Consider the following 57,671-nt stretch of genomic DNA (forward strand, 5'->3'; position numbering starts at 1 on the left):
GCGAGCGCCATGCAGTTAGAGCTGCCTGGCGCCGGGTAGCTTACAACGTTGAGATTTTAGCTCGTTGCTCTTCCAGCAGCTTTTTGGCGGCCTGGAAGTCAGCGAGTTTGCCGCGTTCTTTTTCTACCACGGCTTCTGGGGCTTTGGCGATAAAACCTTCGTTGCCGAGCTTCTTCTCGATGCCGCTGATCAGCTTGTTCTGCTTTTCGATCTCTTTATTCAGGCGTGCAAGCTCGGTGTCCTTGTCGATTAAATCCGCCATGGGGACCAGCACTTCCATATCGCCGACCAACTGCGTGGCAGAGAGCGGGGCGTCGTCTGGGTTTTCAAGCCAGGTTATGCTTTCAAGCTTCGCTAACTTGGCGAGGAACAAGCGGTTTTTCTCCAGCCGCTCGGCGTCCTCTGGTTGGCCTTTGGTCAGCAGCACGTCAAGCGGCTTGCCGGGGGCGATATTCATCTCGGCGCGGATGTTACGCACCGCAATAATCACGCCTTTGAGCCATTCGATATCGCGCGTGGCCTGCTCGTCGAGCTTGTGATCAACGGCCTCGGGCCACGGCTGCACCATGATCGAGTCGTTGTCACCGCCGTGGGTGCCAGCAAGCGGCGCGATACGCTGCCAAATCTCTTCAGAGATAAACGGCATCATCGGGTGGGCGAGGCGCAGAATCGCTTCCAACACGCGCACCAGCGTACGGCGCGTTCCCCGTTTGCGTTTCGCAAGCTCCGCCGCTCCCGACGTCCTGTCTCCCGCGGCATTAGTACTTTCCTGTACGTCATCCTCCCACAGTACTGGCTTGGAAAGCTCCAGGTACCAGTCGCAGTATTCGTTCCATATAAACTCATACAGCGCCTGGGAGGCGTGGTCGAAGCGGTACTCTTCCATCGCCTTGGTGACCTGGGCTTCGGTTTTCTGCAGCTGGGAGATAATCCAGCGGTCGGCCAATGAAAGTTCGACCTCGCTGCCCTGACCTTGGGAAGAGATGCCGCAATCTTCGCCTTCAGCATTCATCAGCACGTAGCGTGAGGCGTTCCACAGCTTGTTGCAGAAGTTGCGGTAGCCATCCAGGCGGCTCATGTCGAATTTGATATCGCGCCCGGTGGTCGCTTGGGAGAGAAACGTGAAGCGCAGCGCGTCGGTGCCGTGGGGCTCGATGCCGTCTTTAAATTCGTCCTTGGTCGCCTTGGCAATCGCTTTGGCTTGTTTCGGCTGCATCATGTTGCCGGTGCGCTTTTCGACTAGGGTATCGAGTTCGATGCCGTCTATCAGATCGATGGGGTCGAGCACGTTGCCTTTGGACTTGGACATTTTCTGCCCCTGGCCGTCGCGCACTAGGCCGTGAACGTAAACCTGCTTGAACGGTACCTCGCCGGTAAACTTGAGCGTCATCATGATCATCCGGGCGACCCAGAAGAAGATGATGTCAAAGCCGGTGACCAATACGCTTGACGGATGGAAGGTCTCAAGCTCAGGGGTCTGTTCCGGCCAGCCCAGCGTGCCGAAGGTCCACAGCCCCGAGCTAAACCAGGTGTCGAGCACGTCTTCGTCTTGGGTTAGCGCAACGTCAGCTGCCAAGCCGTTTTTCTCGCGGGCTTCTTCGGCAGTGCGGGCAACGTAGATATTGCCTTCGGCGTCGTACCAGGCGGGAATACGGTGGCCCCACCACAGCTGGCGGGAAATACACCAGTCCTGGAGGTCGCGCATCCAGGCGAAGTACATGTTTTCGTAGTTCTTGGGCACGAACTGAATGTCGCCGTTTTCCACCGCCTCAATGGCGGGCTTGGCGAGCGTCTCCACGGCCACAAACCATTGGTCGGTGAGGTAAGGCTCAATGACGACCCCGGAGCGATCCCCGAAAGGTTGCATCAGTTTTTTGTTCTCGACCAGCGGCTGCTCATTGCCCTCGGCGTCAGTCGCCGTGACCGCTAAGTCCTCAGCTGTGACCACTTCCACGATCTGGCGACGGGCGTCAAGGCGGTCCAGCCCCCGTAGTTCGGTAGGCACAAGGTTAACCTCGTCCACGCTACCGATATCCTCTCCCCTCGCCGCTTTTGCCGCTAAGGTGGCACTCTCCTCGTAGGAGAAACCATCGCTGCGCATGTGCGCTTTACGATCCATTAGAGTGTAAAGCGGAATGCCATTGCGCTTGGCCACTTCATAATCGTTGAAATCGTGGGCACCGGTAATTTTGACCGCACCTGAGCCGAAATCGGGGTCGGGGTATTCGTCGGCGATGATGGGAATCAGGCGCCTATGTTCCTTCGGCCCCACCGGGATCTCGCATAGCTTGCCGATCAACGCGGCATAGCGCTCGTCGGCAGGATTCACCGCCACGGCACCGTCGCCTAACATGGTTTCCGGGCGAGTGGTGGCGATGGAGATGTAGTCTCGATTCTCACGGAAGGTGATATTGCCGTCGGCATCTTTTTCGATGTATTCGTAGCTTTCCCCACCCGCCAATGGGTACTTGAAGTGCCACATATGGCCATCGACTTCTTTGTTTTCTACTTCAAGGTCGGAGATGGCCGTTTCAAACTTCGGGTCCCAGTTGACCAGGCGTTTACCACGGTAGATAAGCCCTTCGTCATACAAGCGGACAAAAACTTCCTGTACCGCTTTATAGAAGCCATCGTCCATGGTGAAGCGCTCGCGGCTCCAATCCACACTGGCGCCCATGCGGCGTAGCTGGCGAGTGATGTGGCCGCCGGATTCCTCTTTCCACTCCCACACCTTATCGATGAACGCTTCGCGGCCCAGGTCATGGCGGCTTTTGCCTTCTTCGGCGGCGATCTTGCGCTCGACCAGCATTTGCGTGGCGATACCGGCGTGGTCGGTGCCCACCTGCCAGAGCGTATTGTTGCCCTGCATCCGCTTGTAGCGCGTCAGCGTGTCCATGATGGTGTCTTGGAACGCGTGGCCCATGTGCAGGCTACCGGTGACGTTGGGCGGTGGAATCATCATCGAGAACGGCTGCCCGTGGCCGGAAGGCGTAAAGCGGTTATCGGCTTCCCAGCGTTCGTACCAGCGGGTTTCGATCTGTTCGGGTTGGTAGGTCTTTTCCATGGAGTGGCTCACAGCAGAGATGCTCCGTCAGCGCGAGGCATCGAATATATTGATCAGGATTGCAAAATTGGCGCCAAGTATAGCGCGCCAAGGGGGAGGGCGTCAGGTCCTTCCCGCAGGTCGCAGCAAGCCTCGCATTGCCACCAGGCCTAACACCGGCCCTGGGAGTAACCACCAGATCACACCGAGCCCTTGGTTGGCCCAGAGCGAGGTCACCAGCGCAATGGCGGGGATGGTAAGTGCAAAGCCGATGGCGTTCATCATGGCGAGCGCTGAACCTAAGCGGTCGCGAGGCGCAGCCGCCGAGGCTAGGGCGGAGAATTGCGCGGAGTCGGCGATCACGCTAAAGCCCCATAGTAATAGTAATGCCAGCAAGAAAAGCGGTGGCGCGCTGCCGATCAGTGGGTAGAACACACACAGCACACCGGAGATGGCTAGCGCCACAAAGGCAACGTGGGCGCTGCCGTAGCGGCGGCTGGCGCGCCCGGCGAGAACGCAGCCGGGCATGCCGACGGCAATCACCGCAAAGCTTAGCCATGAGACGCTACCGGCGGAGGCACCCAGCCGAGTAAGCTCGCGGGCGACCAGAAACGGCGTCAGTGTCCAAAAAGCGTAAAGCTCCCAGCAGTGGCCAAAATAGCCCAGTGCCGCCGCCCGAAAGCGGCGTTGTTGGAAGGCTAAAAGCCCTGCCCAAGGGCGGCCACCTTTGGCCGTAGGTGGAAGGTGCGGCCCCACCCCTAGGCGAAAAATCATCGCCGCGGCGACCAGCGCCAAACCCGATGCCAACAGCAGCGGCCATTGCCACGGTAAGGTAAGCGTAACGCCGCGCAGCAGATGAGGAGAAGCGGTCCCAAGTGTCAGCATGCCCACCAACCAGCCCAGTGCGGCGCCAGCGTGGGACGGCGTCCAGCTCACCACCAACTTCATGCCCAGCGGGTAGATGCCAGCCAGACACAGGCCAGTCAAAAAGCGTAGCAACACCCCCGCGCTAATATCCTCCACCGTCAAAATAAAGGCCGCGTTGATGACAGCCCCCGTCACGGCGGCGGCGGCAAAAACATGGCTAGCCCGCACGCGATCAGCAAGCCCGGTAGTGGCGATCACTAGGGTGCCGGTAATAAACCCGGCCTGAACGGCGATGGTGAGTAGACCTAAATCGCCCTCACTCAGCCCTACAGCCTCTTGCAGGGCGAGCCCCACGCCGTTAACGCTAAACCACAGCGAGGTGCCAAATAGCTGGGCGATGACAATGGTGACAAGCGGGTGGCGTGTGAACAATTTCAAGCCTCTTTGAGTGCACGTTGATAAGATAAAAATGCAAATCCAATAGAGCGACAAAGCGCTCATTGTGCGTTGGCTCAATCAAGTGCGCCATTTCGTGAACGATGGTGTATTCCAGCAGGTCTCTGGGCGGCTCACCCGCTCGGTTTTAAACCGCAGTTACTCAATAGTAATCAACAATTTGCCGTTATGACGAATTTTTTGAAAACAGCATTGTCACGGGCAAGGGTATCGTAAAACCCTTCAGGATTGTGTCGGGTAAAAATGCACTTTGTACGCAATTGGAGTTTTTATGCAGCTAGCCAAACTTTTCGCTCCGGCAGTCGCCGCACTGGTATTCAGCGTTCCCGCCATGGCCCAGCAAATGGGTGGCGGCATGGGTGGTGGTGCCCCCAGCGTCGACGACCAGATTAACCAACTCGACGAAATGTTGGATTTGGATGACGGGCAGAAGGAAGAGCTCAGCAACCTTTTGACCCAGATGCAAGATGAAAACGCTGCCAAGCAGAAGGAAGCTCGAGAGCTGCAACAGCAACTCAGCGAGCAGGTTCAGCCCGATTACGATGAAGCTGCCATTCGCGCGGACGCGGAGCGTCTTGGTGACCTAACGGCTGAGATGACCGCAGATAGCGTCATCATGCAGTCTCAGATCGAAGACGTGTTCACTCAGGAACAGCGCGATCAACTGGATGAAGCGATGGCTCAGCAGCGAGAACAAATGGAACAGATGCAGGAGCAGATGCAACAGCAGGGAGGCTAAAACGAAGACGCACTGAAAGTGTTTGTCTATCTCTGTTGACGACCCCGCCCAGTGCGGGGTCACTTGTTTGTGGCGGATGGTTTCTTCGGGCTTCTTCGAGATGTCGGTTATCCCGAACAGTATTGGCTGAACGCAGGCGTAGCTGCTCAGCGATTACCCCAATTTATGCGGTACCACTTCATGACCGAGTTCTTTATAGCGTTGCCAGCAGGCGCGTTTGGCCACTAGAACTTCTTGGTGTTGGTTGATGATTTCCGCCACGCGGGCGTAGGCGTCGATGCCGTCGGGGATGTCCGGGTGTAGGTTAAGAAGCGCTGTCTCTGTCGCCGGTTTGGGCAGTGCGTTCCAGCCGAGAACAACCGGGACTTGCGCGGCCATGTCGCTATTTTTTAGCGCGTGGGGCACATAGGCGTCGGGGCGAAACGTCCAGAGCGCTTCATCGGCTTGCTCGGCAAGCGCTTGGTCTTCGCAGTGCAGATGAAGGCGGTAGCCTTTGCGCCAGATCGTTTCGGCCAATTTGCAGGCAAAAGCGAGGCGGGCGTCGAGCGTGGTGTCGGGGAGAATATAGAAATCGATGCGCGCCATAAATGGCTCCAGCGCCCGCCGCTAACCCAGATGAAAAAGGCTAGCGGCGGGCAGGCCTGTGGGTTAAACCAGCTGTGTTAGCCAGCCATATTGATCGTCACTGCGGCCATACTGTAAATCCAGCAGCTTGGTACGCAGGCGCTTGGCAACTTCGTTGTTGCCGCCTGCTGTGAGGCGAATGCGTTCGTCTTCACTGACAAGCTCGCCTACCGGTGTAATGACTGCTGCGGTGCCGCAGGCGAACACTTCGGTGATCTCGCCGGAGGCGGCGCCGTCGCGCCATTCATCGATGCTGATGGCGCGCTCTTCAGGCGTCAGGCCTTCGTCTTTCGCTAGTGTGAGTACGGAATTGCGGGTTACGCCCTCTAAAATGGTGTCGGTCAGGCGCGGCGTCACTAGGCGACCGTCCTTGAACACAAAGAACAGGTTCATGCCGCCCAGTTCTTCAATCCATTTATCTTCCGCCGCATCCAGAAACGCCACCTGGCTGCAGCCGTTGGCAGCGGCTTCCTTTTGCGCGGCAAGCGAAGCGGCGTAGTTGCCGCCGCACTTGGCAAAGCCAGTGCCGCCGGGCGCGGCGCGTTTGTAGTGGCTGGAAAGCCAGATCGATACCGGATCAATACCGCCTTTGAAGTAGGCGGCCGCCGGGGAGGCGATAACGTAGTAATCGACTTCGTGCGCAGGGCGTACGCCGAGAAAGGCTTCGGAGGCGATCATGAACGGGCGCAAATACAGGCTGCACTCGTCGGAGGCATCCTTCGGGGTCGGCACCCAGGTGTGATCTTGTGCCAGCAGCGCTTTTAGTGAGCCGATAAAGTCTTCGTCGGAAAGCTCCGGCAAGGCCAAGCGGCGGGCGCTACGGCGAAAGCGCTCGGCGTTTTTCTCCGGGCGGAAGGTCCAGATTGTGCCGTCGGCGTGGCGGTAGGCTTTGATACCCTCGAAGATTTCCTGTCCGTAGTGCAGTACCGAGGCGGCGGGGTCCAGTGTCAGCGGGCCGTAGGGGCGCACTTCGTGACCGTGCCAGCCGTCGTCAAGGGTCCAGCGTACATGCGCCATATGGTCGGTAAAGTGCATGCCAAAACCGGGGCTTTGGAGGATGTTGCCGCGGGCTTCGTCGGACGTCGGCTGGTTTGACGGCAGAGTAGTAAAATAGTCGGTGGACACAGTTTTCTCCATAGCGATCGCCACCGGCTGTCATCAAAGACTGCCGCTGAAACGATCCCAATCAAGTGAATAGGACAGTGCCCCTGGCTAATGCCGGGGGCACGAATAACGCAAAAAATTGCTAGGGTTCAAGGTGTAACGTTTGCCGCGCCGAAAGGCAACCGTTAACCGGTTAGCTATCGCTATTTTCTACTTGAGCGTCGCTTTCCCGGTCGAGCAGGTACTGGGTGAGAAGCCCGACGGGGCGGCCGGTTGAGCCCTTCTGCTTACCTGAGTGCCATGCGGTGCCGGCAATATCCAAATGTGCCCAAGGAAAGTGGTCGGCAAAACGCGACAAAAAGCATGCCGCTGTAATCGTACCCGCCGGGCGGCCGCCGATGTTGGCTAAATCAGCAAAGTTAGAGTCGAGCTGTTCTTGGTATTCATCCCAAAGCGGTAAGTGCCAAGCGCGATCCCAAGCCGTGTCGCCGGCCTCAAGAAGGTCCAATGCCAAATCGTCATCATTGGATAACAGCCCGGTGGCGTGGTGGCCAAGGCCAATGATGCAGGCGCCCGTGAGCGTGGCAATATCCACCACGCTCGCTGGCTCGAAACGCTCGGCATAGGTCAGCGCATCGCACAGTACCAAGCGGCCTTCGGCATCGGTGTTGAGCACTTCAACCGTCAGGCCTTTGAGGGTTTTGATGATATCCCCTGGCTTGGTGGCGGCGCCATCGGGCATGTTTTCTGCCGCGGCAACGATAAACACCAGGTTAAGCTTTGGCTTGATTCCCAACACGGCTTTGACGGTGCCAAACACGCTGGCCGCGCCGCCCATGTCGAACTTCATCTCGTCCATGCCGTCGCCCGGTTTGAGTGAAATGCCGCCGGTATCAAACGTAATACCCTTGCCTATCAGTACGTGGGGCGCCTCTTGGGCGTCTTCCGCACCCTGGTACTTCATGACGATTAACCGCGAAGGTTCGCGGCTTCCTCGCCCCACGGAAAGCAGCGAGCCAGCACCCAGTTTTTCCAGCGCCTCTTCATCGAGAATATCGGCGGTAAGTGCGCCCTTTGAACTTGAGGCGAGCGTTTCGGCTTGTTCGGCCAAGTAGCGCGGCGTGCAGACGTTGCCGGGCAGGTTACCTAGGGTGCGGGTGAAATTGATACCGCCACCGATAGCGACACCCACGCGCGCGCCCTCTTTAATGGCATTGGCTTCGTCGGCGTCGCTAACCAGCAGCGTTAATGTTTGAAGGGCGGGTTTGGGGGCGGGCGTTGATTTAAACTGATTGAACCGATAAAGCGCACGCTCGGCAGCTTCGAGGGTTTTTCGCGCTTTCCAAGCGCCGTCGCGGCCCTCAAGCGGTATATCGGTAAAGGTAATGCTGGCGTCGTCTAGGGGGCGTTTTACCAACGCCGAGAAAGCGGCATCAAGCGCTTTCAAAAAGGCTGATTCTTGGCACTTTTCGCGCTCGCCTAAGCCGACTAGAAGCAGTCGCTCGGTACCTAGCCCCGGCGCAAAAGGGACCAATTGCACGTTACCCAGTGCGGCATCAAAGTCGCCGCGCTCAAGCAGCTGGTCGATTAACCGCTCGCTGGCGTCATCCAGTTTCGCCACGGCGGGCAGGAGTTCGCTATCTTTAAATACGGGTACGATAAGACACGCAGTTTCAGCTTTGGCCGGATTAGCGGTCTGAACGGAAAATTCCATGACGTCTCCAACAAGACAAGCATCGAGGGATTCGGGATAATGCCCCGTTGCGTAGATGTATATTGTGCTATCTGCGATGAGTGTACCCAAGCCCTTAGTACATTGCATGAGGTCCATAGCATGACATCCTGCACGATTGGCCGGAGAGTGCGTTGATTTTATTTCGCTATTTGACCCGCGAAGTGTTGCTGACCATGTCGGCGGTGGCTGGCATTTTGCTATTGATCATCATGGGGAGCCGCTTTATTCGCTACTTCTCCGACGCGGCGGAGGGTGACTTTCCTGTCACCATCCTGGGTAATTTGATGCTGTTTCATCTGCCTGGGTTTATGGAGCTAATTCTGCCACTGGCGTTTTTTCTGGGCATTCTGCTCGCCTATGGCCAGCTCTACATGAACAGCGAAATTACCGTCATGGTCGCGTGCGGCGTTAGTCCGACACGGCTGTTAAAAGTGACGCTGTTGCCGGCCATGCTGGTGGCGATGCTGGTGGGCCTTTGCAGCCTCTGGTTGACGCCACTGGGCACGCTTAATACCGAAACGATGCTGGAGGAACAGCGCAGCCGATTAGATGTTTCCGTACTGGCGCCGGGGCGCTTTCAGGAATTTGGTCAGGGCCGTACGGCATATATCAGCGGATTCTCAAATGATGGAATGGAGATGGAAAACGTCTTTGTCCATGAGCTGGGCGACCGCGGCGAGAATGTGCACAACTATGTCACCCGCGCGGCTTCGGGGCATCAGGAAATCCGCTCGGATACCGGCAGTCGCTTTTTGGTGCTGCAAGATGGCGAACGTTACGGTGTAACGCCAGGGCGTTTGGAGGCCGAGCGATTAACGTTTGAGCGCTACACCTTGCGCCTTGGGGCAACGAGGGAACGTCAAGCATTTGATTCGTTTGATGTCGCCTCCACGGCCGCGCTCTTTGCCAACCCTGACACGCGCGCCCAAGCGCAGTGGCAGTGGCGGGTGGGGCTACCGTTGATGGTGTTTATTTTGGCCTTGATGGCGCAGCCGCTTTCCAAGGTAAATCCGCGCCAGGGGCGCTTCGCGAAGCTTCTGCCGGCGGTGTTTCTTTATGTGGCGTATTTAAGCCTGCTGCTAGCCGCTGTGGATACCATCGGCAGCGGCGCCTGGCCCGTGGCGGTTGGCGTGTGGCCCGTGCACGGGCTGTTTTTAGTGCTTGGCTTACTGCTGTTGTGGCACTCGCAACGCAAGGGGATGCGCTAATGCTGAAGATGCTAACCATAGCGGATCGTTTAGACCGTTATATCGCACGCAGCGTGCTCGCGGCTATTGTGGTGGTGCAAGTTGTACTGCTAGGGCTGGATATCACGATTGCCTATCTGGGTGACTTAGGCGATGTGCAAGAGGGCTACGGGGCGCTGGATGTGCTGTTTTATCTGATCATGCGCATGCCGTGGCGCTTTTATCAGTACGCGCCGGTGGCGGTATTAATTGGCGCGCTGATTGGTTTGGGCAGTATGGCGTCAAGCAATGAACTCACCGTGATGCGTGCCTCGGGACGCTCGCTAACACGTATTGTCTGGGGCGTGATGAAGCCCGTACTGCTGGTCGTGGTCATGGTGTTATTGGTGGCCGAGTACGTTAGCCCGCATACCGAACAGTTCGCCGAAGCGTGGAAGTTGGAGCAGCGCCAGGGCGAAGGGGCAGTGCTCACCAGCCGCAGCGGGTGGCAAATTGAGGGCGATACTATCTATCGATTTGGGGCGATTCGCGCCGATAACGTGGTCCTCGACCTTACCCGATACCGTTTTGATGAGCGCCAACTCGTTGAAGCGGCGCATGCTCGCCGCGCTTATTGGGACAATGGCAAGTGGCGGCTGAAGAACGTGACGGTAACCGAGCTGTTTGATGATCACACCGAAACGCAAAGCTACCAGCAGCTAGCATGGGAAACACAGCTAACGCCTGCACAGTTGGAACGATTGCTGCGCGATATTGAAAGTCAGTCACCCAGCGAGCTGATAGCCTATGCAGAATTTTTGCAGTCTCAAGGGCAGCAAGCTGATGAGCCGCTTCTCTACTTCTGGCAAAAAATGTTGATGCCGCTCACCATGGCCTCGTTGGTGTTGATTGCGACATCGTTTGTTTTCGGCCCGCTTCGTACCGTCGCCGCTGGCACTCGAGTGTTTTACGGTGTGGTGACGGGGCTTTTGTTCAAGTACACCCAAGACTTGCTCGCACCGGCATCGACGATTTTTGGTTTTTCGCCGGTGTGGGCGGTGTTGGTGCCAACACTTACTTGCGCGGCGGCCGGTATCTACTTTTTGCGCCGTAATGGCTGAATCCACTGAATGATGATGAACAAACACCATGTCACAACGACGTTTTACCCAGCTTGATAGCGTATGGCCGGCACCGTTGCCACGCCGCCTCGGGGCACTGATCTATGACGGTTTTTTGGTGGCGGCTATTTGGATCGCGGTGGCGGTGGCACATGTTGCTTTTTTTCGCTTTGTGGTGGGGCAAGGTGCTGAGGAAATAGGCACCAGCGGTGTCGAGGTCTGGACGCTGCGGTTGCTCTTAGTGTGCTCGGCGATAGGTTTTTTTGCCTTTTCATGGACGCGTGGCGGCATGACATTGGGCATGCAATCGTGGCGTTTGCGTGTGGAAACCGTCGACGGCTATAGCATTACGGTATGGCAGAGCGTTGTCCGCTGCCTGGTGGCGTGGGTTTCGTTTACCGCACTGGGTCTAGGCTACTGGTGGGTGCTCTTTGATCGCGAGCGCCGTAGCTGGCCGGACCTGGTTTCTGGTACGCGCACGGTTGTAGTGCCCAAAGAAAGCTCATAGAAAAAGCTCATAGAAAAAGCTCATAGAAAAAGCTCATAGAAAAAGCTCATAGAAAAAGCTCATAGAAAAAGCTCATAGAAAAAGTTCGTAGGAAAAGAGAGAGAAATTAGACTAAAGGTTTATAAAAGAAGGCCAAAAAAGTGTGATTCTGACTTGCAGAAATGTATGCGAATCATTTACATTCATTTCATGCTTTCATGAGGTGCCGCTATGTATGTTTGCGTGTGTAAAGGAGTCACTGACCACCAGATCCGCCAGCAAGTGAGCGATGGCGCGCGCAGCTGGCGCGATGTGCGCGAGGCCACTGGTTGTGGCACACAATGCGGAAAATGCGCGTGCTTTGCCAAGTCAGTCACCCGGGAAGCCGTGCAAGAGGCGCGTGCAGAAGCGGATATGGGCCTTGCTTACGCCATTTGACGCGAATCGATATTGTTATGGTTGCTTTTAGCAACGTTATGATTTTCTTGAATTTTTAGTCTTCGTCTCTATACTCCCAGTAAGGCTGGGAGTACGCCTTTCATGGTTAGTACTCCTTCATTAACGTAATGGCTTGATAGCGCTTGCTAAGCTATCGGCATTTCAGCAAAAAGGTGACGTCATGAAAGGTGATCCGAAAGTAATTGAGCATCTCAATATTACACTTGGCAACGAGCTGGTCGCCATCAACCAGTACTTCTTGCATGCGAAAATGTACAAAGACTGGGGCCTCAAAGCGTTGGCGAAGTGGGAGTACGACGAATCCATTGAAGAGATGCAGCACGCCGACAAGCTGATTGAACGTATTCTTTTCCTTGAAGGCGTCCCCAATCTGCAGGATCTCGGCAAGTTGTATATCGGCGAAAACGTCAAAGAAATGCTCGAAAGCGATCTGAAAATTGAGCATGACGGGCGCAACGACTACATCGAAGCGATCACCTACTGCGAAAGCGTTAAAGACTACGTAACGCGCGACTTGCTACGTGATCTGCTTGCCGATGAAGAAGGTCACATTGATCATATCGAAACCGAGCTGCATCTCATTGATCAAGTGGGCATTCAGAACTACCTGCAGCGCCAAATGCAGATGGCAGGCGAAGAGTAATAAACGCGGCGAATCAGTGAGAGAAAACGGGTAGCCATTAGGCTGCCCGTTTTCTTTTATGCTATGCGTTAAAGTTACGATTCAACTACGCCGCAGGCCACGCGCGCGCCGCCGCCGCCAAGATGAGGCTCATCCGCGTAGGTGTCGCTGCCTGCGTGAACCATCAGGCTGCGGCCCGACATATGTTCCATGCTTAAGCGCGGTGCGAGCACCGGCACGTTGGCGTCACCATTTTCATTGACGGTTAGCACCGGTAGATCGCCTAAATGCCCATCAACATAAGGCCCTTGGTGAGTGCCGGTGTTTTCAGGGTCGTAGTGTCCACCAGCAGACAGCGCGGCTGTCATCTTGCCACTGTCATTCTCTGCCGGTTCGCAGCTGGCATTCTGGTGGACGTGAAACCCATGAGCCCCGGGCTCAAGGCCACCTAGTGATGGGGTGAACAGTAAGCCGTATTTGGATTGCTCCAGGGTGACGCTACCGATCGACTCGCTAACCCCTTCGGCACTGACTTTGTGCATCTCAACGTCACGCGTTTCATTCGCTTGTGCCGCCGAAGTGGCGAGCAGTAGCGAGGCCGCCATAGCGGTGAGTGATGTTGAATAGCGTATAGTTGAATAGCGCATAAAAATTTCCTCCCTAATCCATGGAAACGCAGTACTAGCGTTACCCATTTAAAGTAGCTGTCACTAAGCAGCTCTGCCATCTAATCCGGTTGATGACATCTCGCTTTCAAGCCGCGACAATAGCGCTCTGTTTTCATCAAGCGCTTCGCGGGGAACGCTATGTCGCCACTCAACATCCTCTATCAGGATGATTATCTCGTCGCGGTGCATAAGCCTGCGGGGCTTTTAGTTCATCGCTCGGCGTTGGCGCGTGGGGAAACTGAGTTTTTGCTTCAGCGCCTGCGTAACCAGCTGGGTCAGCGCGTCTATCCGGTTCATCGCTTAGACCGGCCCACCTCGGGCGTGATGGTATTTGCACTGTCTTCAGACGTCGCCGCGCGCTTAAGTGAATCCTTTGGCGAGCGCCAAGTGGATAAACGCTATCTGGCTGTGGTGCGCGGTGTTGCCCCTGCTGAGGTGCGGTTGGATTATCCGCTGCGCGAGGAAGACGGCACACGGCGCAAGGCGGACATGCCCGCCATGCCAGCGATGACCGATATTCGTTGCGTAGACAGCGTCGAGCTGCCGGTACAAGTGGATCGCTACCCAAAAGCGCGCTATTCGCTGGTGGAAGCCAAGCCATTGACCGGGCGGCGCCACCAAATTCGCCGCCATCTTTCACGGCGCGGTTATCCGGTTATTGGCGATGCCAAGCACGGTAAAAGTGTCCATAACCACTTTTTTGCTGAAAAGTTGGGGGCACCACGTTTGTTGCTGGCTGCCACCTACTTAGCTTTCGATCATCCAATGGGGGAAAAGCGTATACAGCTGAGTTGTGCACTTGATGACACGATGACAGCGTTATTTCATCATCTCGGCTGGGTAGGGCACTTGCCCTTGGATAGCGTTCGTACGCCGCCCTACATCACGCCTTCAGCCCTTAAAGCGCTATAAAGTGAGCCTGCTATGTCCACCGCCACGCCACCAACTTCTCCAACGTCCACAGCTAACGTGGGACTCATCTCGGAAGATTACGATTTTCGCTTTGGCGGGATTCGTCGCCTCTATGATCAGCGTGCCGCTGAGGCATTTCGCTATGCCCATGTAGTGGTGGTGGGCGTCGGTGGGGTCGGTAGCTGGACAGTTGAAGCGCTGGCGCGCTCGGGCATTGGTAAGCTGACGCTGATTGATCTGGATGACGTCTGTGTATCCAACGTCAACCGCCAACTCCACGCGTTGGATGGCACCATTGGCAAGCCCAAGGTCGATGTGTTGGCCGAGCGCTGCCGCTTGATTGCCCCTGAGATTCAGATCGTCGCCGATACGGCCTTCGTCACACCCACTAACCTGGCCGAGCGCATCCCGGATGACGCCGATCACGTGGTGGATGCTATCGACAGTGTGATTGCCAAGGCCGCGTTGATCGCCTGGTGTAAGCGGCGCAAAATTCCCATTACCGTGACCGGCGCGGCCGGCGGGCAAACTGACCCGACGCGTATTCAGGTGGCGGATCTCACTCGCACCGAGCAAGATCCGCTGCTATCCAAAGTTCGCTCGCGGCTGCGTCGGGATTACGGCTTCTCCCGTAACCCTAAGCGGCGTTTCTCGGTGGAGTGCGTTTATTCTGACGAGCAGCTGGTGTATCCAAGCAGCGACGGCGAAGTCTGCCTGCAAAAGCCCAGCAGTGGTGAGGTCACGCGGTTGGACTGTGCCTCGGGCTTTGGTGCTGCGACTTTTTTGACCGGCACCTTTGGCTTCGTCGCCGCCTCAAAAGTGCTGGAGCGCCTTGCCAAAAAAGCCAACCAGCCTGCCGCCGCCAACGCAACCCAAAAGGAAACCGAATGACCACGCCCGTTCCCGGCATTTACCGCCATTACAAAGGCAGCCTCTACGAAGTGCTTGGCACTGCTCAGCACAGCGAAAATGAAGAGCCGCTGGTTGTGTATCGCGCCCTGTATGGCGACTACGGTCTCTGGGTGCGCCCGCTGGAGATGTTTATCGAAACGGTGACCAAAGAGGGTCGCACCCAGCCGCGTTTTGCGTTGGAGAAGGCGTTTTAAGCCTTGCGTAGCAACGCCTTCATTTAGAAAGCATAACGTGCTGAAAACCAAAAGCGCGGGTCTTTTTGCTCATCCTGAGAGGCGGCGTCGTCGGTGGTTTGAGTCGCTACCGCCGTATCCAGGGACCAGTTATCTTGCGTGTAACGAACACCCATACCGCAACCCGCCAGTGTTTTACTGGTTTCGTCGGCAAAGCCTTGGCGAGCGCCATGGTCATAAAAGACGTAGGGGCTCAATTCAGGTGTGGCCTGATAGCGCACTTCTAACTGGGTAAGCCATACGCGGCTACCGTTGACTTCGCCCTGCGGGTAAGCTCTCACGCCACGGGCGCCGCCCAGGCTCATGCCCTGTGAGGAGTCTAAAAGTTTATCGGCCCATTGGATATCGCCACGGGCCAGCAGTGAGAATCCATTGCCAAGGCTTTGCAGGCGTGAAAGGCGCACATTTGTCTTGGTATAGCCCCCGTCCACTTGTCCGTTGGCTTGATTATTGATGTGTCCGCTTTGCAATCGGGCCTCGCCAAACGTCACACCGCCCTGACCAAGAGAATCTCGATGGTCAAATTGCAGTGCCAACGGCCAGCTATGCCCGTAACGCTTCTGATAGCTGACCCCTTCAAAACGATCATTTAATTCAGTGTACTCTCCGCCAAAAGACGCTGTCAGGTTGGTTTGCTGCTGGCGAATAAGCGGGTAGCTCAAGGTGAGGTTGCTGGTATCCGCCGTGCCGGTAAAACCGTTAAACGGTGAGCGAAGATCATACTCGTTGCGTGCATAAGCGACTTCTGCCCGCCAGCCCTGGTAGCCGACAGGTAAAGAATAGGCCAAGCGGCCGAGCCACAAATCTTCTTCTGAGTAGAGGGCTGTCACGCTCAGTTCGTCGCCAACGTTCAACAGGCGGTTGGCTTGAACACCCACTGTCGCACGCCCTTCACCAGAAGAGCGACTGCCATGGTTATCCGCGCCCACATAGCCTTGTAGGCGATCGCCTGCCGCTACCTCGGTAACCAAATCACCGGTACCCGAGGCTTCACCCGGGCGCATCACCGGGGTGACGTTGATGCCCGGTAAATCGCCTAGCAGTAGGGCGGTGCGTTCGAGCGTGTCGCCCTGAATGACGTCGCCTGCGCGAAGACCTGCAAGGTAAGGCGAGAGGCTGTCGACCAGCGCGTCGTCATCGCCCGTAACGGACACCTCACCGTAGTTGCCTTCTACCAGCTGAATGTCGAGCGTTCCCTGACTAACGTCCTGCCTGGGGAGCATCGCCTGGGCAAACGGATAGCCGTTTTCACGATAAAAACGGCTAACTTCATTGCTGATGCGTTGCAGGCCCGCCATGTCGTGCGGTTGTCCGATCATGTCTTGCACCTGCGCTAACAGCGTTGCATCGTCATAGACGGTATTGCCGCTAAACTCGATGTCGTTAATGCGAACTTCACGACTCTCAGCATCGCTTTCCGAAAGCGGTGCGCCCTCTAGGTTAATATCGACTGAGGACTCGCGCGGCTGATAGTCCCTTTCCGGCAGTGAGTCGCGCAGAAGTTGGCCAGCATCCGGGGGCGTTTGCGCATGGCTGGGTAGCGGTAACGAGCCCATTAAGCATACTGCCGTCATGGCGACAGAACGCTTAGTCAGTGGGTAATGGCGCATTATTCCTCCCCCTCATCGTCGTCATTCAGGACGGTATTGATGCCGTTGCCGATAATCGCGATACCGCCGGGCAGCAGGTTGTTGCCGTTGGGTAGTTCGTTGACTTGACGCATTCGTTCCTCTTGTTCGCGTGACGATGCCGCTTGAAGTGTCTGGTTTACGGCAGCATCAATACTGGCACTAGGCTCAGGCTGTGGTTCCGGCTCGGGCTGTGGTTCCGGCTCGGGCTGTGGTTCGGGCTCAGGCTGTGGTTCGGGCTCAGGCTGTGGTTCGGGCTCAGGCTGTGGTTCCGGCTCGGGCTGTGGTTCCGGCTCGGGCTGTGGTTCGGGCTCAGGCTGTGGTTCGGGCTCGGGCTCGGGCTCCGGCTGTGGTTCGGGCTCGGGTTCAGGCTCAGGCTCTGGTTCGGGTTCCGGTGCTGGAGGTGGTGGCGCTGGGCGGGCGTTAATCGATAGTTCGCCTTCAACAAAGTCGATGGCGTAATTGGGGTTTTGCGTGTTGTTTAGATCCCCCTGCAGAATGGCGTAATCGCCTAAACCTTCCCCCTGTTCGCGGTTCAGGTCGCCAGCGAGGGTGTCATTGCCTACCAAGTTGCCGTCGGTGATCTGCCAAGTGAACGTTGGGTCGGCATTGCCTTGGGTTTTGCGCTGGTTGTCGGCGGCGACGGTAATGGGGCGTGGGTTGACGGTAATCTCCCCGTTGCCATACTCAAAATAGTAATCCCCTGCAGTGCCGCTGTTGAACTGTGAATCAAGCACATCGGACTCATCATAGGTGTAGGTGCCGACATTGGTAGTGTTGTTGAATCTCAGATCGACACCAGACGAGCCGGGCCCATCGAGACTGATGCTATTCAGAGCATTGTCGTTGGCGCCATAAGTTTTGCTGGTATCCGTGTCGTCTAAGCGAACGTAATAATCGTAGGCGCTGTCATCCAGGGTCTTGAGAACCATATAGCCGTCATTATTACCGGCGCGGGATTTGCCCCAGACATCGGCAAAGTCCCAACCGGCGTCGATGAAGGTAAAGGGATCCTGCATCTCGGCGGTGGTCAGGCCATGGACGTTATCGGATTGATTGTTAGCATCGTCACCAATGCCATCCGACTGTTCGGTGGTATCAATGTCCCAGAAAGAAGCATTGATATTTCCGGTGCTGCTGTTGAAGCCCACTAGCCCACCCACGGTAGGACCAGAGTCACCATCGTTGACAAGGCCGGTGGCGTAGCTGTTGCTAACCTCGGCGATAAGGTTGCGTCCCACCAGCCCGCCGACGTTGCCACTGCCCGTCACGCTGCCGGTGGCGTAGCTGTTGATGATCGTGGAGCTGGAGATGCTGTCCCCCACCAGCCCGCCGACTTCGTCTTGGCCAGTCACGCTCCCGCCTTCCAGCCCGATGTTGCGGATGGTTGCACCGTCTGTGCGGCCGAATAACCCCTGATAGTCTTCATTAGGCCGATTGATGATCAGGCCGCTAATGGTATGGCCCAGGCCGTCGAAATCTCCGTTGAAGAGGGTGCTAACATCCCCGATCGGCACCCAGCCTTCTCCACTGTTGGCCAGGGTGCTGCCATTATCGACCTGCTCAGCGTAGCCGGTTGAGTTGCTGTCAAGGTCGTTGGCGAGTGCAAACTCGTAGTTGTCGTCGACAACTTCATTGATGTTCTGGAGCTGGTTCCAGTCGGTGATGGAGTAGGGTGAGCCATCGGCGCCGCTTTGCTTTCCATCGGTCAAACCACCCCAGCCGCCCTCGAAGAGGGTCTCGGTCTTGGCATCAATATCTTCTTCGCGGGTGACGCCCGTCAGATAAGGCAGGCCTTCACCCACTTCATAGCCTTCAACAGTGTCGCCGCCACTCCCGGGGAATGACCAGATAATTTCACTCCACCCCGCCGCCGTGAAGGTGGTGGCATCCTGCATCTCGGCGGTGGTTTTGCCTTTGCCACCATCGCTACCGTTCTGCTCGGTGGTATCGGTGTCCCAGAAGGAGGCGCTGACCTCCCCGTTGCTGAAGCCAATGAGCCCGCCCACATCAGTGCCAGATTCACCATTGTTGACAAGGCCGGTGGCGTAGCTGTTGCTGACTTTTGCTGAGGACGTGTTGCTCCCCACTAGACCGCCGACGTTGCCGTCGCCGTTGTGGGTAACGTTGCTGGTGGCGAAGCTGTTGCTGACCTTGGCTAAGATCAAGTTACTTCCCACCAACCCGCCGACGCTGCCGCCGCCCTCCACACTGCTGATGGCGTAACTGTTGCTGACTGTGGAGCGACTGCGGTTAAACCCCACCAGCCCGCCGACTGCATTCCTGCCTGTCACATTGCCGGTGGCGTAGCTATCGCTAACCGTGGAGGAGTCGTCGTTATGCCCCACCAGCCCGCCGTAGTTGTTGCCGTTGCCCTTCACATTGCCGGTGGCGTAGCTGTTGCTGACCGTGGAAGAGTCGTCGTTACGCCCCACGAGCCCGCCGACGTTTTTACTACCTTCTAAGCTGCCGTCCGGCCCACCCGGCCCACCCGGCCCACCCGGCCCACCTGGCGCGCCGACCGGGCCCCTGCCCGTAACGCTGCCCGTGGCGTAGCTGTTGCTTACCGTGGAGGAGTCGTTATGCCCCACCAGCCCGCCGACTGAACTTTTGGCCGTCACGCTGACGTTTTCCAGCCCGATGTTGCGGATGGTTGCGCCATCTGTGCGGCCGAACAGCCCCTGATTGTCGGCAATATGCCGATTGATGGTCAGGTCGCTGATGGTATGGCCCAGGCCGTCGAAGGTACCTGTAAAGCTGTTAGAGGAATCTCCAATGGGCTCGAAGCCTTCATTACCGTTCCAACCCGACGTGTCGCTGGCATCATCGATATTGGCGCCGAGAACGTAGTTCCCAGAGCGGCCACCATTGATGCCCTGGAGGTCATTACTGGTTGTACTGCCTTCGTTGCCGAGTTCGGTGATGATGGTGTAGTCGACGGTGGTGCCGCTACTGCCGAGTGTCGTTGAGAAGTTGCCGTCGTCAGGCAGGTTGACGGGAGCGTTGACGGCGTAGGTGGCCTCGGTGCCATTAATCTCGCCGTTGTTGGAACCCTGGCCGTATTCCAATGCCAGCCCGCCGCCCTTGGTAGCGGTCAGTTCTTGGTTGATCTCGATGTTGCGGTAGGCCGAGAGGGTGAGGGTGCTGCCTTCCCACTCGATGCTGTCGTTGACGAAGATATCGCCTTCACCGCTGGAGTCGCCGTCGCCGCAGTCGTTTGTTACCGTGCAGTCCACCTCGCCATTGGTGGTCTTAATTTTGACGCCATTGTTCTCCAGCGCCGTCCCAAGCTGGTCGCCAGTGATATCGCCGTTGCTATCGGCAATCGTAAAGTCATACGGGTCGATCAACCACTCGCCGGTTTGGCCGTCATCGGCGCGAGTGGTAACGGTCGCTTCGTCCATAATGCTGACTTTGGCCGCACTGGTTTCCACAAACCCGCCGTCGCCGCCATCCGGTGCCGAGGCATCCAGCGTACCGGCTACTCGTGTCTCACCACTTTGCATATCTCCCATTAGCCAGATTTCACCCTGCTCATTTTCGGCAAGGGTGCGGGCCTGGGTGGTGCCGGTGTGGTTGATCACGCTAGCGGCAAGGTCGCCTGCGGCTTTGACGGTCAGATAAACCCGGCCGCCGTCGGCCTGGATGGCACCGCCTTGCTCGATGTAGGTGTCGAGCTGGGCTTCTTCGACTTCGATTTTGATGGGGCCACCCATATCCAGGGTGACACGGCTGCCCGCGCCCATCATCACATCACCGCGGGGTGCACTGATGCTGCTTTCATTGATAATTTCGGTGGCGATTAGCGCGATGTAGCCTTCGTCGGCGGCGCGGATATTGCCCTGGTTAATAATCGCGCTGCTGCTATTGCCCTCAAAAGTAAAATCGCCCGCCATAAAATCATCGGGGCTGATGTCCAGGGTAGAGGCGACGAGCCCACCTACATCTACCTGGGCGGTGTCGCCAAACACAATGCCGTTGGGGTTAACCAGAAACACCTGACCGTTGGCCTCAATCGCCCCGCGAATTTGCGAGAGCTGATCGCCGGTGACGCGGTTGAGCGCCGCGGCATCGCGGCCGGGCTGGTTGAAGGTGACACGGCTGCTTTCATCCACCGAGAAATCGTCCCAGTCAATCGCCATGCGCTCACTGTTTTGGTTGATGCGCATCGCGTTGCCGGACTGCTCAATGCTGCCGCTACCGGCACGGATCTCACCACCCGAGGGCAGGCCGCTGGCAAAAGCGCTAAGGGGCAGCAGCACGATGCTCCCGGCGGTCAACGACGCCAGTGTGCCAACGACGCCTGAACGGCGTGATGATTTACTGTGGCGTTTAACGTTTTCAGGCGCGACGTGCCACTGCCCTCGGGCCGCGTTCCAAACGGTGCGGTAGATGCGGTTCATAATCCCCTGGCCTTTATCGGTAATAGTTTTTTACTAGCCTACGCGTTGGTAAAGGGGGCTTCTTCCACTCAGCGCTACACTTGTTGTGATCACAGTCTTTTATTCATCTTCTTCGTTTTGCTCATTAAGAGCAGACGTATTGATGCCGCCCGCTTCAATATCGACGCCGCCGGGCAATGTAGTCGACAACATCTCTTGAGAAGAACGATTAAAAGACCTCAGTGATGCTGCCTCGGCATCGGTCGACATGGTCTGGCGTGTTTTATTTACCACAGCATCAATGCTGACCGTCGTGCTTGGCTTAGGCTGGGGTTCAGGCTCGGGCTGGGGTTCAGGCTCGGGCTGGGGTTCAGGCTCGGGCTGGGGTTCAGGCTCGGGCTGCGGTTGAGGCTGCGGCTCGGGTTCAGGCTCGGGCTGCGGTTCAGGCTGCGGCTCGGGTTCCGGCTGTGGCTGCGGTTCAGGTTCAGGTTCCGGTTCCGGTTCCGGGGAAGGCGGTGGCGGTGCTGGGCGGGTATCAATCTCTAGCTCGCCTTCCACAAAGTTGATGGCATAATTGGGGTTTTGGGTGTTATCCAAATCCCCTTGAAGAATAGCGTAAAGCCCCAGATCTTCGCCCGCCTCGCGGGTAAGGTTACCGGCCAGCGTATCGCCGTCTACTAAGCCGCGTTCAGGCTGCTGGTTTTCGGCTTGATAGGTGAGCGCCGGGTCGGCACTGCCTTCGGTTTTGCGTTGGTCATCGGCGGTCACGGTGAGCGGGCGAGGGGCCACTGAATAGCTATCCGGCTGGGTAAAGGTAGCCAAGGTGTAGTTGTCCGCATCGGTGCCGTTGAGATTGTCTGTGTCCGCCTGCTGATCCCAGGTGCCTGCGTTGACATTACCGGAAGCGCTGACAGTCGCTCCGGCCAGCTCGGCCGTGGCAATAACCTGATCGCCACTGAGTGCGCCGTTCAGGGTGGCATCTCCTGGGGTGAGGGCTTCTCCGTAGATAGTGTCACCATTGGCGATATCGGTGGCCGTTAAGGCCAGCGGGTTAACGGTGAGTTGGCCGGTATTGGCGGTATCGGTGGTAATGGCATAGCCCAGGGTATTAGTGAAGCCATCGTTATAGTCAATCCGGTGGTCACCCGCGACTGGATAGCCAGCCCTGGAAAGGTCATCAGCGACTGACCAAGTGGGGGTGCCCGCCAGGATGCTATGGTCGTCCTCGTTAACAAACCCCGTCGTGTTCTTCAGGTCATAATCCGTTGGAAGGTTATCGCCGTAAGTGATGGTTGTACCGTCGGCACTGACCAGGAGTTCAGGCTGTTCACGGTAGATCAGATGGCGCGGTGCATCTGCATCCAGCGCGGCAGTAAAGTTACTGGTCGTTTCATTGCTGTTGTAACGGAAGTTACCAGGCTCAATCAGTTCCGCCATCGCCTCACTTCCGGCCAGACTACCGGTGTACAGCAAGGCGCGTCCATTCGCGCCGGTGGTAAGATCGCCACTGGTATAAACAATATCACCGCCCGAAGCCGTGCCAGCGTTTTCGCTTTTGCCAGCGCTCAGTATCAGCGCCTTATCGCTGGTGTTATCAGTGAAGATATCGCCGGAAAGGATAAGATCGCCGGATTCTGTGGCGATATTAATGGTTTCAAAGGCAGACACATCACCCAGTCGTAATGCGTGCTCGCTGGTCAGCCCAATGCCTTTGAGGGCATTGACGTCTAACACGGCATTGTGTTGACTGGCGTCCCCTAAATCCACGGCACCCACCGAGGCAATATCGGTGTCAGGGGCTCCTGACATGCCCGTTGTGGAGAGGCCGACGTTAATACCGTTTTCAAGGCGCGCTTTGATGGCTGCACTGTCCACCCGAGTGGGATCACTTGGCTGGTCGGCAATCAAGAGGTTGTTACCACGCTGCACCCAATAAGCGGTATTACTATCAACCACATAACCATTGGCGAGCAGGCGCAGATTATCACCCACCAGGCCTTCGGCGGCCGGATTACCTGTGTTGGAGCCGGTAATCAAACTTGAACTGATCTGAACATTGCGAACCGTACCGGCGTTTATCCCGGTCAGCCCACCCACTTCGTTTTGGCCAGTCACCTCGGCTTCTATCAAACTGAGATTGCGAACCTCACCGGCGCTATCGACCGCACCGAACAAACCGATGGCACCTTGGTTTGGCCGGTCAATAACTAAATTTTGAACACTGTGATTCAGGCCATCGAAGGTGCCGGCGAAACGGTCGTTATTGTCGCCAATCGGCTTCCAGCCTTTGTTGTCATTAGCCGAAAATCTGGCCAGATCGCTATAGCCGTCGGTATCCTCACCCAAGTCATTTGCCAGTTCGTAGTAGTAACCGCCACTCAATACGTCATCGTTGTAATTGATGTCTTGCAACTGCTGCCAGTCAGTGAGGGTGTACGGCTGGTCTTCGGTGCCAAAGCCGTCGTCAAACAGCGGAGTTTGATCCGGGATATCTTCATCGCGGGTGACGTGGGTGAGATACGGACGGGAAATGCCGTAGCCAGGGGATTCTGCGCCAGCGCCAAATGACCAGACGTCTTCGTCCCAACCTGCATCGGTGAAGGTAGATTGTTGCTGCATTTCAGCGGAGGTGAGGCCGATAGCGCCGTTGGTTACGTCGCCTGACGAGCCAATACCGGAGGTCTCAACATTCCAGAAGTTATGTTCGATACTGTCATTTTTACTTACGGAACCCATTAATCCACCGATGGATGAGTTACCTGTTACCTTGCCCGTGGCATAGCTATTACGGATGGTGAAGCCACCTGTTTCTCCGGGATCCCCTGCTCTGCCAACTAAACCGCCGACTTTAGAATCTCCTGTGACGTGTCCGGTAGCATAGCTTTCTTCGACAGAAATATTTCCATAGGTAATGGCACCTGCCAAGCCGCCTACTTCTCCATTTCCTTCCACTTTGCCAATGGCGTAACTATTCAGAACATCAGAGTTAGAAGCAACACCTCCAACTAAACCACCTACAATATTATTTCCCGTGACATGTACATCTGCTGCGCTGTTTCGAACTCTGGCATTACCTACTGATCCCACAAGCCCGCCAACCAATTGGTTTGTTGCTTCAATGCTACTTTGTACGCGCCCCGTGGCTTTGCTGTTATAAATAGTATTGCCGAACTTTCTTCCAACTAAGCTACCAACGCGAGAGCCACCAGATATATCAACGTTAGTTAAATGTATGTTTTGCAGAAGGGAGGTTGAATTCCCAAAAAAACCAACATGATTCTCTTCAATGCGATTAATTGTTAGACCTGAAATAGTATGATCAAGACCGTCAAATGAGCCGCTAAAATCAAAAGAAGATCCTTTTGAACCAACCGGCTCCCAACCTTTACCCCCATCCCAGCTTTTTGTAACGCTGGCGTCAATATCGGCTCCCAAAGCATAGTGCCCTTCTAAATCATCACGCATGGCTTGCAGGGTGCCGTCGGCGTAGTCGGTTTCCTCCCCCAGCTCGGTGATCACGGTGAAGTCCAGTACGTCGCCGTCGCTACCGAATTGGGTGGAGAAGTTCTGGCCTGCTTGCAGATTGACCGGCGCGTTGGCTGTAAAAAGGGCAGACCCGCCATCGGTTGAGGCTTGGCCATACTTCAGGGCCAGTTTTCCGCCATCGCCTTGGCTGGCACCCATCTCGGCGTTGATGTCGATATTACGCCAAGCGCTAAGCGTGAGTTGGTTGCCGCTGCTCCAGGTGACTTCGTCGTTAACGAAGATATCGCCGTTGCCGCTGTCATCACCGCTGCCACAATTTGTCACGCCGCTACAGCTAGCGTCTGAATCAGTGGTTTCGATGGTGACATCGTTATTAACTAGCGCGTTGGAAAGCGCAGTCCCGGTGAGGTCGCCGCCGCTATCGGCAATCGTAAAGTCATACGGGTCGATCAACCACTCGCCGGTTTGGCTGTCATCGGCGCGAGTGGTAACGGTCGCTTCGTCCATAATGCTGACTTTGGCCGCACTGGTTTCCACAAACCCGCCGTCGCCGCCATCCGGTGCCGAGGCATCCAGCGTACCGGCTACTCGTGTCTCACCACTTTGCATATCGCCCATTAGCCAGATTTCACCTTGCTCATTTTCAGCCAGGGTGCGGGCCTGGGTGGTGCCGGTGTGGTTGATGACGCTGGCGGCCAGATCGCCTGCCGCTTTGGCAGTGAGGTAGACGCGACCGCCATCGGCCTGGATCGCACCGCCTTGCTCGATGTAGGTGTCGAGCTGGGCTTCTTCGACTTCGATTTTGATGGGGCCACCCATATCCAAGGTGACACGGCTGCCTGCGCCCATCATCACATCGCCACGCGGTGCGCTGATGCTGCCTTCATTGATAATCTCAGCGGCAATCAAGGCCACATAACCTTCGTCAGCGGCGCGGATATTGCCCTGGTTGATGATGGCGCTGCTGCTGTCGCCCTCGAAGGTAAAATCGCCCGCCATAAAATCATCGGGGCTGATGTCCAGGGTAGAGGCGACGAGCCCACCTACATCTACCTGGGCGGTGTCGCCAAACACAATGCCATTGGGGTTAACCAGAAACACCTGACCGTTGGCCTCAATCGCCCCGCGAATTTGCGAGAGCTGATCGCCGGTGACGCGGTTGAGCGCGGCGGCGTCTCGGCTGGGTTGGTTGAATTCAACGCGGTGGCCTTCCGCCACCGAAAAGTCGTCCCAGTTGATCGCCATGCGCTCACTGTTTTGGTTGATGCGCATCGCGTGGCCGGACGGCTCGATACTGCCGCTACCGGCACGGATCTCACCGCCCGAGGGTAAGCCGCTGGCAAAGGCGCTTAGGGGCAGCAGCACGATGCTTCCAGCCGCCAGCGAGGCCAGTGTGCCCACAATGCCGGAACGGCGTGATGTTTTGCCCTGGCGTTTAACGGTTTCGGGTGCGACCTGCCACTGCCCTCGGGCAGCATTCCAAACGGTGCGGTAGATGCGGTTCATAATCCCCTGGCCTTTATAGGTAGTGGTTTTTTACTAGCCTACGCGTCGGCAAGGGGGGCTTCTTCCACTCAGCGCTACACTTGCGAGGATTTAATCAGGAAGCGTTTGGAGGAAAACGAATGTGAGAAATGCTGCGGGCCTCGCCTGGTGTGATGCCAAAGCGCTGCTTGAACGCGCGATAAAACCAGGAAAGGTGATTGAAACCCGAGTGCAGTGCGATGTCGCTGACTGAACGTTGCACGGCCTGAGAAGATGTAAGCGCACTAAACGCGCGCTGAAGACGCTGCTCAACCAAGTAGTCGGTAAAAGACGTGTCCGCATGATTAAACAGTGCCCGGATATAGCTTGGCGATACAGCGTGGCGTCGTGCCAGGTCGTTCAAGCTGATAGGGGTACGCGCATGAACGTTAATATCCGCTTTAATGGCTTTTAAACGCGCTTCACGCAGGCCGCCACGCTGGGCATGTTCGCTTGCCTCAGGCGTGGCACCGAGTGCCAGGCACGCCAGATCCAGCAGTTGGTTTGTCAATTGAGAGGTGGGTTGGCTCTCAAGCGCATCGGGACGTTTTGTCAGTGCTAGGCAGAGTTGGCTTAAGTGCTGTAATGATTCGCCGGGCAAAAGCAGGTGTTTGGGTAAGCGGTCCATGTCGCCAAGCAGCGGCGCCAGTTGCGCGCGTGAAAACGCGATGCTCAGGAAATTGACCCGTTCGCCGTAAAAGTCGACGCTACCTGACTGATGGTTATAGACGACGCGTGCTCTGCCCGGTGTGCAAGCAAGAGAGTCGTGAGCTTGGAGGTGAGAGAGCCAGCCGCCGGGGCCACCGGGATGGATTAACAGCGTAATATCATCGTTGCCATCAGCGACTTGCGGTGTTTCACGCGCCGCATGCAGCGATGATGCGGTCACCCGCGCAATGGAAATTCCCGGCAGTAGCCTGATGCGTGTTTCAACATGCGGAACCTGCTTCCTTTGTGCATCAAGCTGAACTTGCGCCATGGCGCTGTAAATATCCTGCGCTGCCTCTAGGCGTTCGCTGGGTGCAAAGTCGTCTGTTGAAAATGAAAAAAAAGCCATGGCGTTACAAGAAATAGTCATTGAGCGTATTGCTATCAATAAACATTAAGGGCGTTGAAAGCAAGAAGACACACATTGTCTTTGCGTATCAACCTAAGTGCAGTACAGGTCGGATATAAAGATAGTCGATGACACAACGCATTGGCGGTGGCTGCAGTAAGGTGAAGGCATCGCCATTTTGGTGGCACTGTGGCTGGATTTGGTGGGCTGGGTCTCTCTGCCGTTTTTAGAGCGTTTGGAGGGGTTGACCAAAGCCTATGGGGTGACCAGCTGCTGGTGAGTGAGGCAACCGCGCAGCAAGTCCAGCTTGTGTTTCCGCAAGCGGGACAAGGGGTGCGTCAAGGGTCGTAGCGCACGGGCTATTTCATTGGGACGCGTGTGGGCTTATGTGGAAAAATAAGGACCCATTGTCAGTGGCTAAGAGGTCAAGGAGTGATCTCTTCGCGTTCGAATAGTCCGGTACCGCTGTAGTTTCCCAGATCGCCTGAGGCTTCAATCAGGCTCATGATGGCGTCAGCCTCTTCACCAATATATTGGCCTTGAAGGGTGTTGAAACCCTCAAAGCAGTCTGGTTCGCAGTTTTCATGGGTAAGGTCGATGATAGCGATCGGGAAGGTTTCGAAAGTATCGCTGTCTTCTTCAGCGCTTAGCCCACCAACCAACTGACCAAAGTTTTCCAGCCCTATATCAACTTCCACGCTGCTTTCACCGGCACTGCTGGCGAGTGTGATGGTGCTGTCGTCAAGGATGTTAATTACATCGTCGCTTGCCTGATTGATCAACCTTGTGCCGCCTGCCCAGTTGAACGTTACTCCCTCTGCTAATTGATCTCTTATGGCTTCCAGCGCTTGGTTGCTTAGCTCATTAGCTAATTCACCCGAAGCGGAAATAAAGGGAATGCTTTCGCCTAAGGGCGTTTCCTCTGGGTCATTGGGATACGGGGTGTCAGCGTCCCAGTAGCCCCAAACCACTTCGCCACCGGCGATGCTTTGGCTATCTTGCTCAGTGGGGGGCGTATTTTCTTCATAAAAACTCGGTAATAGGTCGCCGCCGGTAATTGTGGTCAAACTGTTTTCGGTGTTAGGCGGGAAGTCGATCCAGACATCGGGCGCGGGGTCGCGGCCAAAGCCGAGGCTGCCGTAACCGGTGAGAAGATCACCTTCTGTTTCAATCTCGACATACAGGTTGCCGATAACGCCGTCCAGCGTGCTTTCGCCTTCGTTGCCAATAAAGCGCGATTCGAAGTAACCCGCGCTGACGGGGGCGGCGTCGATGTCCTCGCCGTCGCCTTCCCCAAGAACGGGGCCGTCAGTCAGCCCGCCACCACCGCCTTCGCCAAAGGTGAGGCGCTGGCTGCCGCTGCCATCATCGAAGAAGAAGTTTTGCAGACGCTCTCGTGATTCTGCTAGGTAACGCTCGCCATCGCCGTCCTCCAGGACAATGCTTGTCTGAGCATGTGGATAAAGCATGCTGTCAACGTTGAAATAGGCGAGCGAGAAGCGCGAGTCTTCTTGCACGCTTAGTTTACCGTTTGAGGTGGCAAGCTCGCCGGGCGTTACCAGGGAGAAGTCCACTCGGTTGTAAGGATTGTCTGGAGTTTCAGGGTCAAGCCCGGCCAGGTTTTCGATTAACTCGGTAGCTTCTAAGGGTGTTTTATCGGCGATGTCGATTGCTCGATTCGTGCCGACATAGTGCAACTTACCTACGTCGCCCAGTGGGGTAAGCAGTTCTTCTCCGTTTTGACTAAGTTCCGCGACGCTGTCTGACGACCAACGGCCCCAGTAAATCACCGTGGTGCTGTCTTGGGTGCCTTCCAGATCATTCAGTGAGATCACCTTAGAGTTGGTGGGTTCGCTGCCCTCTTGGGTTTGCAAGCGCTCACCATTGCGCTCGGCAGCGGTAAGTTGGCCATCCGCAAAGCGCACAGCACTGGCGGGTAGCCGGTTACTTTTCTCGGCACCGGTTGTTAGCGCGACCTGACCTTGGGGGGTTAAGTGCTCGGTGTCGTTCCCTGAATTGCCTTGGTTGAGCATGGCCTCGGTATCAGTAAAGCCCAGAGTTTCAGCAGGTACAGGCTCTGGTTCAGGCTCAGGTTCAGGCTCCGGCTCAGGTTCAGGCTCTGGTTCAGGCTCTGGTTCAGGCTCTGGTTCAGGCTCAGGTTCAGGCTCCGGCTCAGGTTCAGGCTCTGGTTCAGGCTCTGGTTCAGGTTCTGGTTCAGGCTCAGGTTCAGGCTCGGGTTCAGGTTCTGGCTCAGGTTCAGGCTCGGGTTCAGGTTCTGGCTCAGGTTCTGGCTCGGGTTCAGGTTCTGGCTCGGGTTCAGGCTCTGGCTCAGGTTCTGGCTCTTGATTGACTTCTTCCTCTACGTCATCGGCAAAGGCGCGGGCGCTGACAGATTGTTCTTGGCTGAGGTTGTTGGTTTGCTCGCTTTGAAGCTGCTCGTTGGTGGCCGGTGCCAGCGCGATGCGGTCGAAAAACGTGCCGTCAGTGGCATCGCTCTCGGTATCGGTATCTAGCGTGGTACTGGTAACGGTAGTGTTGCTGCCACCACCTTGCTGAGCGGTGCCGTCGCTTGTGTCGTTATCGTCTTGGCGGGGTTGCTCGCGACGCTGTTCTTCCAACTGTTCAAAAATCGCTATGCCGTCGGCGAGGAACTCTGGAGTGGCGTCTGAAGCGGCGGAAAACATCACTTGTCCTGGGCGCACAATACGCTCGCCAGCGTCGGTGCTCATGGAAAGCCTACCACTCTCGACATATAAGTAGCTGCCGGTCGCCATGCCGGGCAAGGGGGGCGTTTCGCCTTCGGGCACGTGAACAAGTTGAAAGCTGGTACCGCGAATGCCCATGGTGGCCACCGGTGTTTTATGGCTGACGTTTTCGGGGGCATTACGCCCAATCAACCCGGTTACGGCGCGTAAACCGCCACGCAACAGCTCGCCACTTTGTTCGGATTCGTCAGGGTTTTCTGTATTGTTTTGGTAGCTCTCCAGGGTGTAGGTGCTTTCTGGCTGGATGGCTTTGGTGCCGCCATCGCTGTAGCGGATCTGCAGCGTACTGGCGCTTTGCGTTCGGAAGGTGTCGCCCGCAAAAATATCATCGCCACGTTCGGCGGCGGTACGTTCACCGTCGCGCTCAATCGAGGCATTGCCGTGAATGAACATCACCTGCCCTGCCGGGGTGTTGGCCCATACGGCCATGGGCATCATCAGGCTGCCGACAGTGGCGTGGAGCGATACCCAACGGGCAATGGGGTGCTGTGTAAAACGAGCCATAAGCCCTCCTTAGAACAGATAGCGCACGCCGATCTGGGTTTGCAGGCGAGTCGAGTCGTAAAATTCGATGGTGGCGTCACGCTGCTCATAATTGGCAGACGTTTCGACCAGCCAGTGGCGGTTGAGTGGGTAGAGCCAGCTTAGTCGCGCTTCCCATATCTGTTCTTCGCGGGCAGTGGGCTGGTAGCGGCTGGTGATGTTGTTTACGTCGTCCTGGTAGTTGCGTTCGTGGTAACCCATATTGCCGCGTATGAGCTGGCGTTCGCCAATGGGTACGTCGACGCCCATGCCCACTTGCCAGTGGTTGAGGTCACCGCCCGCGCGCTGTTGGTTGCCAGTGCCGTGGGCCCATTCCTTGCTTAGCTGCGCCTGCCAGCGCAGGTTGATGTGAGTGAGCGGGGTCGTCAGCTTAACGCCCAGGCGGCCAGCGTCGTAATCACTTAGCGCGTTGTCAAAGTTGTTACGCTGGACGCTAAGTTCCCAGGTTAGCTGGCTTTTGGTGCCCACTGTGTAGGCGTAGCGGCCGTTAAGGCCCCATCGGGTTAATAGAGGGTCTTGCTTAGCGCCACCCCAGCCTTGTAACCCGCTGGGTTGCAGTGTCCAGGTGTGGCCATTGCTTAGCTCGCGCTGGTAGGCAGGCGCGAGCTGTAACAGCGTTAGGTCAATTTCTTCGGCGGCGTCGCTCATATAGCGCTGGGTTTGAGCGGTGGCGTCAAGCAGCCAACGTGAGTGTTCGTCAATCGGAAAGCGCCCACGGTAACTGGCTTGCAATTGATGGTAGAGGCTTGAACGGCTGGCAAAGGTGGCGTCGTCAAGCTGATTGGGGTCGTCGAGATCCAGCACATCACTTTCAATGAGTTGGTCAACCACATTACGCAATGGCGCAGGTAAAGGGTCAAGTGCGATATCACTGTGGTAGCGCTGTGGGTTGCTGTCGTAGCCAAAAGCGACACCTAAGCTCAGATTATGCTGAGGGTCGTTATCTCCCCGGCGGCGTTGTTCGATGACTGCTTTGAAACGCCGAATGGCTGCTTGTGCTTCGGGTGGAGGGGAGAGGGCTTCCAGGCGCTCAATTTCCTCTTCAGCGGCGCGGCGCTGGTCCAATTGCAGTAGCGCGGCGACGCGTTCCATTCGCGCACCTGCGTGCTCTGGTTCCGTCAACAGTACCCGGTCCAGGGCAATCAGCGCGTGGGAGACATTTCCTGCTCGCAGCGCAAACACCCCTAGCCAGTAATCAAATTCAGGGTCTCCGCTGTGCCCCATTTCTTCGGCTTTCATTAGCTGGTAGGCGGCGACGGCGTTGCCTTGCTCAAGCGTTTGGCGGGCACTTTGTCGTGTTTCTTCATATGCTAGGGCGCGGGTCGTGCATAGCAGCCACAGTGTTATGCCCAGAAGGCAGTAAAGACGAGTAGGCTGCACTGTTACTGGTTTCATCGGCTAACCTGGTTCCTTGCTGATAATTCTGATGCCAGGATACTGGTTGGCAAAGGAAATGGCTTCCACTCAGCGTTACACTTGTAAGGTATTTTCCTATTGCGGTTTTAGCTGGGTTATCAATAGCTTTTAGGGGTATCCCCAAGCGGAAAACTGGGCTGTTCGCCTCTGATAATGGAACTTCCCTTGTCGTTTGTATCAAAATAGCCGTATTGGATACCGCCCATCGTCGTTAGGAGTACTTATGCCCCCTGTTTCGCCCCAGCAAACGCTCAAAGACGTCTTCGGCTTTGGCGACTTTCGCGGCGGCCAGCAGGCGGTGGTCTCAAGAGTGTTGGACGGGCACTCCACGGCGGCGATTTTTGCCACCGGCGCGGGAAAATCGCTCTGCTACCAGCTCCCGGCGCTGCATTTACCGCACTTGACCCTGGTGGTGTCGCCGCTGCTGGCGCTAATGCAGGATCAGCTTTCCTTTCTGGCCCGCCACGGTGTGGCCGCGGCGAGTATTGATTCCACTCAAGACCGTGAAACCACCCGTAATGTCATGGAACGCGCCAAAAGCGGCGAACTGAAAATCCTCATGATCTCGGTGGAGCGGCTCAAGAACGAGCGCTTTCGCCACTTTCTGCGCCAGGTGCGTATCTCGCTAATGGTTATCGATGAAGCCCACTGCCTATCGGAGTGGGGGCATAATTTCCGCCCAGATTATTTGAAGTTGCCGGACTACCAGCGTGAGTTTGCCATTCCTCAAGTGCTGCTACTTACCGCCACGGCAACGCCCGCCGTTATCGCCGATATGGGCGAGAAGTTTGCTATCGCGACGGATAACGTCATCACCACCGGCTTTTACCGATCAAATCTTGAGCTGCTGGTAGCGCCTGCCATGGCAGATCGCCAGCAGCAATTGATTGACTGGCTGAAGCCACAGATGCCGCCGGGCAGCGAAGCGCCGACGATTATTTACGTTACCCTTCAACAAACCGCCGAGCGGGTGGCGAAAGCGCTGACGGCTCAGGGCATTGCCGCCCAGGCGTATCACGCCGGGTTGGATTCGCAGCGGCGAGATGAGATTCAGGGCCAGTTCATGCGCGGTGAATCGCCCTGCATCGTGGCGACTATTGCGTTCGGTATGGGCATCGATAAGGGCGATATTCGCAACGTGGTGCACTATGACCTGCCCAAATCCATCGAGAACTACAGCCAGGAAATCGGCCGGGCGGGGCGTGACGGACTGCCTTCCACCTGCCTGACCATGGCCGGGCGCGATGGCCTGCGGGTGCTGGAAAACTTCGTTTACGGCGATACCCCCGAATACGCGGGTATCTACCGCCTGTTGGAAGAGATTGCTGCAGCAGGTGGCCAGCCCGATCGCCAATGGGAAGTGCTGCTTTTTACGCTCTCTCGCGATACCAATATCCGCCTGCTGCCGCTGAAAACACTGCTGGTGCGGTTGGAAATGCACGGCATCATTGCGCCGCGCTTTGCGTTTCTGGCCGATTATCGGCTCCGCTACCACATTGAACCCGCTGAACTGGTGGGCCGCTTTGAAGGCGAGCGGGCGGCCTTTGTGCGCCTTATTGTCGATAACATTCCCATCGCCCGCACCTGGGGTACGGTGGATTTTGACCGGCTGCATCATGCCGGGCAGGCGCAACACATCGATGCCTCCCGTGCCCGTGTGATGACCGCCCTTGAGTACTTTCAGGATAAAGGCTGGCTGACCCTGGAAGGCAAGCGGATGACCGACGTGTACGAGGTGCTTCAGCCGAATTTTTCCATTGAAGCGCTGGCGAGCCAGTTATGTGACGAATGCCGACATCGGGAACGGATTGAGATTGAGCGGTTACAGGCCATGCTGGCACTGTTTGAATCGGAAAGTTGCCTGACGCGGCGGCTGGCCGAGCACTTTGGCGATAACACGTTTGAAGCACCGCCTGAGACCGAGCAGGGCCGTTGCGGGCACTGTTCGGTCTGCCATGGCCATCCCGTACGACTGCCGGATGCGCCGCCGATGCCCGCGCTAAGCAATGCTGATTTTACGCGCTATGCCACGCCGCTGATCGAACGCCACACGCAGCAATTTGGCCAGCCGCCCAATGCGCAGCGGCTGGCGCATTTTTTGTGTGGCCTCACCATGCCGGTTTTCACCCCACTCAAAGCGCGTGGCCTTGACGGCTTCGCGGTCTTTGAGCAGCGTGTCTACCTGGACGTGCGGCAATGGGCTGAAAGGCACCTGGGCAATATCGGCTCTTAAGCGTCATTCCCAGGCCGGAAATGGGTCGGGCAATTGCTTCCACGCCTCCATGCCTTCCAACAGTTCACCCTCGCTCAGCAGACAGTCATCCAGTGCTTCGCGCATTTTGGCTTCATCCAGGTTCTGGCCGATAAACACCAGTTCCTGGCGCATGTCGCCAAACGGTTCTTGCCACTTGTCCATAATAAACTGTCGTGTTTCTGGGTCTTCCGGCCATTGGTCTTCAGGAATGGCTTTCCAGAACACGCCGGCCATGCCGTGGTGGGCGATACCGCCTGCCTGGCTCCACTGGCCCGCATAGCGTGGACGCGTCGCCAGCCAGAAGAAGCCCTTCGAGCGTAGCAGGCCGTCACCAAACCATTCCTGATTCAGCAGGTCATGAAACTTCTGCGGGTGGAAAGGCCGGCGGGCGTGATAAGCAAAACTGCCAATGCCGTATTCTTCGGTCTCGGGCACGTGTTCGCCGCGCATCTCTTTCAGCCAGCCAGGGGCCAGCTGGGCACGCTCAAAGTTGAACTTGCCGGTGTCCAGCACTTTATCCAGGGGCACGCCGCCCTGGGTAATCGGCACCAGTTCAGCATCGGGGTTCAGCGAGCGTAGAATGGCCTTTAGAGCGTCTAGCTCTTTGTCGCTGATCAGGTCGGTCTTGCTGATCAGTAGCACGTCGCAAAACTCAACTTGATCGACCAGCAGGTCGGCGACGTTGCGTTCATCGTCTTCCCCTAAACTTTCGCCTGCTTCAGCCAGGCTTTGGGCTTCGCGGTACTGCTCAAGAAAGTTGGCGCCGTCGACCACGGTGACCAGCGTATCCAGTCGTGCTACGTGGGAAAGACTCTGGCCGCTTTCATCTTCAAAGGTGAAGGTTTCCGCGACGGGCAGCGGCTCGGAAATGCCGGTGGACTCGATCACCAGGTAATCAAACTTGCCCTCCCGAGCCAACTGGCTGACCTCTTCCAGCAAGTCTTCGCGCAAGGTGCAGCAGATGCAGCCGTTGCTCATTTCTACCAGCCGTTCTTCACTGCGATTGAGCGCCACGTCGCCATCCAGCGTCGACTCGCCAGGGCCGCCGCGCACTAATGCGCCGTCAATGTTCACCTCGCTCATATCGTTGACGATCACCGCCACCCGGCGTCCCTCTCGGTTGGCAAGAATATGATTGAGCACGGTGGTTTTACCGGCACCCAGAAAACCCGAGAGCACTGTCACGGGTAGGGAAGAAAACGCAGTCATTGCTAGGTCACCTCTAAGCGGGTTTATGTTATGTGATAATATAACAATAAAGAGGCGAGGAATGAAGGATCTGTTTTTCTAGCGTCTTTATCAAGTTCTTCAGGGGCGATAATCAGCGCTTATACTGCGTCGGGCAGTAGCCGCGGAGGACATCCGGCGAGCGCAGAGCGGTATGCTTTGTCGCCCGGCCGGTGACGCGTTTGCGCCATAGGCGAAATGAAGCCGGTTTGAGCTGGTGGCGCATGACGTCAATCACATCCGGCTCGCCCAAGCCAAACAGGGTTTCGATGGCTTCAAACGGCGTACGGTCTTCCCAGGCCATCTCAATGATGCGCGACTGTTCGTCATCGGGTAAGCAGCGAAAGCGTTTTACGGCAGCTTTAGGCATAACGGTACCTCAGGCGTTAACGAAATAAACAAGCATAATGCATTACAAATATTGTACCAGTGTTAGATGTATAATGCGTTTTTGTACGAGAAATTTGCAGAGATTAAAGCTGTTTTGCTGCCAATAGCGCGCGGAAAAGTCCATTCATCAGCACCGGTTCATCGTGGCGAATGACAAACCCCGCCTGTTGTAGCAGGGGCGTGGCTTGCCGGGTAATATCGGTGGCGATAAATGAGGTCAGTACGTTTAAGGCTCGCCGAGTCACATCCGTTGGTTGCGTGTCGGGTTGGAATTTATCCATCACACAAAGTTGGCCGTCGTCTTTCAGTACGCGATACGCTTCGGCTAATCCCTGTTCTGGGGTTGGCATTACCGCAAGAATAAGGTGCATCACCACCACGTCAAAATGCGCATCTGGGTAGTCCAGCGCGGCGGCGTCCATCACGCGGCATTCCACGTCGCGCTGTGAATGCTCGGCGCGTTCACGGGCTCGCTTTACCATCGCGGGGGTTAGGTCGGTCAAATGAATTTCTAGCTCGTGGGGTAAGTAGGGCAGGTCCAGTCCTGTACCGGCGCCCACTAATAGAACGCGCATACTAGGTTCCCAGTCGACTTGGCCTAGTGCGTACTGGCGTGGTTTGCGAAAGGTTTTGTTTGCCACAAGGTCATATATCGGTGAGTAGGCGGTATAGCGTAGGCGGTTCCAAGTGGTTGTATTTATCATGAATCACCTTGAGTGGGCACGTTTAATAAACCTTGTTTAGCGTCTGTGAAGGGCTCTCGCCAAATTGCCGCTTATAATCATGCGCAAACTGCCCTAAGTGCCCAAAGCCCCAGTAAGTGGCAATGTCTGTCACTGTTTGGGTTGACTCGGCGGCGCGAAGAGCACGTCGGACGTGGTTAAGCCGTCTAAGGCGCAAAAACTGCAGTGGGCTAATCCCTAGGATAGTCGTAAAACTGTACTGTAGTTTTCGTCTGCTGACATGGGTGAGCTCGCACAGCATTTCCATCGTCACAGGGTCTTCCAAATGTTCATCAACGTAGCGTTTCACTCGGTCAACGACTTGCTTACGTTGGGCATAGCTGGGTGGTAGCTCAGCATCAGGTTGTTCGATCTGCAGCAGTTCAAACAACGCTATTAGCAGAATGTCTTTATGTATCTTTTCGGCAATGGCGCCCTGCCGATGGGACAATAAATGATCAAGTAAAAATGACACCGCATTTAGCGTCTCAGGTGTAACGCGGCGGCGCGGTGAGTACTGCCACTCTGTATCCAACGTCACCCCCTGCTGTTTGGCGGCGGCTTGCAATATCGGCAGGTGGACCACCATCCCATAAATATCGAAGGTTTCTGGCGTTACTAGCTCAAAGTCATACCCACCCGGCCGGCACATCACTTCATGCTCAATGAGCGGTTGTCCGTTGATACGTGAACCTAATGGTCGCATAGGAATACCCAGCCACAACGAGTCAGCCCAAACCCGGCAGTCTTGACGAAGCGCTTGCCCCGTATGCTCTTTAAAAACCTGAATGCCGGGTAGTTCGATTTCATCGAGGCGACCATAGAAGCGGCCAGGACTTATTTGATCGTATTGTTGCTGCCAGCGCGTCAGGTTTTGCGCATGTTCGTCGGCATCAAACGCCTCTTGCATGCACTTTTTTTGTGCGAAGTCTTGGCTTGTTAACGTCATGAGAAACTCCTGTGAACGTGATTAAGGCGCTACCACGTTGGTTTCTTATTTCTAATTTATTGTATTTGTTTTGATTTTTATCGGTATGACAGGTTTGCCAAAACTCGATACTCCCCATTAAGGGATAGCGCTATTGTGGAAACAAGCAAATTTTGTTCCTCAACGCGCATGCTGTGCCGTTGTATTTTAAATATAAAAAAGGAAGGTCCTATGGCGCAGACCTATCACACGACAGTGGGGAGCCGCCGCTACCGCTTTAATGGCTTAGCAGAGTTAATGGCTAAGGCGACGCCGCCGCGTTCCGGTGACCGTTTGGCTGGGGTGATGGCTGAATCTGCTGAGGAGCGAGTGGTGGCACAAATGGTGCTAGCCGAACTGCCGCTCACCACGTTTTTGAACGAAGCCTTGATCCCCTATGAAGAGGATGAAATCACCCGGCTGATTATCGATGAACACGATACTCACGCCTTCGCCCCCATTCGCCACCTGACCGTGGGCGATTTTCGTAACTGGCTGCTTTCAGATCAGGCTACCAGCGAGGCACTTACCGCCGTGCGTGCGGGGGTTACGCCTGAAATGGCGGCTGCGGTGAGCAAGCTAATGCGCAACCAGGATTTAATCCTGGTGGCTAAAAAGTGCCAGGTCACCACGGCGTTTCGCAATACCATTGGCCTACCGGGGCGGCTTTCCACGCGGCTGCAGCCTAATCACCCCACCGACGACGTTACCGGCATTGCCGCCAGCATTTTAGATGGCCTGTTGTACGGCAGCGGCGACGCGGTCATTGGCATCAATCCCGCCACGGATAATGTCGCCCAAAGCGTTAAATTGATGCGCTTAATGGATGAAGTGATCAATAAATATGAGATTCCCACCCAGTCCTGCGTGCTTACCCACGTTACCAATACGCTGGAGGCGATCGAGCAGGGTGCGCCGGTGGATCTGGTGTTCCAATCCATTGGCGGCACCGAAGCGACTAACCGCAGCTTTGGTTTTGATTTAAGCACCCTGGCTGAAGCTGAAACGGCAGCGCAGACGCTTAACCGTGGCACGGTAGGCCGCAACGTGATGTATTTCGAAACCGGCCAAGGTAGCTCGCTTTCCGCCGGCGCTCACCACGGGCTTGATCAGCAAACCTGCGAAGCCCGCGCCTACGCCGTGGCGCGCAAGTTTAATCCGTTGCTGGTGAATACCGTCGTCGGTTTTATCGGCCCTGAATATTTGTTCGACGGTAAAGAGATTACCCGGGCGGGGCTTGAGGACCACTTCTGCGGCAAGCTGCTGGGTGTGCCCATGGGTTGCGATGTTTGCTACACCAACCACGCCGAAGCTGACCAGAACGATATGGACAACCTGCTGACGCTATTGGGTGTGGCTGGCTGCAATTTCGTCATGGGCATTCCGGGCTCCGACGATATCATGCTCAACTACCAAACCACCTCGTTTCACGATGCGCTCTATGCACGGCGAGTGCTTGGCTTAAAGGCAGCGCCTGAATTCGAGCAGTGGCTTGAAAAGATGCAGATATTTGAGGATGTCAGCACCCACCGGCTCAACGACCGGCTTCCCGCCGCGTTCGCCAATAGCTTACGCCACCTGCCCCAGGAGCCACGCTATGGCGCATAACGAATCACCCCCCATTGTGGTGGAGAACCCCTGGGAGCGGCTGAATGCGTTTACCGATGCGCGAATTGGGCTCGGTCGCGCGGGCGTTAGTCTGCCTACTACCAAGCATCTCGATTTTCAGCTGGCTCATGCCCAGGCTCAAGATGCCGTTCATTGCGCGCTTGATGGCAACAGCCTGGAGGCAGCGCTAACCAACACGCTTGGGCTCACCATGCCACTCATTCGCTTACACAGTCATGCGCAAGACCGCGCTACGTACTTACAGCGCCCGGATTATGGCCGCCGGTTGAGCGATGAGTCGCGTGAACATTTACTCAATGCAGCGGTAACCGGCCAGCGCTTTGATCTAGCCGTGGTGATTGTCGATGGCCTTTCTGCTCTGGCGGTGCAGCAAAACAGCGCGCCGTTTCTCGCCGCATTGACGGAATGCCTGACCCGCGATGCCAACGACTGGCAGCTGGCGCCGTTCACCATGGTTGAGCAGGGCCGCGTGGCCATTGGCGATGAGGTGGGGTCGCTGCTTAACGCCGATGCAGTGCTGGTGATGATTGGCGAACGGCCAGGGCTAAGCTCGCCGGATAGTCTAGGGCTTTATATGACCTGGGCACCCGAAGTAGGCCTAAAAGACGACCGGCGTAACTGTATCTCCAACGTGCGCCCCGCCGGGCTTAAAGCAGAAGAAGCCGCCCGGCGGCTAGTGCTGTTATTAAAAGAGGCTCGTCAGCTCAAGGTGTCTGGCGTGAAATTAAAAGACCGCAGCGAGGAGGACGTATTGGAAGGCAACTCAGCAAAAGGCTCGACGCGTAATTTTTTAGTGGCCGATTAACGGGCGCAAAAAGTGAAGCGTCATAACAATGGCTTTATAACAAAAAGCACATAACAACACGGAACATCGTACGTATAAACAGCACGCCGCTAACGACCGTTATGTTCCACACTGAAAAAGGTAAAACGATGAAACAACCTTCTGTAGATCAAGCGTATTTGGCCAAGCGACAGTTGCGCAAGGGTACCGCAGGCTGGATGCTGCTGGCTGGACTTGGGGTATCTTACGTCATTTCCGGTGACTTCGCCGGCTGGAACTTTGGCATTGCCGAAGCAGGCTGGGGCGGTTTTGCCATTGCCGCTTGCTTAATGGCGCTCATGTATTTGGCGCTGGTGCTTTCGCTGGCGGAAATGTCGGCGGCAATTCCTGCTGCTGGCGGCGGGTACAGCTTTGCCCGCCAGGCCATGGGGCCTGCAGGCGGCTATTTAACCGGGTTTGCGGTGTTGATTGAGTACGCCTTGGCCCCCGCCGCGATCGTTATTTTTATCGGCGCGGCGGTGGAGTCCCTATTGGGGATTAACGGCCCGCTGGTTTACCTGTTGTTTTACGCCGTTTTTATCGGTATTCACCTTGCAGGTGTTGGTGAAGCGCTAAAAGCGATGATGGTGATCAGCGGCTTGGCGGTATTCGCTATTTTAGCAACGGCGGTGGCGCTGATCGGCGATTTCGATTCAGCCAACTTATTCGACATCGCGCCAACGGACGCCGCCGGTGCCAGCACCTTTATGCCGTTTGGCTGGTACGGTATCTGGGCGGCGCTGCCGTTTGGCATGTGGCTGTTCTTAGCGGTGGAAGGCGTGCCGCTAGCGGCGGAAGAAGCCAAAGACCCCGCACGGGATATGCCAAAAGGCATTATCGGCGCCATGCTGTTTCTACTGTTTACCGCGCTACTGGTCGTGGTGCTACTGGCGGGTGCTGCCGGTGCTGACGTCATTGGCCAAAGCGGCGTGCCACTGGTCGACGCACTTAATGTGGCGGGCAACCCGACGCTTGCTACGCTGGTGAACGTATTGGGCTTGGCCGGTTTGATTGCCTCATTTTTCTCGATTATCTACGGTTACAGCCGTTTGGTGTTTGCCCTTTCACGGGCAGGGTATTTACCCAAGCCGCTGTCGCTGACCAGCGAGCGTAAGGTGCCGTATTTAGCGCTGATTGTGCCCGGTGTGTTTGGCTTCTTAGTATCATTAAGTGGTGAAGGCGACTTGATTTTGGGCATGGCCGTAGTGGGGGCGACGATCTCCTACGCACTGATGGCGTTTAGCCATATTCTGCTGCGCGTAAAGCAGCCTGATTTGCCGCGCCCTTATAAAACGCCGGGTGGTGTTGTGACCTCTGCTATTGCACTTGTGCTGGCGCTCGTTGCGCTAACCGGGGTGTACGCTTTCGATCCTCGTGCCTTCAACTACACTATCTTGCTGTTTATTGCTGGCGCAGCCTACTTCTTCCTCTACAGCAAAAATAATCTGGTGGCAAAAACCGCAGAGGAGGAATTTGCACTGGTGGTGACGTCACCCGAAGACCTAGACGACAGCAATCCGAGCGAAGCAGTATCTGTCGCTAAGCTGTAACCACCTCGCTATTTCACCTAAGCTAACCAAGCCTCTGCGTTAAGACCGCAGAGGCTTGGTTGTTTCAATCGGTTAACACGTTTTCGATCACTGACGAGAGAGCACGAATGGCGTTGATATTTGATAACTACGCTGAGCAACATCGCTGGCACGCTATCAATGACGGTGTAATGGGCGGCGTCTCCCAAAGCGCGTTCACGGTTCAGGGCGGTGAAGGGCGATTTCACGGCGAGGTGTCGCTTGAAAACGGCGGCGGTTTTGCCTCGGTTCGCCGTGAGCCTGACGCGTTTGAGCCAATGTTACACTACGCCCATGGCGTCATACTTAGCGTGCGGGGCGATGGGCGAACGTATCAACTGCGTTTAAAAAGCACGCGACTTGAGGATGCTAGCGCCTACCGGGTGACGTTCACACCACCCCAGCGCCGGTGGGAGACGCTGCACGTTGCGTGGAGCGATTTTGAAGCCGTTCGGCGGGGCACGTTACTTACCGATGCGCCACCGCTTGAGCCGCAAACCATTCATCAATTAGGGTTTTTGATTGCCGATCGCACCGCAGGACCGTTCTGCTTGCGCGTTGCCTCACTAAAGCCACTAACGTGAATACCCACCAAGGTCGCCTCGTATGTTGTGGCACAATCGTGGAAGCTAGGGAAAACTTTTAGGAGTCCACTGTGAAACTGTCACCCGCTTACCGTTTGGCCACTACCATTTTGCACGGCTTTGATGAATATCGCGCCCGCTTTAAAGACATTACGCAGGACGCAAGCCGACGCTTTCGTGACGCGGCGTGGCGTGAAGCGCAGCAAGCCTCGGCTGAACGCATCAACCTTTATGAGGAGAAGGTGGGGGTGACGCTTGCGCGTATGCAGCGCACCTTCGATCATGATGTGCTCTCCCACTGTGAGTGCTGGCGCGAGGCCCGCACACACTATGCGGAGCTTATTAGTCAGCGGCTTGACTATGAACTGGCAGAGACGTTTTTCAACTCGCTGTTCTGTTCCATTTTTCATCACCGTCACATTCGCAATGACTGGATGTTCGTGTACAGCTCGCGGGAAGACGCCGCGCACCACTCAGGCATTGAACTGTGTCGACGTCAACCGGTGAATGGTGATTGGCAGGACGCCCTGCGCTGGGCGTTAGAAGAGGCGCCATTTGAAAACCCCTTCACCGATATTGACCGTGACACCCAGCTAGGGGCGGAGTTTCTGGAAGCACACTTACCCGACGCGATTAAGCATGCTGCTGATGTCGAGATTGAGCTGCTTAAAAACGTTTTTTACCGCAACAAAGGCGCGTACCTCGTCGGACGAATATATGGTGGTGGCGAACAAGTGCCGTTAGTGTTGCCGGTACTGCACGGTGAGGGGTTTGGTGAGGAAAAGGGCGCCGACTCACGCCTGCACCTCGATACGGTCCTTATTGAGTCCGACGAAGTCTCGATCATTTTCTCGTTTACCCGCGCGTATTTTCAGGTCGAGGTCCCGGTGCCCGGGGAATTCGTCACCTACTTGCAGGAGCTAATGCCGCAAAAGCCAGCGGGGGAACTCTACGCTTCAATTGGCTTTTTTAAACACGGGAAAACCGAGTTTTTCCGTGGGCTCAACCGCCAAGTCGCCAAGCGTGAAGATCAGTTTATTATCGCCCCAGGGGTGCGTGGCATGGTGATGGCGGTGTTTGTGCTGCCCTCGTTTCGCACGGTGTTCAAAATTATCAAAGATAAATTTGATCCCACCAAAGAGATGAGCCGCGAGAACGTGCGCGAAAAGTACCGGCTGGTAAAACGCCACGACCGCGTCGGGCGCATGGCCGATACCCAGGAGTTCTCCAACTTCATTGCCCGGCAAGATCACTTCTCACCGGAGTGTCTGGAGCACCTTTTGGAAGTATGCCCATCCACGGTGTATCTCAAAGACGACAAAGTGATCATTAAGCATTGTTATACCGAACGGATGATGACACCGCTGAATATCTACTTGGAAGAGTGCAGCGAAGAAGAGAAACCCACCATCCTCAAAGATTACGGCAATGCGATTAAACAGCTGGCGGCGGCGAACATCTTCCCTGGCGATATGTTGCTGAAAAACTTTGGCGTCACGCGCCACGGTCGCGTGATTTTCTACGACTACGACGAAATCTGCTATTTGACCGAATGCAATTTCCGTCACATCCCAGAGGCTCTGTACCCCGAGCAGGAAATGTCCAGCGAGCCGTGGTACTCCGTCGGGCCGAACGATATTTTCCCGGAAGAGTTTGGACCGTTTCTTTTCGCCAATATGGAACTGCGAAAGCTATTTTATAAGCTGCATCCAGAACTTTTCGACGCGGGCTACTGGCAGGGCTTGCAGCAAGCGATTATTGATGGCCGGGTGATCGATGTGTATCCCTACCGCAATAAGCAGCGCTTTGCAGGCAGCGCTGGGCAGTTAGTATATTAAGGGTTCAAAGCACAAGTGATGGGGGATTCATGGCAAACACGCCGCATCTTGTGGTGTTTAGTGGCTCGGGCATTAGTGCCGAAAGCGGGATTAAAACCTTTCGCGCCAGCGACGGGTTATGGGAAAACCATCCGGTAGAAGACGTGGCCACGCCGAGTGCCTGGCGGCGAGACCCTGAGCGGGTGCTGGATTTCTATAACCTGCGCCGCGAGCAGGTCCGTAAGGCAAAGCCTAATGCTGCTCACAAGGCGCTGGCCGGTCTGGAAAAAAACGGTTTCAAGGTAAGTATCATCACGCAAAATATCGATGATCTACACGAACGCGCCGGTTCCCATCACGTGTTGCATCTGCACGGCGAGATCTTAAAAGCGCGTTCTAGCGTTGATGTGCGGATGCAGTATCGCTTGCCGAAAGGCGGTATCGAAATGGGCGATTTTTGCGATAAAGGCAGCCAGCTCCGCCCTGACGTAGTTTGGTTTGGCGAATCGGTACCGCTGTTCCCTGATGCCTGCGATATCGTCGCCGAGGCAGACTTCCTACTGGTGGTGGGCACATCGCTTGCCGTGATGCCCGCTGCCTCACTCTTGAGGCATGTGGATGACGATACGCCCTGTGCGGTGGTTGACCCTAACGCCGATGAGCTAAGCCCAGCCGGCGTGCTGGCGATCAATACCACCGCGGGAGAGGGTGTGTCCGCCTTGGCGAATCAGTGGAAGAAACAGGGCAATTTGCTGCTGCCCTAGGTTTTAGCGTGCTAAAAACCATGCCTTCATCACGTCGGTAATCTTCACCATGTCCTTTTCCGAAGTAATGTAAGCGGGCATGGTATAAAGCCAGCGACCGATGGGGCGGAGCCAGACGCCGCGTTCGCGGGCGAAGCTTGCCACCCCCTTCAGTTCTTCTGCGAAGTGCGCTTCAATCACCGCCGTGGCACCCAGAACGCGCACATCGGCCACGGCGGAGTGGGCATTCAGCGCCTCATCGTCGAGCAGCTCGCGGCGCAGTATTTGGTTGAGTGCTGCGATCTTGCCAAGATAATCCTCTTCCTCGAACACCCGTAGGCTTTCCAGCGCCACGCGACAGGCCAGCGGATTGCCCATAAATGTCGGCCCGTGCATAAAGGCGTGGTGCTCGCTGTCGCCGATAAAGGCGTTATGAACGCGATCCGTGGCAAGCGTCGCGGCGTGGCCCAGGTAACCGCCGGTCAAGCCTTTGGAAAGCACCATGATATCCGGCGTGACGCCCGCGTGGTCGGCGGCAAACAGCTTGCCGGTGCGACCAAAGCCGGTGGCCACCTCGTCGAAAATCAGCAGTACGCCAAATTCATCGCACAGTGCTTGCGCCCCGCGCAGATAGTCTGGCGAGGTCATATTGAGCCCGCCAGCGGCTTGCAGCAGTGGCTCCATCAGCAGCGCGGCGATCTCATCATGGTGGCGCTCAAGCACTTCACGCAAGGCGCTAAGGTCGTGTTCCACCTGTTCCGGCGTGGCGTCATAAGGGGCGGTGGGTGCCGGGGCAAAATGGTGCTGGGGCAGGAGGCCCGTAAACAGGCCGTGCATGCCTTCTTCCGGGTCGCACACCGCCATGCAGCCGGTGGTGTCGCCGTGATAGGCCTTCATCAGCGAGAGCATCTTGCGCTTGCCGGGGTTGCCGGTGAGCACCTGGTACTGCAAGGCCATTTTCATCGCCACTTCCATGCCCACCGAACCGCTGTCGGAATAGAACACGTGGTTAAGCCCGGCGGGGGTGATGCGTACCAGCTCCCTGGCCAGGCGGTCGGCGGGCTCGTGGGTGAGGCCGCCGAGCATCACGTGGCACAGCTCTCCGGCCTGCTCGCGAATGGCCGCCACCAGTCGCGGGTGGCCGTAGCCGTGAATCATGCACCACCAGGAGCAGGTGGCATCCAGCAGGCGTTCACCGCTCTCAAGTACAAAGTGAGCGCCGTCACCGCCCACCACCTTGGGCACCGGCGTTTGATGTTTGAGATCGGCATAGGGATGCCAGACAGGCGAGGTCATGGGGTCTCCAGTGTGCGTAACGGCGGCAGGGAAAGGTAAGGCTGTGCCGTTTCCGGCGAAGGCTGTTCGAGATGCGGGATAATCCCCAGGCAGGAGGCCGGTAAGGTTTGCTTGAGCACGTCAAGGTTGGCAGCAAAGCGGGTCGACTCAGAAGTAAACGCCGGGTCGACCACGCTGCCTACCCAGCCCGCAATCGTCAGCCCGTCGGCGGCAATGGCCTCGGCGGTGAGTCGCGCATGGTTGAGGCAGCCCAGCTTCAGGCCGACCACCAGAATCACCGGCAGCTGCATGAGGCGGGGAATATCGCAAAAATCGTCGCGGTCGTTGAGCGGTACCCGCCAGCCGCCCGCGCCTTCGATCAGGGTGAGGTCTCGTTGCGTTTGCGCAAGGGTAGCGCCAAGTGTTGCCACGATATCGCTGACATTAAGCGCTTGGCTCGCCTCGCTTGCGGCCAAGTGCGGTGCAATGGCGGGCTCAAATACCCAGGGGTTGACCGTTGCGTAACTGACCGGTGGCATGCTTTGTACCTGCAGCGCCAGGGCATCACTGTTGCGTAGGCCTACGGGCGTGACGCGACTGCCTGAGGCGACCGGCTTCAAGCCCAGCGTGGTGAGCCCTTGCGCGCTGGCAGTCGCGAGCAGCGTGCTGGTAACGAGCGTTTTGCCCGCATCGGTGTCAGTGCCGGTAACGAAGAATGTGCTCATAACGGTTTTTCCAGGTGCAGGGTAAAACACTGGTAGCTGACGGGCAGGCCTTGGGGTTCACGCAGCGTTTCAAAACGCTCGCGGGCAGTCTGCAGCTCGCGACGGGTCAGCCGCTGGGCGTGGGGCCTGGCAACCTGCGCGCCGACGCCTTTGATGGAGGCCATCACAGCGTTCAGATCGGGATAGTGGAAGGTGTGCCGCTTGGCAAGCTGATGAATAGGTGTCAGGCCGCTGTGATCGATAGCGCGCGCCAGTTCATTCCGGTCGGGCGTCTGCAATAGCGCCTCCGGGCGCTGCCAGGCATGGGCGATTTCGGTCAGCGTTTCGGGCAGTAGCGTGGTGAGATGCGCCTGGCCCCCACGTGCAAGCACTCGATGGAGTTCGTTCATCACCGCGCCGATATCGCGGCACCACTGAATCGCCAGGTTGGAAAACACCCGATCAAACGTTCCTGCGACAAAGGGGAGTGCCTCGGCATTGCCCAGTTGCCAATGAATGCGGGGGCCATAGCGCGCCTTGGCTTGGGCGAGCATGCCGGGCGCAATATCCAGCCCTGTCACTTGGGCGCTGGGGAAACGCTGGAATAATCGATGTGTCCAGTAACCGGTGCCGCAGCCAAGGTCCAGTACCCGGCTTGCCCTGCCGGGTAAGGTGCTCCAAAGGGTTTCACCGATCTGCCGCTGGGCGCCTGCCAGAGCGTCATAGCGCGGGGCCGCGCGGGAAAACGCATGCGCGACGCTGGCCTGCCAGCTGGCTGAGTGCGGCGGAGTGGCGGTCGTGCTCATGCTCGCTCCTTGACGGCAAGCGCCGCCTGCGCCGCGAGTGACTCAGCCAGTTGAACGGGCTGGGAGAGCATTGGGCAATGCCCGGCTTTTGCTAGCGTTGCCGCCTTGTCACGGGCCGATGTGCTGACCAGCGGGTCGTGCTCGCCGATCAAACGCGTCACCGGGCAGGGGGCATTGTGTAGACGTTGGCCATTATCGAGGGTGGCAAGCCAGTTGAGCCCCTGAGCCAGCGTGCTGTGGTTGGCGCTGGGGGTATCACCCAGAAGTGCTTGCAGCTGTCGGTGGGCTTGGCGGGCGTTGGGTTCGCCCTGCGCTTGCCAGCGCAAAAAGTGTCGCCAGGTGGCGTGTGGCTCACGGGAAAAAGCGCGCCGAAAACTGGCAAGTTCTGACCAGGTGACGCCATCATCGCTGTAAAACCGCTCGCCCGTGCCGATAAGGATCAAACCGCGCGGTGCGGGGAGATAATCAAGCAGCGCCGTCGCCAGTAGCCCGCCCAGCGACCAGCCGACCCAAATGGCATCAATGGGCAGTTGTTCGGCCATGGTGCTGGCCAGCTGGTCAAGCGTGGCGTTGTCGGGCAGGGCAGGCATATCGCCGTAGCCCGGCCAGTCAACGGCGTGGGCTTCGACAGACGCGGGCCAACAGCTCTCGAGTGGCTGCCAGATGCGTTGATCAATGCCCCAGCCCGAGAGCAATACTAGGCGTTGTGAAGGTGGGCGTGGCATCTTGCCTCCTCGCGCTGGCAGACCTTTAAGCTGTCCAGTAAACGATCGATGTCACTGCGGGTGTGGCGGGCGCTGAGCGTGATTCGCAGGCGCGCCGCTCCGTTGGCAACCGTGGGCGGTCGAATCGCGCCGACCTGTAAGCCATGCTGGGCAAGCGTTGCCGACCAACCGAGGGTGCGGGCTTCGCTGTCCAGCAGCAGTGGCTGAATCGGGGTAGTCGACGCGCTTAGCGGCAGCCCCAGCTGTAACGCCTCGCGGCGGAAGTAAGCGATGTTGGTATTGAGATGGTCGCGGTGTTCGGGTTCACCCTGAACGATCTCCAATGCCTTGAGCGTCGCAGCGGCAATGCTGGGGGGTTGGGCGGTGGTGTACACATAGCTGCGGGCAAACTGGGTGATATGCTCGATCAGCGCGGTATCCCCGGCGACAAAGGCGCCGGCGGTGCCGAGTGCCTTACCCAGGGTGCCAACCAGGACAGGCACCTCAGCGCTGCCCCAAAGAGTGCCCACGCAGCCGCTGCCGCTATGGCCCAGCACGCCAACGCCATGGGCGTCGTCGATCATCAGCCAGGCGCGGTGTTGCTGGCTCACCCGGGTCAGCGCGGCAATATCCGCCACATCACCATCCATGCTGAACACGCCGTCGCTGACCACGAGCTTATGTGAGCACTCGCTGCGCGCGAGCAGGCGGTTCAAGTCGTTGGCATCGCGGTGATGAAAACGCCGCGAACGGGCGCCGCTTAGCGTGGCGCCATCCAGTAGCGAGGCATGGTTGAGGCGGTCTTGAAATATCGCCGTGTCGGCCTCGGCCAATGCCTGCAAAACGCCGAGGTTGGCCATATAGCCGGTTGAAAACAGCAGGGCACGCTCGCGGCCTGTCCAGCGTGCCAGAGCGTCTTCCAGGGCGTCGTGAACCTGCACATGACCGCTTACCAAGTGCGATGCGCCAGCGCCCGCCCCGTAACGGCGTGCGCCCTCTGCCTGGGCTTCACACACCCTTGGGTCCTGGGCCAAGCCCAGATAGTCGTTGCCGGCAAAGTCGAGCGCACCCGTTGCCATGACTCGGCGGGATCGCCAGCGATTTGCCTGCTGGCGGCTCGAGCGGGCATCGGCCAAGCGGTGGTGCCACGCGTCAGACACTGGCATCCACCGCCAGCTCGGCCACGCGTTCTGCGCGGGCGTGTTGTTCAGCCTGTTGTGCCAGGCGCTGGGCGTGGGTCGCGTCATCTTCGCAGGTTTCGCGGCGCTCCGGGTGAAGGCCGAGCTTGGCGAAGAGCGCGCGGTCGATATCGGCTTGGGGGTTGCCGGTGGTCAGCAATGTGTCGCCGTAGAAGATCGAGTTGGCACCAGCCAGGAACGCCAGCGCCTGGGTGGACTCGCTCATCTGCTCGCGACCGGCGGAAAGCCGAACGTGGCTTTGCGGCATCATGATGCGCGCCACGGCAATGGCGCGGATAAACTCGATGGGGTCCAGGTCTTCGACGTTTTCCAGCGGCGTGCCGGGGACCTTGACCAGCATATTGATCGGCACCGATTCCGGGTGCGGCGACAGCTTAGCCAACTGCTGTAGCAGGGCGCTACGGTCCTGGGCGTCTTCACCCATGCCGAGGATACCGCCGGAGCAGACTTTCATGCCCGCGTCGCGCACGGTGGCCAGGGTATCCAGCCGGTCGCTAAAGGTGCGGGTGGTGATGATCTCGCCGTAATAGTCGGGCGAGGTGTCCAGATTATGGTTGTAATAGTCGAGCCCCGCCGTCGCCAGTCGGCTAGCCTGATCACTATCGACCATGCCCAGTGTCATGCAGGTTTCCAACCCCAGGGCTTTTACCTGGCGGACCATCTCTTCCACCAGCACCAGATCTTTATCTCGCGGGCTGCGCCACGCCGCGCCCATGCAAAAACGGCTGGCGCCTGCTTCTTTGGCGGCCTTGGCCTGTTCGACGACTTTTTCAACTTCCAGCAGCTTCTCTTTTTCCAGCTGGGTATTGTAGTGGCCGGACTGGGGGCAGTACTTGCAGTCTTCTGGGCAGGCGCCGGTCTTGATCGACAGCAGGGTCGAAATCTGTACCGCATTGGCGTCAAAATGCGCACGGTGCACCTGCTGGGCCTGAAACAGCAGGTCATTGAAGGGCAGCGCAAACAGCGCGTTGATCTCGTCCAACGTCCAGTCGTGGCGTTGTGCAGTGGTGGTGATGGTCACGGGTAAACCTGTATGATTTTGAAAGTTTACGAGACTCTATCGACGTTGCCTTTTCGTTGTCAACTTGGTTTTTTCATGTAGTTTACGCGAGTCGTCGGTCAGTTGAGTGCATCGGCGCTTTTATCTCCGTCAGCGCCACCAATGTGATTGACCTTGAAGGTAAAATACGTATAATACCCATCCATTGCCGGTGTGGCGGAATTGGTAGACGCAGCGGATTCAAAATCCGCCGCTGTAAAAGGCGTGGGAGTTCGAGTCTCCCCACCGGCACCACTTTAAAATCAGACGCTTAGGCGTCTTTTTTTATGCCTGAAATTTGCCCCAATCAAAGCTTGGTCGCAGATGGTCGCGCCAAACTATCCATTCAGGCTCGGCAAATTGCTGCCGATCGCATCCAATCCTCCATTAAAAAATATGTGGCTGTAGCGGCTAGTGACCAGCAGGCTAGAGTGGCCTACCAGATCCTCGCACCGTGGTCATGTTCTCGCCCGCTTGGGCTAACAGGCTGGCGTAGCTGTGGCACAGGTCGTGGAAGCGCAGATCACATAGACCATCACTGGCCAAGCTAACCTTAGGTGTCGCTTGCGACGGTGCTACTTTATCCCTTAGTTATGCAGTAGTGGGCATTAGGCGAAGCTTGTTAAGTGAATCGGAGCCCTGTTCTTGGAAACCCTCTGTTACTACGTCATTATGACGACGGGCTGGCATGGCGTTTGCCAATTATTTATTCGTTGTGATGAGAGATATTGGCCCATGTGAGGGGACTGGCACAGCGGTGATCCAACCCTTGGAAGGCTAGTGTTTGATGTGACGGCCAAATCGCTTGTCGACGATAAAAGCAGCACCCGCCAGCAGCTGAATAGGATAAATGCCACCTCATGAACGCAGTAGAAATCGAATCCGCAATATCGGACTTAGCACAACAGCCTTTTGACCCGGCTGAGTTCCCCTATGCTTTTCTGGAAGCCTTTGGCAACAAGGCAACCACTATCAAACGGCTGCGCTCGGGTACGTCCAATAAGTCGGACTTTTCCGGTTCTTGGGGCGGGGTATTGCAGACGAACAATATCCATATCGCTGTAGCAGATTCGGGTGCCGTTACCCAGACCCTAGCCGCTCTGAAGGCTAGCCCGGCCACTGTTCGTGCCAAGGCCAAGTTTGTGCTCGCCACAGACGGTGAGATGCTAGAGGCCGAGGAACTGGAAAGCGGCGAGACAGTCGCCTGCAAATATGAAGAATTCCCGGATCACTTCGGTTTCTTTTTGCCTCTGGCCGGTATTTCCACTGTTAAACAGGTACGTGAAAGCTCGTTTGATATTCGGGCGACCAGCCGCTTGAACCGGCTGTATGTGGAGCTTCTGAAGGATAACCCAGGCTGGGGCACGGAAGAGCAGCGCCATGAAATGAACCACTTCATGGCTAGGCTGATCTTCTGTTTTTTTGCCGAAGACACTGACATTTTCGCCGGTAGCGGGCTGTTTACCGATACCGTCTCAGAAATGAGCGCCAGAGATTCTGCCAATACCCATGACGTGATTAGCGAAATCTTTCGCGCCATGAACACGCGGCAAGAAGAGCATGCAGCGGCAAATATCCCCCGTTGGGTAGGGAAGTTTCCCTATGTAAACGGCGGTTTGTTTTCCGGCAGTGTCGACGTGCCGCGCTTCAGCAAGATTGCGCGTTCCTACCTACTGCACATCGGCAGCCTGGATTGGACACAGATCAACCCTGATATTTTCGGCTCGATGATCCAGGCGGTGGCCGACGACGAAGAACGCGGTGCATTAGGCATGCACTACACTAGCGTGCCGAACATTCTAAAAGTGCTGAATCCGCTGTTCCTGGATGAGTTGCGTGAAAAGCTGGAGGAAGCTGGCGACAACTCCCGCAAGCTGCTGAATCTGCGCAACCGTATGGCCAAAATTCGCGTCTTCGATCCAGCCTGCGGCTCGGGTAATTTCTTGGTCATCGCCTATAAGCACATGCGAGAGATTGAGGCTGAAATAAACCAGCGTCGTGGTGAGCCAAACCGGCCTACCGATATACCGCTGACTAACTTTCGTGGCATTGAGCTTCGGGACTTCTCAGCCGAGGTTGCTCGCCTCGCACTGATCATTGCCGAGTACCAGTGTGACTTGCATTATCGCGGCAAAAAGCTGGCACTGGCTGAATTTTTACCCCTCAGCTCTGATAACTGGATTACCTGTGGCAATGCCCTGCGACTGGACTGGTTGAGTATTTGCCCTCCAACGGGAACGGGCGTCAAGCTGCAAGCTGATGATTTATTTGAATTGCCGTTGGATCAGGCACAGATTGATTTCGAAAATGAGGGTGGAGAAACGTACATTTGCGGAAACCCACCGTACAAGGGGAATGCAAGAAAAACCGATGAGCAAAAGGCTGACCTTAAATTCCTTCTTGATGGTAAGTTTGAAAAATGGGGCTTGCTAGATTATGTATGTGGCTGGTTTATCAAAGCTTTTGAATTTGCGAAAACTACCCCCACTAAATTTGCATTTGTTGCGACAAATAGTATTGCACAAGGCCAACACGTTTCTAATTTTTGGAAGCCACTATTTGATAAAGGACTTCGGTTTTTTTTCGCAGTACGGTCTTTTAAATGGTCGAATCTTGCAGCCCATGATGCGGGAGTCACTGTTGTAATTATTGGATCTGATCTCGCCAGGGGGATTGCTTCACTTTTTGACGGGGATTCAAAACTTCAAACACACAATATTAACGGCTATTTATTGCCTCAACAAAATTATTGGGTGTCTGCTGTGGCAAAGCCAATTTCAGGCATACAGCCAATGATTAAAGGGAATTATTACGGCCTTTCAGAGCATTTGTTGATGGATCCGAATAAGATGCTTGAGTTAAAGGCAAGAGGAGTTCCTGAAAGTCATATAAAACGTTTTTACGGTTCCACCGAAGTTATCAATGCCAAAGCTAGGTATTGTCTTTGGTTCGAAGAAGATCCTGAAAACGAGATACTAGAATTGGCTGATCTGCGAGCACGCATGAAAGCTGGTGTCGATAAGAGAAAAAAATCTAAGGATGCAGTTTCAAACGGTATGGTAAAGCGTCCCCATCAGTTTAGGGAGATGAATACTGGCAAACAGAATACTATTGCCGTGCCAGTTGTATCGTCAGAAAACCGAGATTTTCTCCCAGTCGATCTCTTGGGGAAAGACGCTGTTATGTCTAATAAGTGTTTTGCACTTTTTGATGCGCCACTTTGGAATTTTTCATTAGTAGCCTCGCGCCTCCATTGGGTGTGGATAGGTACAGTTTGCGTGCGCATGCGAACAGATTTCAGCTATTCCAATACTCTAGGCTGGAACACTTTCCCTGTTCCTACCCTGACTGAAAAAAATAAAGCCGATCTGAGTCGTTGTGCCGAGAATATTCTGCTGGCTCGGGAAGCACACTTTCCTGCCACAATCGCTGATCTCTACGATCCCGAAAAGATGCCCGAAAATCTGCGAGAAGCCCATGAGCAAAATGATGAAGTGCTGGAGCGCATCTACATCGGGCGTCGCTTCAAGAACGATACCGAGCGCCTGGAAAAGCTTTTTGAGCTGTATACCAAGATGTCCGCAGAGGCTCCCAGCAAAGTGTCTATCAATAAGAAAGCACGGAGGAAGGCATGAGCGACCTAATCCTCTACACCACAGATGATGGCCGTACCCAACTCCACCTTCGAGTTGAAGGCGACAGCATCTGGCTAAGCCAGCTGGAAATTGCCGAGCTATTCCAGACTACTAAGCAGAACGTTTCTCTGCATGCTAAAAATATATTTGAAGACAGTGAGTTACGCCAAGATTCAGTTGTCAAGGAATCCTTGACAACTGCCGCAGACGGCAAAAACTACCGTACCAAGCTGTACAATCTCGACTTGATCCTGGCCATCGGCTATCGCGTCCGCTCGTCTCGCGGCGTGCAGTTCCGTCAGTGGGCTAGCACCCACCTCAAGGAGTTTCTGCTAAAGGGCTTCGTGATGGATGACGAACGCCTGAAGAACCCTGGCGGTTGGGATTTCTTCGATGAGCTGTTGGAACGCATCCGGGACATACGCGCCTCGGAAAAACGCTTTTACCAGAAAGTTCGCGATCTATTCGCCCTCAGTTCTGATTATCAGGCGCGCGAGCGAGAGACGGCACAGTTTTTTGCTGAGGTGCAAAACAAGCTGCTGTACGCCGCGACAGGCCACACCGCCGCTGAGCTGATCTTGAAACGTTCAGATCCCAGCATGCCCAACATGGCGTTGACCAATTGGAGCGGCTCACGGGTGCGGAAGCAGGATGTCATCGTTGCTAAAAACTACCTAACGGCAGACGAGATCGACACGCTAAACCGTTTGGTGGTGATCTTCCTTGAACAGGCAGAGCTCAGGGTGAAGAAGCAGAAAGAGTTGACCCTGGATTTCTGGCGTAACAACGTCGACAAGATGCTGGCGTTTAATGATCAGCCCATTCTCGAAGGCGCCGGTTCGGTTAGCCGCGAAAATATGGAGAAGGTCGCCCGCGAGCGCTATGAGGTATTCGACCAGCAACGCCGCATTGTGGAAGCAAAAGCAGCCGATGCCGCTGACCTGAAGGAAATCGAGCAGCTGGAACAAGACCTCAAATACAAGGGCAAGAAGCCCTGACAGGGATCGCATTATGACGAAGAGAGTACCCTCAGTTTCCGTCTCGTATGCCAGCAATGGCAGTTCTACCAAATCCAATGAACTCGGCATGCGACCCATGCAAGAGCGTGCCTACGAACGGCGAGGCGAACAGTTTCTGCTGATCAAATCACCACCTGCATCAGGCAAAAGCCGCGCCCTCATGTTTATTGCGCTGGATAAGTTGCACAACCAGGGGCTTAAACAGACCATTATCGTGGTGCCAGAAAAATCCATTGGTTCTAGCTTCAATGACGAGCCGCTGAGTAACTACGGCTTTTGGGCTGATTGGCATGTAGAACCCAAATGGAACCTGTGCAACGCACCGGGCACGGACAATGGCGGTAAGGTCAAATCTCTGGGGTCTTTCCTCGAAAGCAGCGACAAGGTGTTGGTTTGCACCCATGCCACGTTCCGTTTTGCGATTGATCAGTTTGGCGTGGCGGCCTTTGATGACTGCTTGATCGCCGTGGATGAGTTCCACCATGTTTCAGCGAATCCCGACAATAAGCTGGGTGCTCACCTGGGTGGTTTCATTAACCGCGATAAAGTGAATATCGTGGCTATGACCGGTTCCTACTTCCGAGGGGACACCGAGGCAGTGCTGGCCCCGCAGGATGAGTCGCGCTTTGATACGGTGACCTACACCTATTACGAGCAGCTCAACGGTTACGAGTACCTAAAGCAGCTCGACATCGGCTATTACTTTTATTCTGGCTCGTACGCTGACGATATCCTAAAGGTGCTTGATCCGGGTGAGAAAACCATTCTGCATATTCCCAACGTCAATTCGCGCGAGAGTTCCAAGGATAAGGTCCGCGAGGTTGAGCACATCATTGACGAATTGGGTGAGTGGCAAGGGACTGACCCGACCACCGGTTTTCAACAGGTGAAAACGCCGGAAGGTCGGTTGCTGAAAATTGCCGATTTGGTGGATGACGATTCAACCAAGCGTGAGCGAGTATCGAGCGCACTGAAAGACCCTGCGCAGAAGAATAATCGTGACCATGTGGACATCATTATTGCCCTGGGCATGGCGAAAGAGGGGTTTGATTGGATCTGGTGCGAACATGCGCTGACGGTGGGCTACCGTTCCAGCCTAACGGAGATCGTGCAGATCATCGGTCGCGCCACACGGGATGCGCCAGGCAAGACACGGGCACGCTTCACTAATCTGATTGCCGAGCCGGATGCCGCTGAGCAGGCGGTGACCGAAGCTATTAACGATACCCTAAAAGCCATTGCTGCCAGCTTGCTGATGGAACAAGTGCTGGCACCGCGCTTTGAGTTCAAGCCAAAGAACCCTACCAGCGGACCGCAAGAGGGATTCGACTACGGTGAAGAGGGCTATGACCCTAGCAAGTGCAATGTGGGTGTTAACGAGGAAACTGGCAAGTATCATATTGAAGTCAAGGGGTTGGTAGAACCGAAGAGCGACGAAGCCGCTCGTATTTGCCAAGAAGACCTGAATGAAGTGATTACTGGCTTCGTGCAAGACAAGACCACCATTGAGCGTGGCTTGTTTGACGAAGAGCTGGTGCCCGAAGAGCTGACCCAGGTGCGCATGGGCAAAATTATCAAAGAGCGCTACCCGACCTTGGACGAGGCAGACCAGGAAGCCGTTCGCCAACATGCCATTGCAGCGCTCAACCTCACCCAGCAGGCCAAGCAACTACTGGCGGGTAGTGAAGCCGTTGATATCGGCAACAATGAGCCAAAGCCGAACACAGCGCTGATAACAGGTGTGCGTAAGTACGCGATGGACGTGCGAGAGCTCGATATTGATTTGATTGATCGCATTAACCCTTTTAGCGAGGCCTACGCGATTCTGGCTAAGAGCATGAGTGAAGACAGCTTGAAGCAAGTAGCCGCCGTCATCTCTGGTAAACGTACCAATCTGACGCCTGACGAAGCCAAAGAGCTGGCGATGAGAGCGTTAAAGTTCAAAAAAGAGCGGGGGCGGCTGCCCTCTATCAGCTCCCAAGATGCCTGGGAAAAGCGCATGGCCGAAGGCGCTTCTGCATTCGTGCGTTTCAAAGACGAGGGGCGTTATGACTGATCTGGACGAATTGCGTTCCGAGCTGGATGAGTTAGCCCAGCCCGAGAAGAAGAAAGGCCTTTCTGCACGTGAAGAACGCATCATCGCTGGTTTTGAAGAGATTCAGCGCTTTGTCGATCAGCATGGCTGTGCCCCGCAGCATGGTGAAGGCAACGATATTTTTGAACGGCTCTATGCCGTGCGTCTTGATCGTATTCGTTCGCTTGAAGAATGCCGAACGCTACTGGTACCGCTTGACCACCAGAGCTTACTTGATAGCGATAGTATCAGTGACGTGGATGCGACAGAGGCGATAGACGATGATGCCTTGCTTACCGAACTTTCTGGCATTTCCGGGGCGTCTGAGCTTACCGAGCTAAAGCATGTGCGCTCCAGTGCCGAGAAGCGTGCCGCTGAAGAGGTGGCTAACAGAGAGAAGTGCGAAGATTTTGCGACCTACCAGCCGCTTTTTGAGCAAGTAGAGGGGGAGCTGAAAAGTGGGCTAAGAACTACGCGACGATTCGGTAAGAATGCAACTATCGAGGTGGGTCAGTGGTTCATTGTAGATGGGCAAACGGCTTA

General features: G+C 56.2%; 43 protein-coding genes and 1 tRNA gene (1 of these 44 cut by a window edge). 21 read left to right on the forward strand and 23 right to left on the reverse strand.

Annotated features, from left to right (window positions below; translation table 11 throughout):
• Positions 1–40: 40 nt before the first annotated feature.
• From M8006_RS05345 to M8006_RS05355, 3 genes are all read right to left on the reverse strand, one after another.
• Positions 41–3,064, reverse strand: a complete 3,024-nt coding sequence (locus M8006_RS05345) for a valine--tRNA ligase (protein WP_250080429.1) — start codon at positions 3,062–3,064, stop codon at positions 41–43.
• Positions 3,065–3,166: 102 nt separating this feature from the next.
• A complete protein-coding gene (locus M8006_RS05350) occupies positions 3,167–4,342 on the reverse strand; it encodes an MFS transporter (protein WP_250080430.1) in 1,176 nt (391 codons plus the stop codon).
• Positions 4,275–4,466 carry a YgjP-like metallopeptidase domain-containing protein gene (locus tag M8006_RS05355; RefSeq protein WP_347709743.1) on the reverse strand — a complete coding sequence of 64 codons (192 nt, stop codon included), beginning with the start codon at positions 4,464–4,466 and terminating at the stop codon, positions 4,275–4,277. The genes M8006_RS05350 and M8006_RS05355 overlap by 68 nt, the downstream gene beginning before the upstream one ends.
• Before the next feature lie 171 nt (positions 4,467–4,637).
• Between M8006_RS05355 and M8006_RS05360 the strand changes: the two genes are divergently transcribed.
• Entirely contained in the window at positions 4,638–5,105 is a 468-nt protein-coding gene (locus M8006_RS05360) for a Spy/CpxP family protein refolding chaperone (RefSeq protein WP_250080432.1), read from the forward strand.
• A gap of 153 nt (positions 5,106–5,258) precedes the next feature.
• Here the strand turns inward: M8006_RS05360 and M8006_RS05365 are convergent, their stop codons facing one another.
• The 3 genes from M8006_RS05365 to M8006_RS05375 form a co-directional block, all read right to left on the reverse strand.
• Positions 5,259–5,690, reverse strand: coding sequence for a DNA polymerase III subunit chi (locus tag M8006_RS05365; protein WP_250080433.1), 432 nt, complete (start codon positions 5,688–5,690; stop codon positions 5,259–5,261).
• A 63-nt stretch (positions 5,691–5,753) separates the two neighbouring features.
• Positions 5,754–6,866 carry a branched-chain amino acid aminotransferase gene (locus M8006_RS05370; RefSeq protein ID WP_430886807.1) on the reverse strand — a complete coding sequence of 371 codons (1,113 nt, stop codon included), beginning with the start codon at positions 6,864–6,866 and terminating at the stop codon, positions 5,754–5,756.
• 160 nt (positions 6,867–7,026) lie between these two features.
• Entirely contained in the window at positions 7,027–8,547 is a 1,521-nt protein-coding gene (locus M8006_RS05375; protein WP_250080435.1) for a leucyl aminopeptidase, read from the reverse strand.
• Positions 8,548–8,699: 152 nt separating this feature from the next.
• Here M8006_RS05375 and lptF point away from each other — a divergent pair, with 152 nt between their 5' ends.
• The 5 genes from lptF (at position 8,700) to bfr (ending at position 12,444) form a co-directional block, all read left to right on the forward strand.
• Positions 8,700–9,776 (forward strand): LPS export ABC transporter permease LptF, encoded by a 1,077-nt coding sequence (gene lptF / locus M8006_RS05380; RefSeq protein WP_250080436.1) that lies wholly within the window; start codon positions 8,700–8,702, stop codon positions 9,774–9,776.
• Positions 9,776–10,855, forward strand: a complete 1,080-nt coding sequence (gene lptG, locus M8006_RS05385) for an LPS export ABC transporter permease LptG (protein WP_250080437.1) — start codon at positions 9,776–9,778, stop codon at positions 10,853–10,855. The genes lptF and lptG overlap by 1 nt, the downstream gene beginning before the upstream one ends.
• Positions 10,856–10,883: 28 nt before the next feature.
• On the forward strand, positions 10,884–11,363 hold the full coding sequence (locus M8006_RS05390) for an RDD family protein (RefSeq protein ID WP_250080438.1): 480 nt from the start codon (positions 10,884–10,886) through the stop codon (positions 11,361–11,363).
• Positions 11,364–11,573: 210 nt separating this feature from the next.
• Positions 11,574–11,780 (forward strand): (2Fe-2S)-binding protein, encoded by a 207-nt coding sequence (locus M8006_RS05395; RefSeq protein ID WP_250080439.1) that lies wholly within the window; start codon positions 11,574–11,576, stop codon positions 11,778–11,780.
• Between the two features lie 181 nt (positions 11,781–11,961).
• Entirely contained in the window at positions 11,962–12,444 is a 483-nt protein-coding gene (bfr, locus tag M8006_RS05400; protein ID WP_250080440.1) for a bacterioferritin, read from the forward strand.
• A gap of 74 nt (positions 12,445–12,518) precedes the next feature.
• Here bfr and sodC read toward each other — a convergent pair whose 3' ends face one another.
• Positions 12,519–13,070 (reverse strand): superoxide dismutase [Cu-Zn] SodC, encoded by a 552-nt coding sequence (sodC, locus tag M8006_RS05405; RefSeq protein WP_284046940.1) that lies wholly within the window; start codon positions 13,068–13,070, stop codon positions 12,519–12,521.
• Positions 13,071–13,229: 159 nt separating this feature from the next.
• On the opposite strand from sodC, the gene M8006_RS05410 reads away from it, so the two are divergent.
• Genes M8006_RS05410 through M8006_RS05420 form a run of 3 tightly spaced genes read left to right on the forward strand, consistent with a single transcriptional unit; the run spans position 13,230 to position 15,109 of the window.
• Entirely contained in the window at positions 13,230–14,003 is a 774-nt protein-coding gene (locus tag M8006_RS05410) for a pseudouridine synthase (protein ID WP_250080441.1), read from the forward strand.
• Between the two features lie 12 nt (positions 14,004–14,015).
• Entirely contained in the window at positions 14,016–14,894 is an 879-nt protein-coding gene (tcdA, locus tag M8006_RS05415; RefSeq protein ID WP_250080442.1) for a tRNA cyclic N6-threonylcarbamoyladenosine(37) synthase TcdA, read from the forward strand.
• Positions 14,891–15,109, forward strand: coding sequence for a DUF1653 domain-containing protein (locus M8006_RS05420; protein ID WP_250080443.1), 219 nt, complete (start codon positions 14,891–14,893; stop codon positions 15,107–15,109). Before tcdA ends, M8006_RS05420 begins: the two co-directional genes overlap by 4 nt.
• A 23-nt stretch (positions 15,110–15,132) precedes the next feature.
• Here M8006_RS05420 and M8006_RS05425 read toward each other — a convergent pair whose 3' ends face one another.
• The 6 genes from M8006_RS05425 to M8006_RS05450 form a co-directional block, all read right to left on the reverse strand.
• Positions 15,133–16,758: a ShlB/FhaC/HecB family hemolysin secretion/activation protein gene (locus tag M8006_RS05425; RefSeq protein WP_250080444.1), complete on the reverse strand. Its 1,626-nt coding sequence runs from the start codon at positions 16,756–16,758 to the stop codon at positions 15,133–15,135.
• Positions 16,758–21,179, reverse strand: a complete 4,422-nt coding sequence (locus M8006_RS05430; protein WP_250080445.1) for a two-partner secretion domain-containing protein — start codon at positions 21,177–21,179, stop codon at positions 16,758–16,760. The genes M8006_RS05425 and M8006_RS05430 overlap by 1 nt, the downstream gene beginning before the upstream one ends.
• Before the next feature lie 99 nt (positions 21,180–21,278).
• On the reverse strand, positions 21,279–26,150 hold the full coding sequence (locus M8006_RS05435) for a two-partner secretion domain-containing protein (RefSeq protein WP_250080446.1): 4,872 nt from the start codon (positions 26,148–26,150) through the stop codon (positions 21,279–21,281).
• 94 nt (positions 26,151–26,244) lie between these two features.
• On the reverse strand, positions 26,245–27,225 hold the full coding sequence (locus tag M8006_RS05440; RefSeq protein ID WP_250080447.1) for a helix-turn-helix transcriptional regulator: 981 nt from the start codon (positions 27,223–27,225) through the stop codon (positions 26,245–26,247).
• A gap of 425 nt (positions 27,226–27,650) precedes the next feature.
• Positions 27,651–30,494, reverse strand: a complete 2,844-nt coding sequence (locus M8006_RS05445; protein WP_250080448.1) for a FecR family protein — start codon at positions 30,492–30,494, stop codon at positions 27,651–27,653.
• Between the two features lie 9 nt (positions 30,495–30,503).
• Positions 30,504–31,928 (reverse strand): hypothetical protein, encoded by a 1,425-nt coding sequence (locus M8006_RS05450; protein WP_250080449.1) that lies wholly within the window; start codon positions 31,926–31,928, stop codon positions 30,504–30,506.
• Between the two features lie 244 nt (positions 31,929–32,172).
• On the opposite strand from M8006_RS05450, the gene M8006_RS05455 reads away from it, so the two are divergent.
• Positions 32,173–34,182 (forward strand): RecQ family ATP-dependent DNA helicase, encoded by a 2,010-nt coding sequence (locus M8006_RS05455; protein WP_250080450.1) that lies wholly within the window; start codon positions 32,173–32,175, stop codon positions 34,180–34,182.
• Between the two features lie 3 nt (positions 34,183–34,185).
• Here M8006_RS05455 and zigA read toward each other — a convergent pair whose 3' ends face one another.
• The 4 genes from zigA to M8006_RS05475 all read right to left on the reverse strand — a co-directional run bounded on the left by zigA (position 34,186) and on the right by M8006_RS05475 (position 37,491).
• Positions 34,186–35,412 (reverse strand): zinc metallochaperone GTPase ZigA, encoded by a 1,227-nt coding sequence (zigA, locus tag M8006_RS05460; RefSeq protein WP_250080451.1) that lies wholly within the window; start codon positions 35,410–35,412, stop codon positions 34,186–34,188.
• Between the two features lie 112 nt (positions 35,413–35,524).
• On the reverse strand, positions 35,525–35,800 hold the full coding sequence (locus tag M8006_RS05465) for a TIGR03643 family protein (protein WP_250080452.1): 276 nt from the start codon (positions 35,798–35,800) through the stop codon (positions 35,525–35,527).
• 103 nt (positions 35,801–35,903) lie between these two features.
• Complete coding sequence (locus tag M8006_RS05470; RefSeq protein WP_250080453.1) at positions 35,904–36,524, reverse strand: class I SAM-dependent methyltransferase; 621 nt, start codon at positions 36,522–36,524, stop codon at positions 35,904–35,906.
• A gap of 22 nt (positions 36,525–36,546) precedes the next feature.
• Positions 36,547–37,491: a helix-turn-helix domain-containing protein gene (locus M8006_RS05475; RefSeq protein WP_250080454.1), complete on the reverse strand. Its 945-nt coding sequence runs from the start codon at positions 37,489–37,491 to the stop codon at positions 36,547–36,549.
• A gap of 210 nt (positions 37,492–37,701) precedes the next feature.
• Here M8006_RS05475 and M8006_RS05480 point away from each other — a divergent pair, with 210 nt between their 5' ends.
• The 6 genes from M8006_RS05480 to M8006_RS05505 all read left to right on the forward strand — a co-directional run bounded on the left by M8006_RS05480 (position 37,702) and on the right by M8006_RS05505 (position 44,694).
• On the forward strand, positions 37,702–39,117 hold the full coding sequence (locus M8006_RS05480) for an ethanolamine ammonia-lyase subunit EutB (RefSeq protein WP_250080455.1): 1,416 nt from the start codon (positions 37,702–37,704) through the stop codon (positions 39,115–39,117).
• On the forward strand, positions 39,107–39,943 hold the full coding sequence (gene eutC, locus M8006_RS05485; protein ID WP_250080456.1) for an ethanolamine ammonia-lyase subunit EutC: 837 nt from the start codon (positions 39,107–39,109) through the stop codon (positions 39,941–39,943). Before M8006_RS05480 ends, eutC begins: the two co-directional genes overlap by 11 nt.
• Positions 39,944–40,071: 128 nt before the next feature.
• Positions 40,072–41,511, forward strand: a complete 1,440-nt coding sequence (gene eat, locus M8006_RS05490) for an ethanolamine permease (protein ID WP_250080457.1) — start codon at positions 40,072–40,074, stop codon at positions 41,509–41,511.
• Positions 41,512–41,618: 107 nt separating this feature from the next.
• On the forward strand, positions 41,619–42,113 hold the full coding sequence (locus tag M8006_RS05495; protein WP_250080458.1) for a CIA30 family protein: 495 nt from the start codon (positions 41,619–41,621) through the stop codon (positions 42,111–42,113).
• Positions 42,114–42,184: 71 nt separating this feature from the next.
• Entirely contained in the window at positions 42,185–43,951 is a 1,767-nt protein-coding gene (gene aceK / locus M8006_RS05500; RefSeq protein WP_250080459.1) for a bifunctional isocitrate dehydrogenase kinase/phosphatase, read from the forward strand.
• 29 nt (positions 43,952–43,980) lie between these two features.
• On the forward strand, positions 43,981–44,694 hold the full coding sequence (locus tag M8006_RS05505) for an SIR2 family NAD-dependent protein deacylase (RefSeq protein WP_250080460.1): 714 nt from the start codon (positions 43,981–43,983) through the stop codon (positions 44,692–44,694).
• Positions 44,695–44,697: 3 nt separating this feature from the next.
• Here M8006_RS05505 and bioA read toward each other — a convergent pair whose 3' ends face one another.
• Genes bioA through bioB form a run of 6 tightly spaced genes read right to left on the reverse strand, consistent with a single transcriptional unit; the run spans position 44,698 to position 50,382 of the window.
• The gene (bioA, locus tag M8006_RS05510; RefSeq protein WP_250080461.1) at positions 44,698–45,969 is read right to left on the reverse strand and encodes an adenosylmethionine--8-amino-7-oxononanoate transaminase; all 1,272 of its coding nucleotides are present in this window, start codon (positions 45,967–45,969) and stop codon (positions 44,698–44,700) included.
• Positions 45,966–46,673, reverse strand: coding sequence for a dethiobiotin synthase (gene bioD / locus M8006_RS05515; RefSeq protein WP_250080462.1), 708 nt, complete (start codon positions 46,671–46,673; stop codon positions 45,966–45,968). The genes bioA and bioD overlap by 4 nt, the downstream gene beginning before the upstream one ends.
• Positions 46,670–47,458 (reverse strand): malonyl-ACP O-methyltransferase BioC, encoded by a 789-nt coding sequence (gene bioC, locus M8006_RS05520; RefSeq protein WP_250080463.1) that lies wholly within the window; start codon positions 47,456–47,458, stop codon positions 46,670–46,672. The genes bioD and bioC overlap by 4 nt, the downstream gene beginning before the upstream one ends.
• Positions 47,455–48,183 carry an alpha/beta fold hydrolase gene (locus M8006_RS05525; protein WP_250080464.1) on the reverse strand — a complete coding sequence of 243 codons (729 nt, stop codon included), beginning with the start codon at positions 48,181–48,183 and terminating at the stop codon, positions 47,455–47,457. Before M8006_RS05525 ends, bioC begins: the two co-directional genes overlap by 4 nt.
• Entirely contained in the window at positions 48,156–49,328 is a 1,173-nt protein-coding gene (bioF, locus tag M8006_RS05530; RefSeq protein ID WP_250080465.1) for an 8-amino-7-oxononanoate synthase, read from the reverse strand. Before bioF ends, M8006_RS05525 begins: the two co-directional genes overlap by 28 nt.
• Positions 49,315–50,382, reverse strand: coding sequence for a biotin synthase BioB (bioB, locus tag M8006_RS05535; RefSeq protein WP_250080466.1), 1,068 nt, complete (start codon positions 50,380–50,382; stop codon positions 49,315–49,317). The genes bioF and bioB overlap by 14 nt, the downstream gene beginning before the upstream one ends.
• A 186-nt stretch (positions 50,383–50,568) precedes the next feature.
• Between bioB and M8006_RS05540 the strand changes: the two genes are divergently transcribed.
• From M8006_RS05540 to M8006_RS05560, 5 genes are all read left to right on the forward strand, one after another.
• Positions 50,569–50,655 (forward strand) — tRNA-Leu (locus M8006_RS05540).
• 605 nt (positions 50,656–51,260) lie between these two features.
• Positions 51,261–54,035 (forward strand): class I SAM-dependent DNA methyltransferase, encoded by a 2,775-nt coding sequence (locus M8006_RS05545; RefSeq protein WP_250080467.1) that lies wholly within the window; start codon positions 51,261–51,263, stop codon positions 54,033–54,035.
• Positions 54,032–55,033: a virulence RhuM family protein gene (locus tag M8006_RS05550; protein WP_250080468.1), complete on the forward strand. Its 1,002-nt coding sequence runs from the start codon at positions 54,032–54,034 to the stop codon at positions 55,031–55,033. Before M8006_RS05545 ends, M8006_RS05550 begins: the two co-directional genes overlap by 4 nt.
• Before the next feature lie 13 nt (positions 55,034–55,046).
• Positions 55,047–57,110 (forward strand): DEAD/DEAH box helicase, encoded by a 2,064-nt coding sequence (locus M8006_RS05555; RefSeq protein WP_250080469.1) that lies wholly within the window; start codon positions 55,047–55,049, stop codon positions 57,108–57,110.
• Positions 57,103–57,671, forward strand: the 5' portion of a protein-coding gene (locus M8006_RS05560; RefSeq protein WP_250080470.1) for a GIY-YIG nuclease family protein. The gene runs 631 nt beyond the window's last position; the window shows 569 of its 1,200 coding nt (coding positions 1–569); the start codon lies at positions 57,103–57,105; its stop codon lies off the right edge, out of view. The genes M8006_RS05555 and M8006_RS05560 overlap by 8 nt, the downstream gene beginning before the upstream one ends.

It is taken from the genome of Halomonas llamarensis, assembly GCF_023555005.1.
Taxonomy (GTDB): Bacteria; Pseudomonadota; Gammaproteobacteria; order Pseudomonadales; family Halomonadaceae; genus Vreelandella; species Vreelandella llamarensis.

Bases quoted from the DNA above. Each gene is read 5' to 3' on its own strand.
- M8006_RS05345 (WP_250080429.1), bottom strand. From the start codon at position 3,064: ATGGAAAAGACCTACCAACCCGAACAGATCGAAACCCGCTGGTACGAA.
- M8006_RS05360 (WP_250080432.1), top strand. From the start codon at position 4,638: ATGCAGCTAGCCAAACTTTTCGCTCCGGCAGTCGCCGCACTGGTATTC.
- M8006_RS05365 (WP_250080433.1), bottom strand. From the start codon at position 5,690: ATGGCGCGCATCGATTTCTATATTCTCCCCGACACCACGCTCGACGCC.
- M8006_RS05370 (WP_430886807.1), bottom strand. From the start codon at position 6,866: ATGGAGAAAACTGTGTCCACCGACTATTTTACTACTCTGCCGTCAAAC.
- M8006_RS05375 (WP_250080435.1), bottom strand. From the start codon at position 8,547: ATGGAATTTTCCGTTCAGACCGCTAATCCGGCCAAAGCTGAAACTGCG.
- lptG (WP_250080437.1), top strand. From the start codon at position 9,776: ATGCTGAAGATGCTAACCATAGCGGATCGTTTAGACCGTTATATCGCA.
- M8006_RS05390 (WP_250080438.1), top strand. From the start codon at position 10,884: ATGTCACAACGACGTTTTACCCAGCTTGATAGCGTATGGCCGGCACCG.
- M8006_RS05395 (WP_250080439.1), top strand. From the start codon at position 11,574: ATGTATGTTTGCGTGTGTAAAGGAGTCACTGACCACCAGATCCGCCAG.
- bfr (WP_250080440.1), top strand. From the start codon at position 11,962: ATGAAAGGTGATCCGAAAGTAATTGAGCATCTCAATATTACACTTGGC.
- sodC (WP_284046940.1), bottom strand. From the start codon at position 13,070: ATGCGCTATTCAACTATACGCTATTCAACATCACTCACCGCTATGGCG.
- M8006_RS05410 (WP_250080441.1), top strand. From the start codon at position 13,230: ATGTCGCCACTCAACATCCTCTATCAGGATGATTATCTCGTCGCGGTG.
- tcdA (WP_250080442.1), top strand. From the start codon at position 14,016: ATGTCCACCGCCACGCCACCAACTTCTCCAACGTCCACAGCTAACGTG.
- M8006_RS05420 (WP_250080443.1), top strand. From the start codon at position 14,891: ATGACCACGCCCGTTCCCGGCATTTACCGCCATTACAAAGGCAGCCTC.
- M8006_RS05425 (WP_250080444.1), bottom strand. From the start codon at position 16,758: ATGCGCCATTACCCACTGACTAAGCGTTCTGTCGCCATGACGGCAGTA.
- M8006_RS05430 (WP_250080445.1), bottom strand. From the start codon at position 21,179: ATGAACCGCATCTACCGCACCGTTTGGAACGCGGCCCGAGGGCAGTGG.
- M8006_RS05435 (WP_250080446.1), bottom strand. From the start codon at position 26,150: ATGAACCGCATCTACCGCACCGTTTGGAATGCTGCCCGAGGGCAGTGG.
- M8006_RS05440 (WP_250080447.1), bottom strand. From the start codon at position 27,225: ATGGCTTTTTTTTCATTTTCAACAGACGACTTTGCACCCAGCGAACGC.
- M8006_RS05445 (WP_250080448.1), bottom strand. From the start codon at position 30,494: ATGGCTCGTTTTACACAGCACCCCATTGCCCGTTGGGTATCGCTCCAC.
- M8006_RS05450 (WP_250080449.1), bottom strand. From the start codon at position 31,928: ATGAAACCAGTAACAGTGCAGCCTACTCGTCTTTACTGCCTTCTGGGC.
- M8006_RS05455 (WP_250080450.1), top strand. From the start codon at position 32,173: ATGCCCCCTGTTTCGCCCCAGCAAACGCTCAAAGACGTCTTCGGCTTT.
- zigA (WP_250080451.1), bottom strand. From the start codon at position 35,412: ATGACTGCGTTTTCTTCCCTACCCGTGACAGTGCTCTCGGGTTTTCTG.
- M8006_RS05465 (WP_250080452.1), bottom strand. From the start codon at position 35,800: ATGCCTAAAGCTGCCGTAAAACGCTTTCGCTGCTTACCCGATGACGAA.
- M8006_RS05470 (WP_250080453.1), bottom strand. From the start codon at position 36,524: ATGATAAATACAACCACTTGGAACCGCCTACGCTATACCGCCTACTCA.
- M8006_RS05475 (WP_250080454.1), bottom strand. From the start codon at position 37,491: ATGACGTTAACAAGCCAAGACTTCGCACAAAAAAAGTGCATGCAAGAG.
- M8006_RS05480 (WP_250080455.1), top strand. From the start codon at position 37,702: ATGGCGCAGACCTATCACACGACAGTGGGGAGCCGCCGCTACCGCTTT.
- eutC (WP_250080456.1), top strand. From the start codon at position 39,107: ATGGCGCATAACGAATCACCCCCCATTGTGGTGGAGAACCCCTGGGAG.
- eat (WP_250080457.1), top strand. From the start codon at position 40,072: ATGAAACAACCTTCTGTAGATCAAGCGTATTTGGCCAAGCGACAGTTG.
- M8006_RS05495 (WP_250080458.1), top strand. From the start codon at position 41,619: ATGGCGTTGATATTTGATAACTACGCTGAGCAACATCGCTGGCACGCT.
- M8006_RS05505 (WP_250080460.1), top strand. From the start codon at position 43,981: ATGGCAAACACGCCGCATCTTGTGGTGTTTAGTGGCTCGGGCATTAGT.
- bioA (WP_250080461.1), bottom strand. From the start codon at position 45,969: ATGACCTCGCCTGTCTGGCATCCCTATGCCGATCTCAAACATCAAACG.
- bioD (WP_250080462.1), bottom strand. From the start codon at position 46,673: ATGAGCACATTCTTCGTTACCGGCACTGACACCGATGCGGGCAAAACG.
- bioC (WP_250080463.1), bottom strand. From the start codon at position 47,458: ATGAGCACGACCGCCACTCCGCCGCACTCAGCCAGCTGGCAGGCCAGC.
- M8006_RS05525 (WP_250080464.1), bottom strand. From the start codon at position 48,183: ATGCCACGCCCACCTTCACAACGCCTAGTATTGCTCTCGGGCTGGGGC.
- bioF (WP_250080465.1), bottom strand. From the start codon at position 49,328: ATGCCAGTGTCTGACGCGTGGCACCACCGCTTGGCCGATGCCCGCTCG.
- M8006_RS05545 (WP_250080467.1), top strand. From the start codon at position 51,261: ATGAACGCAGTAGAAATCGAATCCGCAATATCGGACTTAGCACAACAG.
- M8006_RS05550 (WP_250080468.1), top strand. From the start codon at position 54,032: ATGAGCGACCTAATCCTCTACACCACAGATGATGGCCGTACCCAACTC.
- M8006_RS05555 (WP_250080469.1), top strand. From the start codon at position 55,047: ATGACGAAGAGAGTACCCTCAGTTTCCGTCTCGTATGCCAGCAATGGC.